Source organism: Prochlorococcus marinus str. MIT 0917, assembly GCF_027359575.1.
Lineage (GTDB): Bacteria > Cyanobacteriota > Cyanobacteriia > PCC-6307 > Cyanobiaceae > Prochlorococcus_B > Prochlorococcus_B marinus_D.
Genome location: NZ_CP114784.1, coordinates 1584337 through 1642007, shown reverse-complemented (window position 1 = coordinate 1642007; position 57671 = coordinate 1584337). Strand labels below are relative to the sequence as shown.

Genomic DNA, 57671 nt, shown 5'->3' with positions numbered 1-57671 from the left:
TCAATATCAACAAGAGAAAGTAACTCTAGCAAAGGTTTAAATATGAGTTGTGTTCAATTAATAACTTCTACTCCGGATGCTGAAAAAAGCATGGCATATATTGCGAGGGTGAGTAATCCAAAAAATCAAGACAATGATAACTTTACTAAATTAATTGGGTATTGCATTAAAAATGAACATTGGAGCGTATTTGAACAAGCCTATATGACTTTGCAAATAGAAACCACTCGAGGAATTGCTGCACAAATTTTAAGACATCGATCATTTACCTTTCAAGAGTTCTCACAACGCTATGCAGATAGCATGCAATTAGGAGAAATTACCATCCCAGAATTAAGAAGACAAGATAATAAAAATAGACAAAATTCTATCTCAGACTTGCCAAAAGAAATTATTAATACATTCAAGAAAAAAATTAAACATCAATTCGATCAAAATAAAAAACTTTATGAAGAGATGTTAGAAGCTGGAATCGCCAAAGAATGTGCAAGATTTGTACTTCCACTTGCTACCCCAACCAGAATTTATATGACAGGATCATGTCGTTCGTGGATTCATTACATAAATCTAAGAACTGGTCATGGGACTCAAAAAGAGCATATGGAGATTGCACAAGAATGTAAAAATATTTTTTCACAGGAATATCCAATAGTTTCATCCGCTTTGAATTGGGTAAACTAGCTATGAACTCTAGGGCCTTCTAATCTAATATTATCATTTAACTCTTTTAAATTATTTTTAGAAATTAAATTACTTGAATTTGATAATTTACTGAAAGAGGGTAATTCATCATTGTTAATTAAAGCAAAAAAGATTTCATTAAGTTCAATAGATTTTCTAACTCCTAATGAAAAGCCCTTAAATTCACCTTTATCGTCAAAAAAAGTTAATTGAGGAATACCATTGACATCATATTTATCAATTAAATCAAACCACCTTGGATTATCAACATTAAGCAAAACTATATCTATCTTTTTTGAATTTAGTTTTTCAGCATCCAACATATCAGGAGCCATTTCCTTGCAAGCTTCACACCAATCCGCATAAAATTCAAATACTGTAGGTTTCCCATTAGACAAAGCTATATCTGGTTCCAGGGAATTCTTAGCCAATTGATCAAGCATTGCATTAGCTTTGAACCCACTTCGGAAAAAGAATAGTGAAACGACTAAAAAAAGACTTAGAAAAACTAAAAAAGTTTTCTGAAGGAGACCAAGGTCTTTATCTGGATTGGAGTTATCAATCATCTGTGTTCATACCTTATGCTAATGATTATATACATAAATTTTAAAGTAAAACATATAATATGTATTAACTATAAATTTGACTAATTAATGAATAATAGGCTATTTCTGATATACATTGCTCTATAAATTAGCAAATTATTCTTAAGAGAAAGTATTTCTCTATCTGTCTTTACATTATAAGGATTTTTATCAACACATCTGAGATCTCCCAAGTATTTTCTATTGAAATATCTATTTTTATCAATCGTATTAGTCATAGATTCAATAAGTTTTAATATATCGCTTTGAATAAATATTTCGCCATCCTTACTCATAGCCTTAGCAATAGAATTGAGAAGACTTGTTTTTAATACCCTCCTTTTGAAATGTTTTCTTTTAAACCAAGGGTCTGGGAATTGAATTGAAACTCTTTTTAATTGACCATAATCTAAATCAGATAACCATTCATCTAGACTGACATTAACATTACAAAATAGAAATTTTAAATTATTCAATTCTAATTGTTTTCTTTTCTTTTCACATAAACTAACAAGAGGTTCTCTTATCTCAAGCCCAACAAAATTCCAATCAGGATATTTTATTGCTAATTCAATCAGAAATTCACCTTTTGCAGATCCAATATCTATATGAATTGGATAGTGAGATTTCTTAAAAATAACATTCTTACTGGGAAGAGTTAATGGTAACTGGAAAAATTGGCTTAGAGGATTTACATGCTGTCTCACAGAATGAAACCTGATATCAATAAATCTGATAATTATATTAGAAAGTCAATTAAATTTTCAGAAAATAATATAAACATAACCAATTTATAGGTTTTTTTATTAGAGTATATAAATATTTTGAGAGTAGATAATCAATCTATGATAACAATTGGTTTCTTAGCCTAAGGTATCCTCAAATATAGAGAAAATACTTTAATAATTAAGAATAATCATAAAAGGAATACTTGAAGGTTGATAATACATATGAATGAGATTTTTTTTTGACTGAACCTCAATTCCAAATTCTAGTTTGGCTCTCATATCGAATTGCGGCTACCTTCGCATTTGGACTCCCATTATTTCTATTGATTTGGGCAAAAAGATCAAATTTAAGATCTATTGATCGACTTTTATCAATTTACTGGAAAGTTTCTAGTCTTTATTTGATAAGCCTCTTATTCCTTAGTGTTGAAAGCCAATTGGGCCAAGTAATTTCATTAATTGCACCAATACTTATGGTTAGTTCTATTTGGTTTTGGTTTGATCTCAACGAAGAAATCGATGAAATGCCTGCTCATAAACCTATTGCTTTAACCACAAGAATTTGGCGATGGACTTTATCTTATTGGTGCGTACTAAATACTGGACTTCATCTTTTTAGTTGGAGGTGTTTAAATTCAATTAATGAAAACTATTGTGATACTTGGAGAGAAATTCCATTTAATTCATTCATGACAACAAAAAACATAATAAAATTTATTTTAGATGGTAATTGGAGCACTGGATTTGCCACATTTTTTGCATATTTAGCCCTGATACTATATTTAATAGGTTTACTTCAATGGTTGATTATACAATTACCAAAAAATGGTCGTTTCGCCGGTAAATTTTAAAAACGAATAACTATAAGATTCAAGTTAAATTAATATTTAAATAGATAAAACTACTTTTTCGCACCTTTTACAAATATTTGAATGTTCTTTATTTTTGCTCATTTCAATTTCATAATGCCAACATCTTTCACACTTAAATCCTTTTGCTCTTGCAATCTCAACTGAAGCAAGATCATTTTCCTCACTAACTAATACTTCTGCCCAAGGCTCACCACCAATTTGTAAAGATGAAACCAAGAACCAATCTCTTAAAACATCAACATTATTGGATTCGCTTTGAGCCAACCATTCAATAGCAGCTTGAACTTTTTTATTAGATATATCAACCCTAACTGATGCTTCCAAAGAAGAACCTAATTCTTGGTTATTTCTACAGCTCTCCAACATACGATTAATAGCTGATCTGAGTTTTCGTAGTTCAATTACGTGGCTGTTAAAATTACTATTTCGCCATGATTTAGGTACATGAGGCCAGCCTCTTTGAAATACGGAGGCTTCTTCTAAGTCATATGGAATATTCTGCCAAATATCTTCAGCCATATGACATAAAACAGGTGCAATTAAGCCCGATATCTTCTCAATAACCAAGGATAAAACTGTCTGACAACTTCTTCTTCTAAAGTCTGATTTAGAACTCACATACAACCTATCTTTTGCAATATCTAAGTAAAAATTAGATAAATCAACTACACAAAAGTTCTGGATAGTTTGGAAAAACTTTGAAAATTCAAAATTAGAGTATGCTTCTGTTATCTCATCGATTACTTCAGCTGTTCTATTCAGCATCCATTTATCTAACAATGGAAGTTTAGAAATTTCAATGGAATCATTTTTATAATCAAAATCATAAAGGTTTCCTAATAAATACCTAGACGTATTTCGAACTTTACGATAAACATCAGAAATTTGTTTAAGTATATTTGATCCAATAGGAACATCTGCAGAGTAATCAACAGAACTAACCCAAAGCCTTAAAACATCTGCTCCATAAGCAGGATCTAATTTCTTATTTGAACCACCATTAATAATAACTAAAGGATCAATAATATTTCCTAAGGATTTGCTCATTTTCCTGCCATTCTCATCTAATGCAAAACCATGTGTAAGTACCTTTTTAAAAGGTGCATTCTCATTTACTGCTACTGAGGTTAATAAAGAGGATTGAAACCAACCCCTATGTTGATCAGATCCCTCTAAATATAAATCTGCTGGATAATTTAAATTTTCTTTTTTATAAATAACTGAAGACCAACTAGAGCCAGAATCAAACCAGACATCCATAGTATCAGTACCTTTTTGCCATCGATCTGCCTCATTTAAATAGGAAGGAGGTAAGAGATTAGACACATCATATTCCCACCAAATATCTGCTCCATGGATAGAAAATAAACCAGCTATATGAGAAATAGTTTCTTTATTGAGCAAAATTTCATTTCCATTTTTTTCATAAAATACTGGTATTGGCACTCCCCAAGTTCTTTGCCGAGAAATACACCAATCCCCTCTTTCTCTAACCATAGAATCAATTCTATTTTTTCCCGAATCAGGCAGCCAAGTAACATCTTCTATAGCAGCTAGTGCATTAGCCCTAAATCCTTCAACAGAAGCAAACCACTGTTCTGTAGCTCTAAAAATAGTTGGTTTCTTGGTTCTCCAATCATAAGGATACTTATGCTCATATGGAATTTCCTTAAGCAAAGATCCAGTATTAATGAGATCATTTATTATGACAACATTAGCGTCTTTTAATACATTTAGGCCCTCAAATCGACCAGCTTCTTTAGTCAGAAAACCTTTTGCATCAACTGGGCAAGAAATTGGTAACTTATATTTTTTACCAGTATTAAAGTCATCAACTCCATGGCCTGGAGCAGTATGTACTAGTCCAGTACCTGATTCAGTTGTAATATAATCTCCTCCTAAAACAACAGGACTTTTTTTATCAAATAGAGGATGTTTATATATAATTCCATCTAAGTTTGATCCCTTTATTGATACTCTTGTTTCATAATTAATTCCTATACTTTCAGATACTTTTTCCATAAGGTCATTAGCAACAATTATTAATGATCCATCAGAATTTTGTGCAATTACATAGTCTAATTTTTGATTAACAGATATGGCCTCATTTGCAGGAATTGTCCAAGGGGTGGTAGTCCAAATGACAAGTTTAACTTCTTTTAATTGTCCTGCAGAATCAAATAAATCTGGTGCTTGCTTAGAAATTTCTTGAGTTAATATTTTTGGTATTTGATCAACTTTAAATCCCACATAAATACTATTGCTAACATGACCGGTCGGATATTCTAATTCTGCCTCGGCCAGAGCAGTTTGAGAACTTGGACTCCAATGAACTGGTTTTAGACCTCGATATATATATCCTTTGAAAACCATTTCACCAAACAACTTGATCTGAGAGGCTTCAAACTTTTTGTCTAAACTTAAATATGGTTGATCCCAATTCCCCCATACTCCCCATCTTTTAAAACCATCCATTTGTTGAGAAACTTGCTTTTTTGCATAAGCAGCTGCTTTTTTTCTCAACTTAATAGGGGTTAATTCAGATCGTTGTGTTTTATCCATAGCTTGTAGAACTTTCAATTCTATAGGCAAGCCATGGCAATCCCATCCAGGGATAAAACAAACTTTTTTCCCTTTCATTGTTTGAAATTTATTAATTATGTCCTTTAATATTTTGTTGAGAGCATGGCCCATATGAAGTGTCCCATTTGCGTATGGGGGGCCGTCATGCAAAGTAAAAGTCTCTCCAGAATTGTTTAAGCCTAATTCGAAATCTATCTTTTTTTCGCTCCAAAAAGCTTGCAACTCAGGTTCTCTTAGCGTTGCATTTGCCCTCATCCCAAAATTAGTCTGCAAAAGGTTGAGAGTGTCTTTGTAAGTGGGACGATCCTTTTGAGAATCTTTATTGACATTATTCACTTTGAGAAATATTCATTAGTCATCATGATTGCCTGAGGCCTTTTAACCTTATCAAGAAGTTTCTTCATTTTCAGGTAATTCTTGATTTCTGATCTTATTGGAATCAATTGGACCAGATAGATCAACTGCTTTTTCCTTTACTTCTTCTTTCAATTCAGGATGAACCCATTTTTTTTCTTTTAACGGTTTTTCAGATTTATTAGTGAATCCTTTAAAAAAATCTAAAAAGCTATTCCCTAGTAAAGCAAAGCTTTGACCTAGCTGTTTAAAAGATTCAAACCATCTTTGAAAAGATCCAATCAGCTTTTTTTCTTCAGAACTTAATTGATACCATCTGGTTTGGACAATTTCTAATATCATTTTTCCATACAAAATTACCATAGGAATAACAAGTAAATTTATAGAGCCTCTCAAAAGATCATTCTCAACTAAAAGAAATAATCCTAAAAACAAAAAAAGTCCTCCCATTAACCAATCTCTTGGCCTACTTAATTCGACAAGCACTAAAGGTAAAGCCAATATCAAAAGCCCAATAAAAAGAAAAAAGTATCCAGAAATAGAAACAACCATATTTTTCTCAATATGAGTTCATTTTGTAGTGAGGGCGACTTTTTGAACAACTAAAAATCATGAGTCATAAAAAGAGAGTTTCAAATGTCTCATATCCAAATATGAAAATTACATTAATCTTTTTACGTTCACGAATCAAAAATAGTCTTTAAATAGCAATCAATGAGCTGCTAGAATCATTTCACAATCGGTGAAAACCTTTGGCCCACCTGGCGGAATTGGTAGACGCGCTGGTTTTAGGTACCAGTGACTTTATGTCGTGGGAGTTCAAGTCTCCCGGTGGGCATTTTTTAATTAAGCTATACAAGCTCAATTAATCTCAATCACATCAAGCAATGACCCAGTGCTTATCGAGGTCTGACAAAAATAAGGCAACGAAAAAACTGAAGTCATTACGCGACTGGCAAAATGAGATCCAAGAATATCTTGATCCTCCCAAGCCTTTAAACGTAACTTTAGGTCTTTTCTTTGGTGGATATTTTCTTGCAATAATTAGCGTTTGGCAATGGTATCAGGGGAACTGGCCGTTGCCAATTTTGGTTGCACTAGCTTTTTTGGCGCTTCATATGGAAGGTACCGTTATTCATGATGCTTGTCACAATGCTGCCCATCCAAATAAATGGATCAATCAATTTATGGGGCATGGGTCAGCAATATTACTAGGTTTTAGTTTTCCAGTTTTCACAAGAGTCCATCTAGAGCATCACAAATACGTTAATGATCCCAAAAACGACCCAGATCACATAGTTAGCACCTTTGGTCCTATTTGGTTAATAGCTCCAAGATTTTTTTATCATGAATATTTTTTCTTTGAACGAAAACTTTGGAGAAAGTTTGAACTTATGCAATGGGGAATTGAGAGGGGAATATTTTTTTGCATAGTAGTTGCAGGAATTAAATATAATTTTATGAATGTTATTTATAATTTATGGTTCGGACCAGCATTAATGGTTGGAGTTACTTTAGGAATATTTTTTGATTATCTACCACATAGACCTTTTCAATCTAGAAATAGATGGAAAAATGCAAGGGTTTATCCAAGTAAATTAATGAACTTGCTAATTATGGGACAAAATTATCATTTAGTTCATCATTTATGGCCTTCTATTCCATGGTTTGAATATAAACCAGCTTACGAAGCAACAAAACCACTTTTAGATCAAAAAGGTTCACCTCAAAGAATGGGAATTTTTGAATCTAAAAAAGATAGTATAAATTTTCTTTATGATATTTTACTTGGGATAAGAAGTCACAAAGAAAGAAGAAGTAAAATGAGACCAATAGCAAGAATATTACCTAAAAAAAATTGGCGGAGAAAATATATAAAATTAATTCATAAAACAAGAATCAGAACAGAAAGTCAAAGATAATTCCTAAATTTAAAGTATTTTGGGAACTCTAAAAAAATCACCTTCCCTATGAGGTGCCTGATTAAGAAGATCTTCTCTTGAGCAATTAACTTCAACTAAATCATCTCTCATTTCATTAACTACCTCTACAGCTCTAGTAGTAGGAGGGATATTTTCAGTATCTATTTCTTGCAGTTGATCAACATAAGAAAGTATTTCTTCGAGTTGCTCTGTATAGGTTGCTATTTGATCTTCTGGAAGCTCTAAGCGAGCTAACTGAGAAACCTTACGAACATCAGATGAAAAAATTTTAGTCATGATTATGTTAGAAAATTTTCAAGATCTTTAGATAATGAGAGTTAATCCTTATAGAAAAAATCTTAGTGCTTTCGTTTAGACAAATCAGTTCACTAACATTTTGCCATCTGAATGCCCTTTTACGAAATTTTAAGTGTTGAAAGATTAATCAGAAAGATAGAGAAATCTATTATTTAGTAAGTAATATGGGTTATAAAGAAATAGTAAGCAAATCTCACTTCTTACAAAAGACTTCTTTTCAAGGCCATCTCATTTGGTAGCACCTAGCTTAATTGGCTGTTTTTTAATTAAGCGCTTACCAAAAAACAGCTTTCTTTCTGGCGTAATTGTTGAAACGGAGGCTTATTCTCAAGAAGAAGCTTCATGCCATGGCTTTTCGGGGAGAACCAAAAGGAACGAAACCCTTTTTGGTGAACCTGGTAACTTTTACATATACATTTCATACGGAATTAATAGTTGCATAAATATTGTTACCGGAAGGAAAAACTGGGCAAATGGTGTACTTCTTCGATCGATAGCAATAAAAGGAGAAAACGAGAGAATTGCATCTGGGCCAGGGTTATTGGCAAAAAGATTTGGATTAAATAGGAATTTTGACAATTTGCCCTTATCACCTGCAAATGATTTTTGGTTAACAGAGGGAGAAGATCTAACAAGAATGGGAAATATTGTTCAGACCACAAGAATTGGCATTTCGCAAGCTAAAGATATACCTTGGCGTTGGTACCTTCAAAGTAGTAGAAGTGTTAGCAAAAGGGTTAAAGGAGATCGAATTCCTCCAAAAAATAAGTGTTGGTCACCATCCACATTTGAGGGATTATGAATAATTGGAAGCATAATCACATTATTGATCTATCTACATTTTCTTTAGAGGATTACAAAACAGTTATAGAACTAACAACAAGATTTAGAGATGTCCATAAATCAAGTTCTAGAAAACTTCCCGCTCTTCAAGGAAGATTAATCTGTAACTTATTTTTTGAGCCAAGTACAAGAACAAGAACTAGTTTTGAACTGGCAGCAAAAAGACTATCTGCTGATGTTCAAAATTTTTCTGTGTCAACAAGTTCTCTAAGCAAAGGAGAGACCCCTTTAGACACTATTCTCACATACATCTCAATGGGTGCTGATATCTTAGTAATTAGGCATGAATCAACAAATGTTCCCGCAGAGTTAGCTAATTACGTAGACATAAATAAAATCAATACATCCATTCTCAATGCCGGTGATGGATTTCATAGCCATCCAAGTCAAGGTCTTTTGGATCTATTTACACTTGCTACTTTCTTTAATCCAAACGAACCATCAACTAATAGTCTTTTCAATAAAAAGATCACAATAGTTGGAGATATTCTTCATTCTAGAGTTGCGAGATCGAACCTCTGGGCTCTAACTGCATGTGGAGCTGAGGTAACACTATGTGGGCCTCCAAGCCTTCTTCCAGAGGAATTCATTGATTTTGTTCGCAATCCTCCTCCAGGGCAAAAATATGATCCTATTAATAAGAGAGGTTCTGTTTTCATAGAAAGATCTCTGAAAAATGCATTAAAAAATAGTGATGCAGTAATGACACTTCGATTACAGAAAGAGAGAATGAAGCAAAATATGCTTACAGATCTTGATAGTTATTATTCACAATATGGAATAACACATGAAAGTTTAAAATGGTGTGAAAAGGAAGTTCCTGTTCTACATCCTGGACCAGTGAATAGAGGAATAGAAATAAGCAGTCAATTAGTGGAAGATAATTCAATCAATCTCATAAGTAAACAAGTAGAAAATGGTATACCAATAAGAATGGCTTTGTTGTATTTGCTGGGGTTAAATAAAAATAATTAATTATATTTATAATAATATTTATAATAGTTTCAAGCCCTCTGAAAAAAGTCCATATGTTAATCCTATTCGAAACAAATCAAAAACCCTAACAAGTATTATTGGCTTTTGAGACTTTAGAAAAATAAATCTAGCTTTAATTAGTATCTCTAAAAATATTAATGCAATAAATGCTCCGACAGGATCCATCAAAGCTAGTACACCATTAATCATGCCTAGAGAACTACCTATTAAAAAACCTATCAAAAAAATTATTGCTAACAATGAATACCTTCTCCAAGGATTTACCGCCCAATTTGCTAACCTGTCAACAAACTTTGTAGATGAATTATATAAAAATGTTTTCTGCATTCTTGGAGCCATAAGAGAAAAGATAAAAAATTAACTCAGAATTTTTTCATTAGTTAACTCTTTAACATAAATATAATAAATGAAAGATCTAATAAAGCAAAAATAAATTCTTTTCATCCAAGATATAAAAAAAGATTTCATATAATATAAAATTTCCACAATATTTAAAATTTGAAAAAAATCTTTTAAAGGTCTATTTGATATAAAATTAAAAGATCATGAATAATCTAACCTCTTTATCTGGAAAAAAAATATTAGTTGCAGTAACAGGAAGTATTGCAGCTGTTAAATCTCCTATTTTAGTTAGTCGCCTAATTAAAGCTGGGGTAAAAGTCAAATGCGTCATAACGCAAAGTGCATCTAAGTTAGTTAGTCCATTATCTCTCTCAACTTTAAGCAGAAATAAATGCTATCAAGATAAAGATCAGTGGGATGAATCTCAAACCAAGCCTTTGCATATTGCTTTAGCTGAATGGGCAGAGCTCATTATTGTTGCACCAATGAGCGCAACATCTTTATGCAAATTTACTAGTGGCAATGCTGATGGACTTTTAGCAAGCATTCTCTTAGCCAGTAAATCTCAAATAGTTATTGCTGCTGCAATGAACACTTCAATGTGGGAAAATCAATCAGTAAAAAGGAATTGGAATTACGTAAAAAATATTGACCAAGTTATTAGCCTCGAACCTAGCGAGGGTTTTTTAGCTTGCGACAGATTTGGTGATGGGAAAATGATCGGTTTAGATATTATTGAATTGGCCTCTGAAAGTGCATTTATTTTCAATGCAGAAAATAAATTTCTCACCAAAGATCTAAAAAACATAAGGTTCCTCGTAACAGCTGGTCCGACCGTCGAAGATCTTGATGCGGCAAGACAATTAACAAATCGAAGTAGTGGAAGAATGGGAGTTTTGATAGCTCAAGCTGCAAAGTTAAGAGGTGCAGAAGTCGATTTAGTCCATGGTCCGCTAAGCGTCAAAGAAGATCTTCTTGAGGGAATTAATACTTATCCAGTTAGAAGCTCATCTGAAATGAGTTCAAAAATTGATGATTTACAACCATATGCTCAAGTCATTGTTATGGCTGCAGCAGTATCAGATTTCAAAAAAAATAGTCCAAGTGAGCAAAAAGTCTCTAAAGAATCTTTTTTACAGTCCATTTGTGATGATTTAGAAATGACCCCAGACCTAATCACAAATCAAACGAGAAAGAAATTAGAAAATCAAATTTTCCTAGGTTTTGCTGCCGAAACAGGAAGTGATAATGAAATTATTGAGAAGGGAGAGAATAAAAGGGTTTTAAAAGGTTGTGAACTTCTGATGGCAAATCCCATAGACAGAGATGGGCAAGGATTTGATCAAAACTTCAACAGTGGTTTTTTGTTAGGTCCAAAAAAAATGGTCAAAAACTTGTCTTTTTCAACAAAACTTTCAATATCCCATCAACTTTTAGATGAAATTCGAAATCTAAAATCGAAAATTTATTGATTTTTTTCGAATTTGTTTTTTTTTAAAAATCAGAGTCTAAACGCCAAAGAAGACTGCTGCAAAAGGGTTTTGAAAGAAATCGGAGTAGTAAATTCGTTGCAGCAAAAGCTACGGGTTGTATAGAGCTGTAAAATGCTTGTGAAAAGAAGTATTTGACACCTGTAATATCCCAACTGAATTAATTGGGCGGTTTCGACCGCAGTCATCTAGCCCTCTCATGCGATTTCGTCCTCTGCTGGCTTTGATGCTGGCTTTTTGTCTCACCTTTACAACTCTCCCATCAAGCGCATCTGCAGCTTTAAAAGGGCGCGAGCAAGGTAATGCTCGTTTTGGCAATGTTGTTAATACTGGCCAAGCTGATGCTTGCACTGTTTTACCAGCTGGTTCATCGGGTTCTATTAATGCTGATGGCCAATTTAAAAGCTTGTGCCTTCAGCCAACAGAAGTTTCAGTAAAACTTCCAGGTACCAAGCGAAATAAATCTGATTTTGCAGTAGCAAAAATTATCAGTCCTCGCTTCAATACTAGTCTTGATGAAGTTTATGGAGATCTTTCTGGAGGTAAATTCACTGAAAAAGGTGGTATTGACTTCTCTCTAATTACAGTTCTAGCTCCTAATGGAGAGGAATTTCCTTTTGCTTTCTCTGTTAAAGAAATGGTTGCTGAATCCAAAAAAGGAAAATCAATTGAACCAGGAGCTGAATTTTCAGGTCCAACAACAACTCCAAGTTATAGATCTGCAGACTTTCTTGATCCAAAAAGTCGTGCTAAATCGACTGGTGTTGAATATGCTCAGGCTCTCATTGCTCGTGGTGGTGATGATGAGGATCTTGCAAGAGAAAATGTTAAAGATGATCTAGGCGGTAAAGGTGAAATAACACTTACTGTCGAGTCTGTTGATGCAGACACTGATGAATTTGGTGGCCAATTTGTTGCCATCCAACCTTCAGATAATGACCTTGGGTCAAAAGATCCTGTTGATATCAAAATCAAGGGTATCTTCTATGGTCGCAAAGCCTAAAAGATAATCATCTTACTCAATTAAAAAAGGGGGGTTAAAGCCCTCTTTTTTTTTTGGCCAAATTTAATAAAAACAATTTCTAAAATATGGGCCCTTTATCTGGGAGAATCTCCCGGTTACTTCAAGGGAAAATGACTAGTAAGAAAAGTTCTCATAAAAATCTCGAAGGTTTGATCAAACCTTATGGTGGAGAACTTATAAAGCTTATGGCATCTGATCAAGAAACAAAAGAATTAAAACAAAATTCTTTTAAAACTATAAATTGTTCAGATAGAAACGCTTGTGATATTGAACTTCTTTTGATAGGTGCTTTTTCTCCTTTGAATGGGTTCATGAGTGAGAAAAATTACAACTCAGTGGTTAAACAAAATCGACTCGAATCAGGTTTGCTTTTTGGTTTACCAATTGTGATGGATACAGATAGAGAAGATATAAATCCAGGAGATTCAGTTTTACTCAATTACAAAGATCAAGAACTAGCAATTTTAGAAGTACAAGATAAATGGATACCTGACAAAGTTATTGAAGCCAATTTTTGCTACGGAACAACTTCTTTAGAGCATCCTGCAGTAAGGATGATCTCTATGGAGAGAGGAAAATATTATTTAGGAGGATCAATAAAAGGTCTAGAATTACCTAAAAGAGTTTTTACTTGCAAAACTCCTGCTCAAGTAAGAGAGAAGCTTCCTTCTGGAGAAGATGTAGTTGCATTCCAGTGCAGGAACCCAATTCATAGAGCGCATTATGAGCTGTTCACAAGAGCTTTAGAAGCAAATAATGTCAGTCAAAATGCTGTTGTTCTTGTTCACCCAACTTGTGGACCTACTCAAGAAGATGACATACCTGGATCAGTAAGATTTCAAACCTATGAAAAACTTGCCTCTGAAGTAAACAATCCAAAAATCAGATGGTCATATCTTCCTTATTCGATGCATATGGCTGGGCCAAGAGAAGCTCTGCAGCACATGATTATTAGGAGGAATTATGGATGCACTCATTTCATTATCGGTAGAGATATGGCTGGCTGTAAATCATCTCTAAGCGGAGAAGATTTTTATGGTCCATATGATGCTCAAAATTTTGCAAAGGAGTGCTGCGAAGAATTAGAAATGCAAACAGTTCCATCTTTAAATCTTGTATTTACAGAGGAAGAAGGCTATGTAACCGCTGATTATGCGAAAGAAAAAGGATTACACATAAAAAAATTGAGCGGCACTCAATTTAGGAAAATGCTCAGAAGTGGAGAAGAAATTCCTGAATGGTTTGCATTTAAAAGCGTCGTTGATGTATTAAGAGCCGCATAGTTGGACCTAATCCTATTAAACTCTTGGAAGATATAGAAGAACATTGAACAAACGCTGGAGAAACATTGGTCTTTATGTCCTTATTGTTGTAGTTGTGATTTTTGTGGGAAGTGCTTTTTTCGATAAGCCAAGTCCGACAAGAGCAACTAGAACTCTAAGGTACAGTGACTTCATAGAAGCTGTTCAAGAGAAGCAAGTAAGCAGAGTTCTTATTTCTCCAGATAAAGGAACAGCTCAAATTGTTGAAAGTGATGGGAACAGGGCTTTAGTTAATTTGGCTCCTGATCAACAATTACTTCAATTACTTACTGATAATGACGTAGATATTGCTGTACAACCAACTACTCAAGCCAATCCCTTGCAGCAAGCTGCTAGTAGCTTACTTTTTCCAATAATTTTATTAGGAGGTCTATTTTTTCTATTCAGAAGAGCAGGCTCGGGTGGTGGCGGAAATCCAGCAATGAATTTTGGAAAGAGTAAAGCAAGACTTCAAATGGAACCTGAGACAAAAGTTACTTTTGGAGATGTTGCTGGAATTGAGGGTGCAAAGCTTGAACTTACTGAAGTAGTTGATTTTTTAAAAAACCCTGATCGCTTCACAGCTGTAGGAGCCAAAATTCCTAAGGGTGTTTTACTTGTTGGCCCTCCTGGAACCGGAAAAACTTTGCTTGCAAAGGCAGTTGCAGGTGAAGCTTCTGTTCCCTTCTTTTCCATATCTGGATCTGAGTTTGTAGAGATGTTTGTTGGAGTTGGTGCAAGCAGAGTAAGAGACCTTTTTGAACAAGCAAAGAAAAATGCTCCTTGTATAGTTTTCATTGACGAAATAGATGCTGTAGGTCGTCAGCGTGGAGCAGGACTTGGAGGAGGTAATGATGAAAGAGAGCAAACACTTAACCAACTATTAACTGAAATGGATGGATTTGAGGGAAATTCAGGAATAATTATTGTTGCAGCTACAAATAGACCTGATGTGCTCGACTCAGCACTTATGCGACCAGGAAGATTTGACAGGCAAGTAACTGTAGACAGACCTGATTACTCAGGGAGATTGCAAATACTGAACGTTCATGCAAAAAGTAAAACACTTTCAAAGTCTGTTGACCTTGATCAAATAGCAAGAAGAACTCCTGGTTTTACTGGTGCAGATTTAGCAAATCTATTAAATGAAGCTGCGATCTTAGCCGCTAGAAAAGAGTTAACAGAAGTCAGCAACGATGAAGTTAGTGATGCAATCGAGAGAATAATGGTAGGTCCTGAGAAGAAAGACTCAGTGATTAGTGAAAAGCGTAAAAAGTTAGTTGCTTACCACGAAGCTGGCCATGCTGTAGTTGGTGCTGTGATGCCTGATTATGACCCAGTGCAAAAGATCTCAATCATTCCAAGAGGTGGAGCTGGTGGATTAACTTTTTTCACACCAAGTGAAGAAAGAATGGAATCTGGACTTTATTCAAGGTCTTATCTACAAAATCAAATGGCTGTTGCTCTTGGAGGAAGAGTTGCAGAGGAAATCATTTATGGAGAAGACGAAGTAACTACAGGAGCATCAAATGATCTAAAGCAAGTAGCTTCAGTTGCGAGGCAAATGATTACCAAATTTGGCATGAGTGACAAGTTAGGGCCTGTAGCTTTAGGACGATCACAAGGTGGAATGTTCCTTGGTAGAGACATCTCTGCGGAAAGAGATTTTTCTGAAGATACTGCTGCAACTATTGATTCGGAAGTCTCAATTCTTGTTGAAATTGCATATGAAAGAGCTAAAAAAGCTTTAAATGACAATCGTCAAGTGCTTGAAGAATTAACAGCGATGCTTATGGAAACCGAAACAGTTGATTCTCAAGAATTTCAAGATCTCTTAATTCGCCATGAAGTTAAAGTCGCTGAATATGCTTAGGTTAAAATTATAATTTTTGGAAGTTAAGCAAAATAATTTAATAAAATTTCTTAGAATACAGCCACTCATAGTTGTAATTAGACTAGAAAATGATTTTTTTAATATCTCCCACAAAAGAAAAAATTTACTTTTAAAAATCGAGAAACTATCTGACTATGGGATAAAAAATATTGAAATAGGATGGGATTCAAATCCAGAATGGGTGAATTTAATATTAGAAATAAAAAATAAATTCAAGTCAATCAATCTTGGCGTTGCATCAATTACTTCAATAAAATCTTTAGAATCAATTAGCTCATTAGATATAAAATATTCTATGAGTCCTTTCTTCAACAAAGAAATTCATTTAAATGCTATAAAATATAATCAATTAGTTATTCCAGGTATATCTAATATTAAAGATTTCGAAGAAGCAATGAATCTAGGATATAAAATTGTAAAAATCTATCCCGTATCGAAATTAGGAATTAACTTTATAAACGATCTAAAAGAAAATAAAAAAAAGGATATTTTTTTTATTGGTGCAGGTGGAATTAAAAGTGAAAATTTAAAAAAATTACTAGAAAATGGATATGATGCATTGGTGATTGGGAAAGAATTACGAAATCAAACACCTGACAAAGATCTAGAGATATGGCTAAAAAATTATTGAAAATCCATTCTAAAAATAATAATTAATTATTTGAATAATATTCAGTACATTGACCTTTTTGCCTAAGTAAATGATCAGCTAAAACTATTGCAACCATTGCTTCAACCATTGGAACTGCTCTTGGCAAAACACAAGGGTCATGTCTACCTTTTGCCTGCAGAATTGTTGCATTACCATCCTCATCAATTGTCTTTTGACTTTTCCTAATAGTTGCTGTTGGTTTAAAGCCAACCCTCAGAACTATATCCTCACCATTACTTATACCTCCTTGAATTCCCCCTGAATTATTAGTAGCAGTTTTCAATTGATCAGAATCCGATGGCAAAAAAGGATCATTATGTTCGCTGCCTTTCAAATAAGTACCTCCGAAACCAGATCCTACTTCAAAAGCTTTAGTAGCAGGCAATGACATTAATGCCTTTGCCAAATCTGCCTCTAACTTATCAAAAACAGGCATACCAAGACTTAATGGCGGATTACGAACCACACATTCTATTACTCCGCCACAGGAGTCTCCTTCTTTACCAAAATCCTCCACTCTCTGAATCATTAAATCTGCAGCTGATTGATTTGGACATCGAACAATATTTTTCTCAATCTCATCAAAAGTAACTTCACTCGGATTAATATCAGCTTCAATATCGTGAATTCTCTTTACCCAAGCAAGTATTTCCGTATTAGATGACTGACTGAGGAGTTGCTTTGCAACTGAACCAGCGGCGACTCTACCTATCGTCTCTCTCGCTGATGCTCGCCCTCCGCCACTTGAAGCCTGAATTCCATACTTCTTCTGATAAGTAGCATCAGCGTGAGATGGTCTAAAAGTTTTTTTAATTTCAGAATAATCTTTTGGACGATGATCTTTATTTCTTACGACCATAGCAATCGGTGTTCCTAAGGTTTTGTTACCTAAAAGACCACTCAGAATTTCAACTTCATCACTTTCGTTTCGTGGAGTAGTGATTTTGCTTTGTCCTGGCCTCCTTCTATTGAGATCATTTTGTATTTCATTAATATCAAGCTCCAATCTTGGTGGACATCCATCAATAATTACACCAACACCACCTCCGTGAGATTCCCCAAAGGTGCTGATATTAAAAAGTTTTCCGAAACTACTTCCCATAAATAAACCTATCTACAAAATGTTAATCAATACTTGGTAAAAAATAAACCAATCAATCAATACATAGAACTAAAAAAGGCAAAAAAAAAGCCCTCTAAAAGAGGGCTTTAAAACAATCAAGTTAAAGACTTAACCAATTGCAGGTGCAACAAGAGCTACAGAAGTAGACTCAGCAGCTGCTAGGTCAAGTGGGAAGTTGTGAGCATTACGCTCGTGCATTACTTCCATACCAAGGTTTGCACGGTTAAGTACATCACCCCAGGTTGGTACAACCTTGCCTGAAGTATCAACTACAGACTGATTGAAGTTGAAGCCGTTCAAGTTGAACGCCATGGTGCAGATGCCCATAGATGTCAACCAAACACAGATCACTGGCCATGAAGCCAAGAAGAAGTGAAGGCTGCGGCTGTTGTTGAAGCTTGCATATTGGAAGATCAAACGACCGAAGTAGCCATGAGCTGCAACGATGTTGTATGTCTCTTCTTCTTGTCCAAACTTGTAACCGTAGTTCTGAGAATCAAGTCCTGTGGTCTCACGGATAAGTGATGAAGTAACCAAAGAACCGTGCATTGCAGAGAACAAAGCACCACCGAACATACCTGCTACACCAGCCATATGGAATGGGTGCATCAAGATGTTGTGCTCAGCCTGGAAAACGAACATGAAGTTGAATGTTCCAGAGATTCCTAGAGGCATACCATCAGAGAATGAACCCTGACCGAATGGGTAAACAAGGAATACAGCGAAAGCTGCTGATACAGGAGCTGAGTAAGCAACACAGATCCATGGGCGCATACCTAAACGGTATGAAAGCTCCCACTGACGTCCCATGTATGCAGAGATACCAATAAGGAAGTGGAAGATTACAAGCTGGTAAGGGCCACCGTTATATAGCCACTCATCAAGAGTTGCTGCTTCCCAAATTGGGTAGAAGTGAAGGCCGATAGCGTTACTTGAAGGAACAACAGCACCAGAAATGATGTTGTTTCCATACATAAATGAACCAGCTACTGGCTCACGGATACCGTCGATATCAACTGGAGGAGCAGCGATAAATGCAACGATGAAACAAGTTGTTGCCGCAAGAAGGCAAGGGATCATCAATACACCGAACCAACCGACATAGATACGATTGTTGGTGGAAGTAACCCACTCGCAGAATTGTGGCCAACCTTTGAGCAACGAAGAACGCTGCTGCTGAATGGTGGTCATGAGGACGAATGTGTATGTCCCAAATAGGGACGATTAAATAAGAGCAGCTAATTAGACTGCCAGCAGTGATATTAAAGGAGAATGATCCTTTTCGTGGCCAATATGTAGGACAATTTATGAAGAGAATCTGTAAGTAGCGCCAAAAGAGCACTTAAGGGGTCTTAAGATTATTTTAAGATTTAGCCTTTGAGGTCGCAAATTGGTTCTAATCAAGTGGCTGATTAATGGGCATAGGCTTGAAGAGAGAGTTCCTCTGAGTGATGCAAGACACAGAAAATATGAATTAGAGGCTCAAGGGGCAATTGTGTATTGGAGCGAGAGAACTTACTTTTGATGGACTAGATCAATCAACGCTTGTTTCCATTCTTTTTTAAATTCCCATAATTCTCTTTTCGTAAAGCTCATTGCAATATTTTTTTCCACGTACGCTGCTTCATTTATAAACACAGGGATGTAAGGTTCCTGTTCTTCAAACCTAATAATTTCGCCATTCAATTTAAAAAACAATTCATCATTTTTCTTTAGTGCCCTCCAATCCTTAGATTGCCTTAAAGAATGAACATATCCATCAATATTGCCTTTTTCATCTCTTGGAAAATCGATACTTTTTATATGCCTGTGAATAATCAACTTGTCAGGAAAAAATAGATTTAGACTCTTAACTTGATGAATTTGTTCCATCAAAGTCTCAAGAATCAATTTTGTCTGAAAAATAATTCGTGAATTCAAGAGTCCCTGACCTATGGGGCCAATTTCTACAACAAGTCCACAAGGCCAAGATTCAACTAAAAAACCTGTTTGTTTTTGATCAGATTCATGGAGATATATTGGTAAACCTAATTGATTTTGAATTAAAGACGCCAAAGCTAAGTCTGCAGATCTTCTGCCATAAACAACTAGGCAACTACCCATGGCGGCTGTAGTTGTATGAAAATCTAATGCTATTTGACAGGGGTTTTCTCCTGCCTCCCCATAAAGGTTCACCAATTCATTTGCTCTACTTCCTTCGAAATTTGAAGCATTACTAGTTAAAAATGATTCTCCTTGAAAACTCCGATTCAAATCATTATGAATGTATCTTTTACCAGCTTTTTTAGCCTCTGGATTTCCAATTTCCTTAAAAGTTTTAATCCCATGAGTATTTATTAAAAAGGATGATTTTTCCCATTCTTCAAAAAGCCAAATACCATTTATTTCATTACCATGCGTACCAGCCACTAGAAGGACCTGCAGCTGCATCATTAATCAGTAAACCTAATAGATAAAATAATCTTAAAAGAAATTCATGGCCATACCACCAATATTTGTTAAAGCTGCAAGACAAATTTGGAATTTTGAGTGGAAAATTTTAATGAATGGATTAGCCCCATCAGATTCTGAGGGAAATTATAAGAGACCAATAAATCTTCAAAAACAAATTCAAATCCCGACCAAGGAAGATTTAAAAAATAGATCTTCCAATCAAATGCCAGGTTTGATTGTTGGCAAAAGTTGTCCTTGGGCCCACAGAGCATGGATGATTTACGAGATCAAAGGATTAAAGAAATCAATCAATCTTCACATTGCTCAAGTAGACAACGCCGGAGGAAGATGGATATTAGACCCTCCAATAAAACGATGTAAAAGCCTCCAAGAGCTTTACCGAAAGTGCGGAAATTATCAATCAAAAAGAGCAACAGTACCAATGCTTTTCGATCCAGGTAATGAACCCGAATCAAAACCAAGGCTTATAAATAATGAAAGCGCTGAGCTTGTCAAAATATTAAATAACTGGCCTATATATGATCAAGACATAGACCTTAACCCAAGCAAATCTAAAAAACAAATAATTAACTGGCAGATTTTAATTCAAGAAAATATTAATAATGGAGTTTACAAATGTGGATTTGCTAGAAATCAAAAAGCATATGAAAAAGCTTCTAAAGATTTGTTCTCAGCTCTAAATATTATAGAAAAGCATCTTCAGTCAAATGGACCTTGGCTGTGTGGAAAAAATATAACAATTGCTGACATAAGACTTTTCCCTACACTTATTAGGTGGGAAGCAATTTATTTCCCTCTATTTAAATGTAGTAATAAGCCAATTAGATCATTTCCAAATATAGTTAAGTGGAGAAAAAAGATTTTTAACATATACAATATTGAAAAAACATGTGATGCTGATGCTTGGAGAAAAGATTATTTCGGAGCTTTATTCCCTATAAACCCAAGTAGTATTATTCCTAAAGGTGAAAATATAAAAAAAATTGTCAACAATTAATTACCAACAATGAAAGAATTAAATTCTTATTTTAAATCTTCGGATCCCATTAAAGGAGTATATGGAGATTTCATAGTAACCTCCGAAGATAAGAAAGAAGTCCTCTTATATCGCTTTTCTATTATTTCTTGTGCCCTATTCTTTTCCATAGGTCTAGCCCAATGGTTTATCAATGGATCTAGTCAAGTATGGATTTGTTTTGCAGGTTTGGTAATCAGTTTAGGGTTAAGTCTTAAGTGGATACACATTTATTTAAGACGTTTACATCAAGCACTTGTTTTGTTTTGGGTAATTGGTTGCATTGGTTTAGGAGTAATTACATATCACTTTGGATTAACAAATGTTGTTCATGGTCTCCAAGAAAATCCAAAGTGGGTATTTCTTGTTGGACCAATTTTTGTATCCCTAACAGGAGTAGGTTTCAAAGAATTTTTTTGTTTTAGAAGAATAGAGGCAATAGGAATCACAATTTTTATTCCAATTGCTTTTATTGGACATTTAACTGAACTCACCAATGAAAAATTTACTTTTGCACTATTAGCTCTTTCTGCTCTACTTTTATTGATATTGGGAATAAGAAAATTTGACCTTCCAGCAGAAGCTGACGTAGGAGACAAAAGTGTGTTTGATTTTTTAGAGAGTCAAAGAATACTAAACACACCAGATGTTGAAACAAGTTAACCAGAAAGGATTTCACCTATGAATCATTTCCTAAGCAAAAATATCTACTTTTACATGTCAGCAAATGGTGAGGAAATCCAACCAATTTCACAAAGCACGTGCAATATCTCCCCGACATAATTATCTTGTATTAGTTAAAGATTTTGCTTCTTTAAGACGCTATGAAATCAATCGACGAGCATATTAAAAAGGATCAGTCAGAGATCCAAACAGCTCAAGCTTCAGGTAATGACCCTAAAGTACGTCACTTAACTGATGAGCTTCATTCTCTCGAGGAATATAAAGAGCATCATCCCGAGGACAAGCATGATCCAAACGCACTTGAACTTTTCTGTGACGCTAACCCCGACGAACCAGAGTGCTTGGTGTACGACGATTAATTATAAGTAATCAAATAAGAAGCAAAAACAGGGGGCTATAGCCCCCTGTTTTGTTTCTTATAATCCATTAATAATCCATATTAAAATCAGAAGGACTTCCAGTTAAAGAACATACAACTGCCTCCTCACTTTTCATTTGACGAACCTCAAATATTGGTCTGCCCATTTTCTTTAGAACATTAATATCTTGATCAGTCTGGCAACGAGCAATAATTTCACCTTTCCCATCGAAGCAACTGTAAAAATCCATAATTTTAAAGACTCTTTTTAGTTATGACCAATAATTAGCTGAAAGACAAGTAGGTATGATTCACTCATAACAATTAATTAATATCCGAGTTCGTTCCAAATAGAACTCAACAAATCATCTAGACCAAATCTAGTTACAGCGGAAATTACATGTACATTTTTTTCCGTTAATTGCTCAACTTTATCTACAAGTTTTTTAATGTCATTCTCATTTAAAAGCTCTTTTTTATTAAGAACAAAAATCCTAGGCTTGGAGATCAAATCATGACCATAAGACGTTAATTCCTCATTAATAGTTTTGAAATCATTTATTGGATCATTTGATGCTGAATCAATCAAATGAAGTAACACCTTTGTTCTTTCAATATGTCGGAGAAAATCATGCCCTAGTCCAATACCTTTTGATGCTCCAGAGATTAAACCGGGAATATCTGCAAAAACTGTTCCGTCTCCTGAGGGTCTCCTTACTACTCCGAGATTAGGAATTAAAGTTGTAAATGGATAATCAGCAATTTTTGGTCTTGCAGAGGAGATTACAGAAATCAAAGTACTTTTACCTGCATTTGGTAACCCAATAATTCCAACTTCTGCTAGCAGTTTTAATTCCAATTGCAATGACCATTCTTCCCCCTCTTTTCCCTCAGTGAACTTTTCTGGTGCTCTATTACTATTTGATAAATAGCGAGCGTTACCAAAACCTCCTTTTCCACCAAAGGCGACAATAAGTTGCTGACCTTTGTGAGTTAAGTCACCAAGAATGATATTTGTAGAGATATGTCTTACCTCCGTTCCACATGGAACTTTAAGTACAGTGTCATTTCCTGATGCACCAGTGCATTTATTGGGACCACCTCTCTGGCCATCCTCAGCAGAAATTAATTTCTGAAATTTAAAATCCAAAAGAGTTTGAAGATTATCATCAGCCTCTAATACAACATTTCCTCCTTGGCCGCCATCTCCCCCTGCAGGGCCACCAGCTGGAACATACTTTTCTCTTCTAAAAGCAGAGATGCCATCACCACCTGAACCTGCTTTGACATCAATAATAGCCTGATCAATAAATTGCATTTAAGATATTTTTCATCAATAAACTTGATAATAATTCTTAAATTCATTATTGCTAAAGAAAAGAATTTGAAAACACTATTTATAATTTTTACCCAAAAATCAATCGACCATCCATACAACACTACATCCGGGACCACCATCATGAGGTTCAGCATCGGCTACTTTTTCAATATATGAAAGTGAATCCAACCATTTCCTCAAACCTTTTTTTAGCTTTCCAGAACCAATTCCATGAATAACCCATAAAGCTCCAGAACAATTTCTCAATTTTTCTTCAATCACCCCCTCAGCTTCATGCACGCGTAATCCTCTTACATCTAAGGTATTTTTTTTAGTACGAACTAAGGATAAATTCTTTCTTACTTGAGAAGTTTTTACGTGCACAAGTGAATTTCTCTCCACCTTTTGACCATCAAGACTTTCTACTTCAGTTAAACAAACTTTGCTTCGAAATACACCGCATAGCACTGTTAATTGCATTCCATCATCTGAAAAAGAAATTATTTCACCTGCTTTACCAATAGAAGACAATCTAACTTTGTCCCCAATCTTTGGGGTCCAACTCTGTATCTGCTTAATTCGCTTATCGTTTCGATACCCCTTTTCCATTTGCCGTAATCGTTGACCAGCAATTCTTGCTGTCTCACCACTAGCATTTTGATCCCGCAAGCGTTTAATTAAATGTCTAACTTCTTTTTGACCTTCACGAATTGACGACTCCAACTTGAATCTTCCTTGTTCATTAAACTCTTCCGATTGTTGACGTTGTTTCTGCCAACTATTAAGTAATTCTTCATGTAGTAATTCGGTCTTAGCCAATAAGGCGGCAGCATCTTCAGCTGCTGATTGTTGCCGCTCTCGTTGTTTTTCTAAGCCTTGAATAACTTGATTAACATTATCAACGCTTTCAGGATTGATAAATTTTTGAGCACTTTTAATTACTTGCTCATCGAGACCCAGCCTCTTTGAGATTTCAATTGCATTACTTCGACCAGGGATTCCCCATTGCAAATGAAAAGTTGGTTGTATGGTTTCGCTATCGAAAGAAACTGAAGCATTTTCAAATCTTGAATCGCTATATTTGAGTGCTTTTAATTGTCCAAAATGAGTAGTCGCGATAGTTAATCTTGCTCTATCGGCCATTACCTGCAAGAGTGCCATAGCCAATGCTGTGCCTTCAGTTGGATCAGTGCCAGCTCCAACTTCATCTAAAAGGACAAGAGTAGTACCAGGAAATGCATCTATAGCGTTAAGTATTCGACTTATACGAAGAATATGTCCACTAAATGTAGATAAATTTTGCTGTAAAGATTGCTCATCACCAATATCAGCTAAGATATTTTTACACCACGGCAATCTTGGTGAACCTGTACATGGCAAAAGCAAACCAACTTTTGCCATTAAAACTGCTAAACCAATACTTTTTAAAGCTACAGTTTTGCCCCCAGTGTTAGGTCCTGTAATTGCTACTACTTTTAAATCAGTGGCGACATAAAAGCTAGTTGGTACAACTCTATTTTTTTTCTCATCGAAGTCATTCCAAACTAATAAAGGGTGACGAAAATCTTTAATCTCGAATGGTGTATTTTCCTCTTCATCAAGAATTGCTGGTACTCCGTCAAGCCATTTAGAGTAACGTGCTCTAGCTAATGAAAACTCTATCTGCAAAAGTATCTCTCCTAAATGAGCTATTACATTTGCATTAATACCAACCTCTTTACTCCAGTTAGATAGAAGTCTCCTCTCTTCCTCTGAGATTTCAGAATCTATCTTCGCTAAACGGTTTCCTATTGATATGACAACTTGTGGCTCGACATAAATCGTATTACCAGAAGCTGAACTATCATGAACCATTCCTTTAATCTGATCAGAAGTCCCAGACTTAAAAGCTAAAACAGGTCGACCATACCTCTCTGAGATAATATTATCTTGAAGCAATCCACTATATTTCCGAAGAATATCTTGAAGAATATCTTTTCTTTGAAGACTGACCGAATCCCTATAGCGTCGTAACTCTGAAAGCTTTGGGCTAGCACGATCTGCAATTCGCCCGCCTTCATCTATCCCAAATTCGAGGAGTTTTTGCAAATCTGGCAAAGTTGCAATGTCTTTGATCAATTCAGAAAGTCGTGGACGTATCAATTGATCAAATATTAGTTTTCGTAATTTTCGAGCAGCTCTCAAAGTATCAGCTACTTTTAATAAATCCTCACCCATAGAGACTCCACCTTTAGAGCATATCAAAAGAATTTTTTCTAAATCATGCACACCATCAAAAGATATTCCTCCATCAAGAGAACTATCTAATGATCCAATTTCTAATGTTTGGCACAATAGCTCTTGGCTTAAAGATATATTGACTGGCAAATCAAAGTTTTCACATTTTTTACGACCTTGTTGGGTAAGCGCGAATTTAGACAAATGGCTACAAACAGTTGGCCATTCAAGCAAGTCCAAAGACTCTGATATTATTTGTGTGTTTTTAGAGTCATCATGATTTTTTGTTAATCCCATTCGTCTAGCTAAAGTCTATTGATTTGTTGGTATTCCTGTTAATGGGTGATAAAGCATTTCCAACCAATTACCTTCTGTATCTTTCAAGTAAAAAGAGGAAGTGCCATCACGATGATCATGCAAAGCTCCGACCTTTATACCTTGGTTTTTCAAAGAATCATGAATTCTCTCTATTTCATCTCTTTTAGTGAAATGAAAAGCAAAGTGCGGACCAGCAGCCTTATAGCCCGGCCCAAGCAATGCCAAGCCATCCTTAGTCTCTCCGGCTTCTAAGTAACACCAATCAACATCATCCCAAATAAGCTTCATTCCTAAACTTATATAAAATTCTTTAGCCCTATCAACATCTTCAACTCTTATGGCTACATGACCTAGACGATGAACGCTTTTAATATTTAAATCTGATTGTTTTTTTATCATTAGTGTTGATAGAAATTCAAATTTCAGTAATTTTATTAATCAACTCTATTAGTCTTTTAACCATCCTGCGGCATCACATGCGTGATAAGTAAGGATCAGATTTGCTCCAGCTCTTTTAAAACTCAATAACGTTTCCAAAACAATTGCCTTTTCATCTATCCAACCTCTTTGAGCAGCAGCTTTAACCATTGAATACTCCCCACTAACGTTATAAGCAGCGATTGGTAATTCTGATTCTTCTCTTAAACGGTAAATAATATCTAAGTAAGCCAAACCTGGTTTAACCATTAAGATGTCCGACCCTTCTTGTTCGTCAAGTTGAGCTTCTGTTATGGCTTCTCTGGCATTCGCTGGATCCATCTGATAGGTATTTTTATTTTTCGGTATGGGCTTATTTGATAATGATCTAGGCGCAGAGTCCAAAGCCTCTCTAAAAGGTCCATAATATGCAGATGAATATTTTGCTGTGTAACTAATTATTCCTACATGTTCAAAACCTTCATTATCTAAGGCTTCTCTTATGGCTCCTACTCTTCCATCCATCATGTCACTAGGACCAATTAAATCTGCTCCAGATTGTGCTTGAACAACTGCTTGTTTACACAAATAATCAACGGTTTCATCATTCAAAATGATTCCTTGATTACTAACTATTCCATCATGACCATCACAAGAATAAGGGTCTAAAGCGACATCAGTCATAACACACATTTCGGGTATCTCTATTTTCAATCTTTCAATAGCCCTTGGTATCAAACCTTTTTCATTAAAACATTCAGCTCCATCTTCTGTTTTTTGATCGTCTGGAACTTTTGGGAAAAGAACGACACATCTAATACCTAGATTCCAAGCACGCTTAACTTCATCAACTAATCCATCAATTGACCAACGAAATGAACCTGGCATCGCTGATATTTCTTGAATATCTGAACCTTCATGAACAAAAAGAGGATAAATAAAGTCAGATGCAGAGACACTATTCTCTCGAACCATATCTCTTAAAGAGTTTGTTCTCCGAAGACGACGGGGCCGATAAGTAAGATCCATATTAACCAATAGAGATAATTACATTAGAGATAACTATATTTTACTTCCTTTAAGTCCTAGCCTGATCGAACCAACTTGAACGAGGTTCATGTATTCGAACAGATCTAAGCTTTTCAAGAAGTCTCAACTCCTCATCTGACCAATTTTCAGGGAACTTTAATTTTAGAGTAAAAAACAAATCTCCTTTATCATCTATGCTGTGTAATCCTTGACCTTTTAATCTCAATTTTTGCTCAGGCAAACTTCCAGAAGGTATTGATAAATATGTATCGCCTTGAGGAGAAGCAACCGAAATATTTGCTCCCAAAGCTAATTCATCCAAAGAAATAGGTAAATCTGCATAAATATCTAAACCTTTTAATTTCCAAATCGGATGAGACTTAATTCTGACTTCAATCAATAGATCTCCTCTTTTTCCCTTCCCAGAATGTATATTACCCTTATTTTTAATACGTATTTTAGATCCTGTTTCAATACCTTGTGGGATTTTCACTTCTATGCGTTCATCATTAACTAAAAGGTTCTTTTTTGTTCCGTTCAAAGCTTCTAAAAAACTAATCTGCAAATTAAATTCAGCATCAAGATTTAATGATTGAGCATTATTATCTGAAGATATATTAGAGTAAATTTCTTTACCAACCTCACTAAATCTTCCAATCAAATCACTCAGAGAATAGTCAAAATTTAAATATTCATATAAGCGCTGATTATCATTTTCCTTATTTATATCTCTCCGCTTTCCATCTCTATTTTTTAACCAATAATTTAGAAATTGTTCATAAGACTTTTTTTTATCTTCATCTGAAAGAATCTCATAAGCTTCATTTATTTCTTTGAATTCCGATTCAGACCATGCATCATGTGGATGTAAATCAGGATGAAATTTTCTAGCAAGTTTCCTGAAGGCGCTTTTGATTTCTTTATCTGTCGCATTTCTACTAACGCCAAGAATTTTGAAATAATCCTTAAAGCCATCTGATGCCATCGAAATCACGCTGCCTTATTAGTGGAAATGAATCTTTTAAAGGATTTTTCTGCAATATAAGTATTTAAAAGTAGAGATTCCATAAATTAATGGAACCTTGAAGAGATAGGCTTATTTAAGTTAAATCAAGTAAGGAGAGTCGATTGGCGTTAATTAATGGCTTTCACCTGAAAAATATTAGAGGTGATGTATTAGGCGGCTTGACTGCTGCGGTTGTAGCCCTACCACTAGCTTTAGCGTTTGGTAATGCAGCACTTGGCCCTGGAGGCGCTATTTATGGCCTTTACGGTGCAGTCGTAGTTGGTTTTCTCGCCGCTTTGTTTGGAGGAACTCCTGCTCAAGTAAGTGGGCCGACTGGGCCGATGAGCGTAACCGTTGCTGGAGTAGTTGCGAGCTTGGCGGCCGTGGGAGTACCTAGAGATTTGTCTGCTGGAGAAATTCTTCCTTTAGTAATGGCTGCGGTGGTCATTGGAGGATTATTTCAGATTTTATTTGGCCTACTAAGGCTTGGTAAATACATCACACTTGTTCCGTACTCAGTCGTCTCAGGCTTTATGTCTGGAATTGGAGTAATCATAATTACTCTTCAGATAGGTCCTCTACTTGGGATATCAACTCGAGGAGGAGTATTAGAATCTCTTTCAACGTTAGTTAACAATTTCGAACCAAATGGGGCTGCAATAGCAGTTGCAGTAATGACACTTGCCATAGTGTTTCTGACCCCCCGCAAAATAAGTCAATGGGTCCCCTCTCCTCTTTTAGCATTGTTAATAGTTACTCCTTTATCAATACTTCTATTTGGTGAAAGTTCCATAGACAGAATAGGAGCAATACCAGAGGGCGGGCTTTCTTTAAGTCTCCCTGATCCAAGCTTTGATAATTTCTTTCCAATAATTCTTAAAGCTGGACTAGTCCTTGCTGTTCTTGGTGCTATTGACTCCCTTCTTACATCTCTTGTAGCTGATAATATTTCGCAAACCAGGCACAATTCTGATAGAGAACTAATTGGACAAGGTATTGGGAATGCAGTAGCTGGAATATTTACAGGTTTGCCTGGAGCTGGGGCAACCATGAGAACAGTAATAAATGTCAAATCTGGAGGTTCAACCCCAATCTCAGGGATGGTTCATTCAGTTGTATTGCTTTTCGTTCTAGTTGGTGCAGGTCCTTTAGCCGCTCAGATCCCTACAGCTCTTCTTGCTGGAATTTTAATAAAAGTTGGCTTAGACATTATTGATTGGGGATTTTTGTTAAGAGCTCATAGACTTTCCCTGAAAACCGCAAGTGTGATGTATGGAGTCCTCTTGATGACAGTTTTCTGGGATTTGATATGGGCTGTACTGGTTGGAGTATTCATAGCAAATATGCTCACGATCGATTCAATTACAGAGACGCAATTGGAGGGAATGGAAGCTGATAATCCATTTGATTCAGCATCAAATAACAACGCAGCAAATGCACAACTCCCATCAGATGAAAAAGCACTTTTAGATCGTTGTGCGGGAGAAGTAATGCTATTCAGATTAAAAGGGCCACTTAGTTTTGGTGCAGCAAAAGGAATTACTGAAAGAATGATGCTTGTAAGAAACTATAAAGTTTTAATTCTTGATATCACTGATGTTCCCAGGCTTGGAGTTACTGCAACTCTCGCAATAGAAGATATGGTTCAGGAAGCTCTAAATAGCTCAAGAAAAGCATATGTTGCTGGTGCAACAGGAAGAGTAAAAGACAGACTTGCTAAATTTGGCGTTGATGTAATTGGTACAAGGAAAGAAGCCCTCATGGCTGCAATTGACAGCATAAATAGTTGACAACCATATTTTCATTTCTATCTAACTTGCTTGCTTAAAAACTAACAAGAAATGGGACAAAACCTTTTCATACAAAATGCTTTAAGTCCACCAATCCTTTTTTTCTTTTTGGGTGCAATTGCATATGCATTAAAGTCTGATTTTGAGATCCCAGCTCCTCTCCCAAAATTATTTTCTTTATATCTTTTACTTGCAATAGGCTTCAGAGGGGGTATTGAGTTGCAAAAAAGTGGCTTTGGTTATCCAGTTCTTCCGACTGTAATAGCAGCAATATTAATGTCACTATTAATACCACTTATTTGCTTTTTAGTACTGAGATTTAAATTCGACGTTTTTAATGCAGCAGCAATTTCAGCAGCATATGGATCAATAAGTGCAGTGACGTTTATAACGGCTGAAAGCTTTCTCGAAAGTCAAAACATACCTTTTGATGGTTTTATGGTTGCAGCTTTAGCACTAATGGAATCTCCAGCAATAATAATTGGTCTTCTCTTAGTCAAATTTGGAGCGCCCAAAGATAGGCCCATCAAAAGGAAAATGAAATGGGGAGCAATTCTTCATGAGTCAATGTTAAATGGTTCTGTCTATTTGTTACTTGGAAGCCTTCTAATAGGTTTTTTAACATCAGCAATTGATCCATCTGACATAAAAAAAATGGAACCTTTCACAGCTGAATTGTTCTACGGCGCAGAATGTTTTTTCCTTCTTGATATGGGGATTGTTGCTGCTCAACGCCTCGCTCGTCTTAATAAGACTGGGGCCTTTCTCATTATGTTTTCAATATTTATGCCAATAGTTAATGCAGTACTAGGATCAGTAGTAGCTAGATTCCTAAATTTAAATCCAGGCAATGCTCTATTATTTGTAGTTCTTTGCGCTAGTGCTTCATATTTAGCTGTACCGACAGCAATGAGAATGACTGTTCCTGAAGCACGACCTAGTTATTACATTTCGACCACTCTTGGATTAACTTTTCCTTTTAACATAATCATAGGAATACCAGTATATATGGGCTTAGTAAACACAATGATCCCTTCAATTGGATAAGTCAATTTCATGAAAAGACTCGACTTAATTTTTAGTGAAAGAGAACTAAATGATGTGCTCTCAGCATTAGAAAAAGCTGAAGTACCTGGCTATACGGTTATGAAACATGCCACGGGAAGAGGTCCAGAAAGAATTGTCACAGAAGACATGGAATTCACTGGATTTGGATCAAATGCACACGTCATTATTTTTTGTGAGCAAGAGATAATCGACAAAATACGAGAAAATATAAACAATGTTCTTAGTTACTACGGTGGTGTGGCATATGTTTCTGAAGCAACTCCTCTTTAAAATATTTGTTAATTGTGCCAATTAAGCATGAACCCAATCTACACGAATTGATTTCCTACTATTTAAATATCTATCTATCGCCATAGCGGCTATGCATCCATCCGATGCTGCAACAACAGCTTGTTTAAATGGAGTATTTCTGATGTCGCCAATCGCCCAAACCCCTTCAACTGTTGTCGACATAAAGTCATCTACCAAAACTCCACCATCCTCCTTAAAAGCAACCTGTTCACCAAGAAAGTCGGTAATAGGCTTTGAACCGCTCATATAAACAAAAACGCCATCGAGTGCTACTTCTTGCTGAGTATCAATTGAACGGTTCTTAACCTTAATACCTGTTACCCCAGAATCATTACCTTCAATCTGCATTAACCTCGTCTTACTCCAATGGTTCACATTTGGTTTTGATAGCAGATCTTGCGCATGATGATCATCTGATTTTGGATCATTAGATGTTATCCAATGAACTTTTGAAGCAAATTTTGTAAGAACATTTGCTTCTTCAATCGCCTCTTTATTAATTCCAACAACCGCGACTTCACGATCTCTATAAAAAGCCCCATCACAAGTAGCGCAATAACTTACTCCTTTACCCAAGAATTCAGCCTCACCTTTAAATGAAGCTGGCCTTCCCATGGCACCACTGGCAACGACAAGTGCTTTTGCTTTAAAAGTCCCCTCTGGAGTGTAAATAGTTTTCCAGTCACCACTAGCATCAATTCCAAAAACTTGAGCTCTGCGATAATCAGCACCATACTGAGTAGCTTGATCTCTCATCAATTTCAACAAGGCCTCTCCACTCATCTCACTAGAAACACCTGGATAATTAGCAATTTGATGTGTTATCGCTAGCGCACCTACATCTGGGTTTTTATCAAGAATTACTGTTCTTAAGTCTGCTCGGGAAGTGTAAAGCGCACAACTGCAACCAGCAGGGCCACCACCAACTATGACAACATCAGTTTCAATAGTTTCCAATGGAAAATCTCTTAGTTAGGTTTTGCTCCCTTTCAAAAAGAGAAAGGGTGTTTTGAGATCACTTGGGTTAATAGATTAGACTTTTACCCCAAATCAAATCAAATGTTTGTATTCTTCAACTCTAATGAAAATATTCTAGGTTGAGCGATAACAAACAATCTTCTAAATAGATTTAATTGATTAAGAGCAAATCTGCATATATCCAGTTTCAATCTGAAGACACAAAAAACCCTGTATCTTCTAAAGTGAAAGCTGAATAATTAGATCATTGAGTGATTCAGAAATACTCCTCAAAGCAGCTATAAACCGAATAGCAGCTCGAATAACTGAGAACGTGATCAATTCTGCCCAAGAATTCACTGAAATTACTGAGGAATTACCTCAAAAGCTCCAAAATGAATGGTCTAAATTCAAAGAAGAGGTTATTGAAGAATCCGAACGTCTAGAAAAAAAGGCTAATGCATCAAAAGATAAAAGTTCTAAGGAACGCGTAAGCAAAGAAGATTTAATTCAAATACAAATAGATAATCTCAGATCAAAGGTTATCGAAATCAATAAAGATATTGAGGGGTAAAATTGATATTTATAGCTAGTCAACTAAAAAGATTTTCAAGAGCCCTTAGGATTTGGACAATATTACTAGGTTTACTTTTCTATTTATGGTTTGATTCTAAAAAATGGACTTATTTAAAAGGATATAATTCTAAAAGAAGAGAAAAAAGAAATACTTTAAGGGCAAAATGGCTTACAAAAGAATTAGTTAATCTAGGTTCAGCATTTATAAAATTAGGCCAACTTTTATCAGCAAGAGCTGATGTTATTCCATCTGCATGGGTAAACGAGCTTAGCTCGCTTCAAGATAGAGTTCCACCTTTTGAATTTGAAAAAATTCAAAATATCTTAAAAAAGCAGCTTCGTAATTCATATAAAAAAATCATAAGTATTGATCAAATACCAATTGGCTCTGCATCTCTTGCTCAAGTTCATAAAGCTAGATTAATTGATGGAAAAAATGTTATTTTCAAAGTCCAAAGACCAGACATAGAAAAATTTTTCAGACTTGACTTAGATGTAATGAATCAAGTTGCAAAAGTTGTGCAAAGAATAAAGTCTCTAAGCAGAGGTAATGACTGGGTAGGTATCGCAAAGGAGTCTAAAAGAGTCTTAATCAGAGAACTAGATTTTCGAATTGAAGCTCAATATGCTGCAAGATTTAAACAACAATTTATAGACGACTCAAATATTTTAATCCCAAGTGTATTCTGGGAGTTAAGCACAAGTAAAGTTTTATGTTTGGAGTATTTACCAGGAATCAAGATAAATGATATTAAATCTCTAAAAAGTAATGATATTGATACTAGTTTAATCGCAAAAATTGGAGCTACAAGTTATTTAAAACAATTGGTTAATTACGGTTTTTTCCATGCTGATCCTCATCCTGGCAATCTAGCTGTTTCCAGGGGTGGTTCTCTTATTTACTATGATTTTGGGATGATGGGTTTTGTCTCTGAGCGTATTAGAGGCAGGCTCAATTCAATGATCAAAGCCGCAGCTCTAAGAGACGTTAGTGGACTGGTTAAAGAACTGCAAATAGCTGGATTAATAGAAAAAGATATCGAAGTAGGTCCAGTAAGAAGGTTAATAAGAATAATGTTAAATGAAGCCCTCACTCCTCCATTTGATTCTCAAATCATAGAAAAGCTTTCTGGGGATATATCTGAACTGGCTTATGGGAAACCCTTTAGAATACCAATTGAGTTGATTTTTGTTTTTAGAGCATTATCAACTTTTGAAGGAGTCGGAAGATATTTAGACCCTGAATTTAACTTAATAGCAATAGCAAAACCATTCCTTCTCCCTCTAATGACTTCAAAAAATCAAGACTCTAATGACTTATTTAATGAATTAGGAAGACAAGTTTCTGAAATAGGTAGTAAAGCTGTTGGGCTACCAAAACGCTTGGATGAAAATTTAGAAAGACTAGAACAGGGCGACTTGCAACTTCAAGTGAGAATGGGTGAATCGGACAGACAACTCAGAAGAATGATTAATGCTCAACAATCACTAAGTAATTCTGTTCTTCTGGGCTCACTTGCAATATCCTCAGCTTTACTAGCTTCAACGAATAGACCTTTTTTATTTCTCATACCAGTAACTATTGGATTTCCAATAGCTCTAAGCTGGATTAAATTAAAATTTAAGATGAGAAGCGAAAGTCGTTTAGATAATTTTCAAGGAAGTAAAAGCTTTAAAAGTGACAATTAGCTCTGATAACTTCCTCGTGGTCCCAATCCAACAAGTCCAGCATATGTGGCTTGACTACCTAATTCATCCTCAATACGAAGTAATTGATTATATTTCGCGACTCTTTCACTCCGACTCAATGACCCTGTTTTAATTTGACCAGATTTAGTTGCTACTGACAAATCAGCAATAGTTGTATCTTCAGTTTCTCCGCTTCTATGACTTATGACAGTTGTATAACTTGACCTTGATGCAAGCTCTATAGCTTCAAGTGTTTCTGTAAGAGAACCTATTTGATTAACCTTAATTAATATTGAATTTGCAATATTCTCATCAATGCCTCTTTGTAAACGAAGTGTGTTTGTGACAAATAAATCATCTCCAACTAATTGCACATTTTTGCCAAGTCTTTTCGTAAGCAAGCTCCAACCATCCCAATCATCTTCAGCTAATCCATCTTCAATAGAAATGATTGGGAATGAATTAACTAACCCAGCCAATTCCTCAACCATTTGCTCGCTGGAATAGGAATTCCCACCATAAAAATATTGCCCTTCCTTATAAAATTCCGTACTTGCAACATCCAAAGCTAAAGAGATTTGCTCCCCTGGGATAAATCCAGCCTGTTCAATTGCTTGCATTAAAAGGTCACCTGCAGCTTTATTACTTTCAAGATTTGGAGCAAATCCTCCTTCATCACCCACAGCTGTTGATAAACCTTTCTGAATCAATAAATCTTTAAGCGTATGAAAAACCTCAGCTCCCATTCTTAATGCTTCTCTGAAGCTTTCAGCACCATGAGGAACCAACATAAATTCCTGAAAATCTAAATTATTTGCAGCATGTTCTCCTCCGTTAATGACGTTCATCAATGGCACTGGCAATAAAGATGACATTGGTCCACCTAAATACCTATACAAAGGCAAACCCAATCCATTAGCCGCCGCTCTTGCTGTTGCCATGCTTACAGCAAGAATTGAATTTGCACCAAGATTTGATTTATTGTCTGTATCATCGAGTTGTTTCATTACCGAATCAACTGTGGCTTGATCTAAAGCAGAAAGGCCACATAGAGCAGGAGCAATAGTTTCTTCTATATGACCAACAGCCTTGATAACTCCTTTACCAAGATAACGTTTACCACCATCTCTTAATTCATGAGCCTCATGGGCTCCAGTGCTTGCGCCACTTGGAACAATCGAACGTCCAATAGCCCCTCCTTCTAAAAGCACTTCAGCCTCTACAGTTGGATTGCCACGAGAATCCAAAACTTCTCGGGCCATAATGGTATCGATTACTAGTTCTAGAGAGTCAGCCACGAATTTAAGATGAATTTTAGATCTTATGAACTACATTATTCCTATGTGTTCCTGAATTGCTAATCTAGCTTGCTTTCCAAGACCTAATCAATCAAATTTGTCTTAACAAGAAATACACATATCGATAAAAAGGTCTCAATCAAAATTCAGAAGGCAAATGACCACTTTGAATCAAAATTGATCGAAAATGAATGGAAGCCTAACTACAGAACCAGATTCTTTTAGCGATGAAGCTTGGAGTCTTTTACTAATAGCTGAACAATCAGCCAGAAGGTGGCGACATCAGAATTTAGATGTTGAACATCTTATCCAAGTTCTTTTTAGAAATAGAAAATTTTTGAAATATACCGATTCCTTACCTGTAAACCATGAAGAAATAAATGAACTTTTAGAAAATTTTATCGCTGAACTTCCCATAAACAACCAATCAGACTTATTTATTGGAGAAGATTTAGAAATTCTTCTTGAAACAGCTGATGATTTTCGCTCTCGATGGGGATCTAATCAAATAGAGATATCTCATATCCTTGTCGCAATTGGTAGAGACAATCGCTTAGGAGAAGATCTTTTTTGTCAAGCAGGTCTCCCTAGTGAAATTCTTGAAGCGGAATTGAGACGACTACCAGCACCTAAATCATTTAAACAATCAAAAAGAACTACCACTCAACAAATAGAAAATAGACCACAAAAAATTCCAAGAACTTCTGTATCTACCAAAAAAACTTTAAAAAATCCTGACCCCGAGCCACTTGCTCCAATCATTAAAGAAGAGATCACATCAAAAGAAGAACCTTTAAAACTTAATGAAACGCCAAGTGCATTGGATTTATACTGTAAAGACCTTACTGCCGAAGCTGCCAATGGGAAATTAGACCCTGTGATCGGCAGAGAGTCGGAAATCAAAGCAATTACAAAAGTTTTATCTCGAAGAGGCAAAAATAATCCCGTACTTATTGGTGCTCCAGGTGTTGGTAAAACAGCAGTCGCAGAATTATTAGCTCAAAAAATAGTAGCCAACGAACTTCCTGATTCTCTTCAAGGTTTAAGACTAATTTCACTTGATATCGGCGCATTAATAGCTGGAGCTAAGTTCAGAGGGCAATTTGAAGAACGATTCAGATCATTGTTAAGTGAAATAAGCAATAACGAAAAAGGAGTAATCCTATTTATAGACGAATTGCACTCGATTGTAAGCAAAGACAGATCAAATAACGATGCTGGCAGTCTATTAAAACCGTTATTAGCTAGTGGGGACTTACGCTGTATTGGCGCTACGACTCCAGATAATTATAGACGTACGATCGAAAAAGATCTTGCACTTGATAGACGATTTCAGCAAGTATCAATCAAAGAGCCTAGCTTAGATTTAAGCTTAAAAATTCTAAAAGGACTTAAAGAAAATTATGAGTTTCATCATGGAGTTACTATTACTGATGAAGCGCTAAGTACAGCAAATCGCTTATCTCATAGATATATAAGTGATAGATGCCTACCTGATAAAGCTATTGATTTAATTGACGAGGCTTCAGCTCAAGTAAAAATCGAATCTGCATCAAAACCAAAAATCATAGAAGAGAAAGAATCTCAGATCAATCATTTGGAGTCTTCAATCCAAAAGGCAAACAAAGAGACAACACTAGAGACTATAAATAATCTTGAAGAACAGAAAGAATTGCTACTATACGAGCTAGCTCAGATCAAACAAAAATGGCAAGATCAGATTGAGAAAACAGCTGAATTAAAAGAACTAAAAATAAGAGCTGAAGAACTAAAAAATTTAACAAGAGAAGCTGAAATCTCTGGTGATTTCGAAGAAGTAGAAAGACTGAAATATGAACAACTTTTTCAAATCAAAGAAAGAATAAAAGGAATAGAAGCTTCTATTCAAGAAGATAATGAATATGGAAATTCCTTGCTAATAGAGCAAGTTGACCCAGAAGACATAGCTGATGTTGTTTCAAGATGGACAGGAATTCCTGTTAGCAAAGTTTTATCAGGTGAAAGACAAAAACTTTTAAATTTAGAACAAGACTTAGAAAAAAAAGTTATTGGTCAATCAAATGCAGTTCAAGCAGTCTCAGCAGCAATCCGTAGAGCAAGAGCTGGAATGCAAGACATAAGAAGACCTATAGGATCATTTCTTTTCCTAGGCCCTACAGGTGTTGGGAAAACTGAGCTTGCCAAATCACTAGCAAGTTCTTTATTTGATGAAGAGGATGCTTTATTGAGACTTGATATGAGTGAATTTATGGAGAGGAATGCTGTTTCAAGACTCTTAGGTGCACCGCCTGGATACGTGGGATACGAAGAAGGTGGGCAATTAACCGAGGCAATTAGAAAAAGACCTTATGCAGTTTTACTCCTTGATGAGATAGAAAAAGCTCATCCAGAAGTTTTCAACATCCTTTTACAGGTGTTAGACGATGGAAGACTAACCGATTCTCAAGGTCGAACAGTAGATTTTAGAAATACCATTATTGTTATGACCAGCAATCTTGCTAGCAAAGCAATCTTAAATAATTCACTTCAAGTTCAAAGCGAAAATTCAAATAAAAATACCCTTGCACAAGAATTAGATCAAAAAATCAACGAAGCTCTAACAAAACATTTTCGACCAGAGTTTTTGAACCGCATTGATGAAGTAATAAGATTCAGCCCACTAGAACCAGAAAGTTTAGAAAAAATAGTGCGACTTCAACTTGAAGAACTAAAGCAGCTTCTCAAGCACCAAGGGTTAGATCTGTATGTTGACGAAACCACCATTAAAACTCTTGCTGATGAAGGCTATGAACCTGAATATGGGGCCAGACCTTTAAGAAGAGTGATTCGAAGAAGATTAGAAAACCCACTGGCAACACAAATTTTAGAAGAGGCTTTTGAAGATGCCAGATCAATAAGGGTTGAAACTAAAGATGATGAGTCTAAAAAACTTCTTTTTTTTATAGATAACTAATCTATCAAACATAAGTTAGTCTAGGTTTATAGTCATTCTTTTAAAAGTACCTTCCCTTCCTTTTAATCTTCTCCCAAAGTGACAAGTCCAACCTCTAAAGAGGATCAAGAAAAGGTGATTCCTACAAAACAGGAAAATATTGCCTTAAAAAAAAGTTTTTTATCCTCTACAATTGATGAAATGAAACTTGTTGTATGGCCTTCACGCCAACAACTTTTCAGCGAATCTGTTGCTGTGATTTTAATGGTCACTTTATCAGCAGTCTCAATCGCGGCTGTAAGCCGTTTTTATGGATGGGCCTCTACTCAGATATTCCGCTGAGTTCACTAATCTAAATTTTTAAACCTCTCACCAATTCTTCCAGTGTCAGATATTGAAACCACTCCTACTAACGATTCAAAAATAATTGATACAACAGGGACAGTTGAGGATGATCAATCACATTTTGCAAACCAAACAATTAAGACAAATATTGCACGTTGGTACGCTATTCAAGTTGCATCCAGTTGTGAAAAGAAGGTTAAAGCGACACTTGAACAACGAGCTATCACTCTTGGAGTAAGTGACAGAATCATAGAGATAGAAATCCCTCAAACACCTGCAATTAAGCTAAAAAAAGATGGTAGCAGGCAGACCACAGAAGAAAAGGTATTCCCTGGATATGTGCTGGTTCGGATGGTGTTAGATGAAGATACAATGATGGCTGTAAGGAGTACTCCCAATGTGATTAATTTTGTTGGCGCAGAAGACCGAAGAGCTACTGGTAAAGCCCGAGGGCATATAAAACCTCGTCCTCTCAGTAGGCAAGAAGTTAATAGAATTTTCAAACGAGCAGCTGAGAAGAAAACTGTTGTCAAATTGGATGTAGAAGAAGGTGATCAGATTGTTGTGACGTCAGGTCCTTTCAAAGATTTCCAAGGAGAAGTAATTGAAGTTTCTGGCGAAAGAAACAAACTCAAGGCGCTTTTATCAATTTTCGGAAGAGAAACTCCTGTTGAACTTGAATTTTCTCAAATAACCAAACAAAATTGATTTTTAATTTCCTTTTGCTGTCTGGTCAGTCTAGGAGTTAAGTTTATTAGATAATTTATCTGATTAGTTTCAGATTTCCGCATTAGTTTAATTTTCAGCCGATGGCAAAGAAAGTAGTAGCCCTGATCAAGTTAGCCTTACAGGCTGGCAAAGCCAACCCAGCGCCTCCCGTTGGGCCTGCGCTTGGCCAACATGGGGTAAACATCATGGCGTTTTGCAAGGAATACAATTCGCGCACCCAAGACAAAGCTGGCTTTGTTATCCCTGTAGAAATATCAGTTTTCGAAGATAGAAGTTTTACTTTCATAACAAAAACTCCTCCTGCATCTGTTTTGATAACTAAAGCAGCAGGTATTGCGAAAGGTTCAGGCGAATCAGCGAAAGGAACTGCTGGTTCTATTAGTAAAAGTCAACTTGAAGAAATTGCTAAAACAAAACTTCCAGATCTAAATTGCAGTAGCATCGAATCAGCGATGAAAGTTATTGAGGGGACAGCCAAAAATATGGGGGTTTCCATAAAGGACTAACTAAATCGTAAAATCATTAAACGTTCTCTTAAAGGGGGAGACTAAAAGTCGAATGAACCCCTATTTATCATGAAAAATTTCTCTAAAAGAATGACAACGTTACTTTCCAAAGTGGAAGAACGTTCATACTCTCCAATTGAAGCCATAAAGCTAGTAAAGGAGAATGCAAATGCAAAATTCGATGAAACTATTGAAGCTCACATAAGACTAGGCATTGATCCAAAATATACCGATCAGCAACTAAGAACCACAGTTGCCTTACCAAGTGGTACCGGTCAGGAAGTACGAATAGCAGTAGTGACACGTGGAGAGAAAGTTGCTGAGGCGACTAAAGCAGGAGCTGATCTGGCTGGAGAAGAAGATTTAGTTGATTCAATCAACAAAGGAGAAATGAACTTCGACCTGCTAATTTCAACTCCGGATATGATGCCCAAGGTTGCAAAACTTGGAAGAGTTCTAGGGCCTAGAGGGCTTATGCCTAATCCCAAAGCAGGCACAGTGACAACCGATCTAGCAGGAGCTATTAAAGAATTCAAGGCAGGAAAACTTGAATTTAGAGCAGATAAAGCAGGAATTGTTCATGTCCGATTTGGTAAAGCAAGTTTTTCGGAAGAGGCTCTACTTGAAAATTTGAAGACATTACAATCAACAATAGAAAAAAATAAACCAAGCGGAGCAAAAGGAAAATTCTGGAAAAGCTTGTTTATTACATCCACAATGGGACCATCAGTAGAAGTAGATATCAACGAATTACAAGACTTGCAGAAAGAAAAGTGACCCTTATTGTTGTAAATTAGCTGAGTGGTATAACCACAAGGGCATGCGCCCAGCCAAAGACAGCAGGTCTGATTCTATTAAACCTTTCGTTTAATAGAATTTATAATCCCCGCCGAGGTATACGCAGGGTTTTATCTTTTTGGATTGAATCGTTAGCGGCCTCGATTCCCCAAGTGGAATATGGCCGTATGTCCAGTTCTTCCCCCGATTCGATCCAATTATTATGGGCCGCACGCTGGAAAGCAAAAAACAGATCGTCGAAACAATAGAGGGTCTACTAGATAACTCTGAAATGGCTTTAGTTCTTGATTACAAGGGCTTATCCACAAAAGAGATGTCTGACTTGCGCTCAAGATTGCAAAAAAGCGATGGCATCTGCAAGGTCACTAAAAACACCTTGATGCGTCAAGCCATAAAAGGGAGAGATTCCTGGACTGGTTTGGAGTCATTGCTTACTGGAACTAACGCCTTTGTTTTAATCAAAGGAGATGTTGGGAGTGCTGTTAAAGCTGTTCAAGCATTTCAAAAGGAAACTCAAAAGTCTGAGACTAAAGGAGGTCTTTTCGAAGGCAAACTTTTATCTCAAGATGAAATCAAAGCCATTGCAAAACTTCCTAGCAAGGAAGCACTTATGGCACAAATTGCTGGTGCAATGAATTCCATAACGAGCAAAATCGCTATTGGAATAAATGAGGTTCCCTCTGGGCTTGCAAGGACTCTTAAACAACATTCTGAGAGCGGCGAGAGCTGATACTCCCTGTTGAACAATTTGTTTTCTACTTACTTAGTTGCTGATTTAAAACATGTCTGCAAAAACCGATGAAATCTTAGATTCATTAAAAAGCCTCTCTTTGCTTGAAGCTTCAGAGCTTGTTAAGCAAATAGAAGAAGCTTTTGGTGTATCTGCCGCCGCATCTGCTGGCGTTGTCATGGCAGCCCCAGGAGCTGCTGCTGGTGGCGATAGTGCTGATGCTGCCGAAGAAAAAACTGAATTTGAGGTGGTTTTAGAAAGCTTTGAAGCTTCATCTAAAATCAAAGTCCTTAAAGAAGTTCGAAATGCTACAGGTCTAGGCCTTGGCGAAGCAAAAGCCTTAGTGGAAGCTGCTCCAAAAACAATCAAAGAAGGAGCAACAAAAGAAGATGCTGAAGCTTTAAAGAAAGCAATTGAAGCTGTTGGTGGAAAAGTAACTTTAAAATAAAATCGTTACTGGAAAAACACCTGTTTTCTGCTTATATGAGACCGGTCTATTCAGACCGGTTTTTTTATGTCTAAAGAAGAAAAATTGGCTATTGCTGCAGCGACTGATGGTGCATGTAGTGGCAATCCTGGTCCAGGTGGATGGGGCGCATTAATTAGATTCCAGGATGGAAGCGAAGTTGAATTTGGTGGTTTCAGTCCTGAGACAACAAATAATCGCATGGAATTACAGGCGGCATTATTTGTTCTTGAAAAATTAAAAAAAATAAAATTTCATCCTTCATTAACCATCAAAACTGATAGCAAATACTTAATTGATGGAATGGAAAAATGGATGTCGAATTGGAAAAAAAAAGGATGGAAAACGGCATCTGGCAAACAAGTTCTAAATCAAGATTTGTGGAAAGCTCTTGACCACCCTGAACTGCCAAAAATCAAACTTCAATATGTCAAGGGACATAGCGGAGAAAAGGATAATGATAGAGTTGATGCAATTGCTGTAGCTTTTTCTAAAGGTCGAAAAATACAGCTAAAAGATTTTGTCAAAAAATAAAAAAAACGATTTATACAATATTCTGCTTGGTCAGCTTCTGTCTCAAGACGAGGGTATTGATGCAGAAATACTTACCAATTCAGCTCTTAATGCCATTAAATTTGCATCATTAAATAGAAATTTTCCAATAATTTCTAATGTCCTTCTAAAAGCATCAAGTGATTTTCAAAGAAGCAAGTCAAGTTTAAATCAAATCATCTTTGGCTCGCACTTTAAAAATCCTGTAGGGCTTGCTGCTGGATTTGATAAAAATGGTGTAGGAGCTGGTCTTTGGAATTATTTTGGATTTGGTTTCGCCGAATTAGGAACCATTACTTGGCATGCCCAAAAAGGTAATCCAAAACCCAGACTTTTCAGAATTGCCAAAGAGAAAGCTGCATTGAATCGAATGGGATTCAATAATGAAGGCGCAGAAAAATTTCTGAAAACCATAGAAAGACAACAAATCCCAGCGCCTGGAAATAGGCCGTGTGTCCTGGGAATCAATTTAGGGAAGTCAAAAATCACACCTCTAGATGAAGCACATAAAGACTATTTTTTATCTTTAAGACTCTTGGCTCCCATATCAGATTATGCCGTTATCAATGTTAGTTCGCCTAACACCCCAGGCCTTCGCTCATTACAAGGAACAAAAGAAATTAAAAAGTTAATACGTACGCTAAAAGATTTTTCAAATTGTCCTCCTTTACTTGTAAAAATTGCTCCAGATCTGTCAAATGAAGAAATTGATGAAATTGCGAGAGTTTCAATTGAGAATGGTATTGATGGAATAATTGCAATCAATACGAGCTTAAATAGATTTAACTTAAAAAACTTAAGAATCAAAACTGGAAATACTTTAGAGCAAGAAAATGGAGGCTTAAGTGGACTCCCTTTAGAAAAAAGAGGACTGGAAGTTATTAGAAGGCTTAGGAATAGTACTAATAAAGCTTTACCACTTGTTGGTGTAGGTGGCATCAGTTCAGCACAAACAGCATGGGAAAGAATTGCCGCTGGGGCATCACTGGTTCAAGTGTATACAGGTTGGATATTTGAGGGGCCAAATCTAGTTCCAGACATTTTAGATGGATTAACCCTGCAAATGGAAAAACACGGATTCCGAAATATTAAAGATGTAATCGGTTCCGAAGAACCATGGAAATAAAAACACAAATGATTTCAATAATTAAATTTGATCTTTTTTAAACTGAACACAATATTATAAGAAATCTAATGAAAATAGACTTTGATATTCATGGAGGAAATATTGAGAAAGAAGCAAGAAAGTTAGGGCTATCTAAAGATAAAATAATCGATGCAAGTGCATCAATAGCACCTTTTAAACTACCTAAAAAGTTAAATAATCATCTCATTAATAGTCTTAAGAATGGATGTATAAAATATTATCCTGATAGAAGTTATTTTGAAGTCAAAAATTCTATTGCTAAATGGCATAATATTTACCCTTCAATGGTTATACCAGGTAATGGAGCCTCTGAATTATTTACATGGGCAGCAAGAGATGCAAGTTTAAATGGAATAAGTTCTTTACCCTCGCCCGGTTTTGGAGACTATAAAAGAGCTTTAAAATGTTGGAATGCTTCTTATATACATAGTCCTATTCCTTTATCTTGGACTAATAGAAATCCTCAGTCATTTCCCATTAAACCAAAAACAGATGTCTTATGGATTACAAACCCACACAATCCAACTGGACAATTATGGAGTCGTTCATCGATAGAAAAATTATTAAATAACTATAAACTCATAATTTGCGATGAAGCATTTATTCCTCTTACACCCAGGGGGGAACATCAATCAGTCATTAATTTAACTAAAAACTATAAAAATCTTATAGTGATAAGAAGTTTAACTAAGTTTCTAGGTATTGCCGGATTAAGAATTGGATACGCCGTAACTAACTCAGATAGATTATTAAAATGGAAAGAGATAAGAGATCCATGGCCAGTAAATACACTAGCAATAAATGCAACTAATATGATTATGAAAGACTCTAAAATGCATAAACAAAGATTAAATAAAATCCATAGATGGGTAGAAGAAGAAGGTAACTGGTTACATCAAAGTTTGTCAGAGTTTTCTACTATTAAGCCTCTACCCACAACTACGAATTTTCAATTAATTAAAAGTGATAGTTCTATATTAAATCTTGTTGAGAATTTAAAAAAACGAGGAATTTTATTAAGAGACTGTAGATCATTTACAAATCTAGATGCAAACTGGATTAGAATAAGTCTCCAAAAACGAAACCAAAATATTCAAATTATTAATACTTTAAAAGATTACATTAACTAATAGAATTAATAATCTCAAATATCTTATTTTCAGAATTAATACAATCAAAATTATTCATATTTAATTTCATTGCACTGAGAGAATTAGAATCTATCAAATGAGATATAGTTTTTTTCAAAATATCTTTTTCTGGCTCATGTTGATTCACTATTACAGCTCCTCCATATCTAGCCATATAAGCAGCATTTAGTTCTTGATGTTGATCAGCAGAAGATGGAAAAGGTATTAAAATTGAAGGGGTCTTAGTTGCCATTAATTCACAAATTGCACCAGATCCTGATCTACTTATTGCAAGATCAGCATTTTTAAGCAAGGCGGATATTTCATTACTAAATTGTCTTACAACCAAATTAGCGTTAGTAGCAACTTTATCTAATTTGTTATAGAAACAATCATTTTTACCGGTCAGATGAACAACTCTACAACCCTTACCAAGCAACCAAGGTAAGATATTCCTCACCATCTCGTTCATTTTTATTGCGCCTTGACTACCTCCCATCACTACAATCAGTATTCCTTCTCCGCGGGGGGCCCAAGGAGGAAGAGACTGATCCAAAATAAATTCTGACCTTATAGGTGTTCCAGTAAAACTTGTTCTACACCCTGGCAAATAGTCAGATGCTGATGGAATTCCTAATGCAACATGGTTACAAAATCTACCTAATAACCTAGTGACTTTACCTGGAATAGCATTAGATTCATGCAACACAACAGGGATGCCAGTCAGTTTTGCACCGAGAATGCTAGGAGCAGATATATACCCACCAGTAGTAAAAACAACGTTAATTTTCTTTTTACGTAATAGAAAAGATACCCGGATAGAAGCAAATAATAATTTATAAAAATCAAACATTTTTCTAAAAATATTTCCTTGTAATCCTCCGATTTTCAGCTTTATTAAATTGTATTTTTTGGGAACCAGTTCAATCTCTAGCCTATTTGGCACACCTAACCACTCAATTTCCCAAGAATTTGGAAGTGAATCAGCAAAAGACAATGCAGGATAAATATGCCCCCCCGTTCCGCTTGCAGCAATTAAAAGGCGAGGCATAAATTAAACAACCTTGTCCTTGAAGGCTAAGTTATATTGAGTAAAAAAGGTAGGCGTGCGAAATTCACTGATAGCTAAAGCAATAGTTTTTTTATTGTTATATCCCCTAATGATCAATTCTGCTTTTAGTAAAAATGTAGATAATCAGTCATTAATTAATCAATTAGAGGAACTTCTTAACCAAAGAGAGGATAATTTGCTAAAAGAGCTATTTCTGCAAAAATCATTCAATCAATTTAATAAACAGTATTTAGACTTCAGGCGAAAATATAAAGATGCAAAATGGTCAATTCAACCAATAAGCAATTATCGAAACAAATCATTTCTAAATATCAAAATCATATCTACAAGAAAAATTAATGATCAAATTTATAATCTACATACCAAACAAACTGTCAAGTTAGAGACTTACAAAAATAAGATCAGAAGCTATAAAGTTGTTGATGAAGAATCAATTCTGAATAGCCAAAAATCACCTCTTATTATAAAAATCGTGTCTCCAGAAAAAGTTCTCACTGGTGAAAAATATGAAATGAATTTAATTATTGAAAAACCATTAGACAATTCTTTAACTGCTAGTGGGATGATCATACTTAAAAATGAAGATAATAAGAAAATATCAAATGAAATCTTTGGGATTAAGCCTAATCAATCAGGTGGTCTATTTAAATATATTCAAGCACCCTTAAAACCTGGTTCTCAAACCATCTCAGCAATCATTACGCATCCAGAAGGGATTTATTTAATTACAAAAAAAATACAAGTAGGTTTATAAAACTTACTTGTATTAATCATCAAATTAAATTGAAATTATTAAACATCATCTAAAGCAGAAACACCAGGAAGAACTTTCCCTTCCAAGAGCTCCAGGCTAGCACCACCCCCAGTCGAGATATGAGACATGTTTTTTGCTAAACCTGCTTTCTCAACTGCTGCCACTGAATCTCCACCTCCAATAATTGTGCAGCATCCTTGAGCACTTAATTCAGCCAAAGTATTTGCTATCGCATTTGTTCCATTTGCAAATTTCTCAAATTCAAAAACACCCATCGGTCCATTCCAAATAACAGTTTTGCAATCTTTCAGTGCATCCTGAAAAAGTGCAACTGATTCTGAACCAATATCCAATCCCATCCAACCCTCGCTAATAGCATCAACTTTGGAAGATTTGCTATTAGCATCAGGAGAAAAATTATCGGCTAACACAACATCACTAGGCAAAAGGAACTCAACTCCTTTATCTTTAGCTTTCTTCTCCAAATCACTTGCCAATTCGAGCTTATCTTCTTCGACAAGACTATTACCAACAGATAATCCCCGAGCTTTATAAAAAGTAAATATCATCCCTCCACCAACAATTATCTTGTCGCATTTATCAATCAAAGACTCCAAAACCCCGATCTTACTGCTTACTTTTGAACCGCCAACTATTGCTGCCAAGGGTCTTTTAGGTTGATCTACAGCTCCTTGAAGGTACTTAAGTTCTTTTTCCATTAAATAACCAGCAACACATGGACTTAAGAACTTTGTAACCCCCTCAGTTGAGGCATGAGCGCGGTGGGCGGCTCCAAAAGCATCATTAACATAGACTTCTGCCAAAGAAGCTAATTCCTTTGCAAATTCTGTATCGTTTTTTTCTTCCCCAGCAATAAATCGAACATTTTCCAAAAGAACAACATCGCCATTGGACATAGCATCTACTTTTGACTTGGCTTCAGCTCCTACACAACTTTCAGTTTTTACAACTGTTTTACCAAGCAATTCACTTAGTCTTTGAGCAACAGAAGTCAAACGCATTGTTTCATTAACCTCTCCTTTTGGCCTACCAAAATGCGCAGAAAGAATAACTCTTGCACTCTTCTCAAGCAGGTCATTAATAGTTGGTAAAGCAGCACGAATTCTTGTGTCATCAGTTATTTGCCCCTCATCTCCTAATGGGACATTAAAATCAACTCTCACTAACACACGTTTGCCGCATAAGTCTTCAGCGCCGAGACTTGACAGGGAACGCTTAGACATAATGTATGGGATTCAGAAAGGAAACTGAGTGACCATAGCTCTTGAAAGGCACGAATTGGGTAATTACTAAGACACAGAAAAAATCTACCTAAACCTTATAAGAAACTAAAAACGTCTTTTTAGGTATTAAAAGTCTATACTTAAAACAATTAATTACCCCTAAAATGCCCTCAATGACTGGAAAAAACAAACTTTTAATATAAGGCTAAAAAATCAATTTTTTTGTGAACCTAATGCATAAGGAATTTTTTCCACCGGCAAGTTATTAAATATTGTAATTCTGTCAATCTAGATTAATCAATAAAAATTTAACTACCATCGGGATATTCTGAATAATTCAATTATTATTATCAACTTATTTAATCTTTTCAGATGATAAGTTGAACTTAAGTTTTTTAAAACTACACTCCCAAAAGAAATCAAAAATCAACTTTTACAAAATTTAAATTAGTCAATTTAATCCAACTTCTTTTTAAAATTCAGTGAACAAGCAGCTTATACAATGGTATCCAGGGCATATTGCTAAAGCAGAAAAACAATTAAAAGAGCATCTGAATAAAGTTGATCTAGTTTTCGAAGTGCGTGACGCAAGGATACCTCTCGCCACTTCTCATCCATATCTTCAAAAATGGTTAAAAGGAAAGAAGCAAATATTAGTTATTAATAGAAAAGACATGATTAATATTGATGCCCATAAAGCTTGGGATAAAAAACTAAGGTCAGAAGGAAAAGTCCCATGGTGGTGTGATGCAAAAGCTGGAACAGGCGTGCTCCAAATAAAACAAGCCGCTATTCGAGCTGGGCAAGAGTTAAATCAAAGACGTCTCGACCGAGGAATGAGAAATCGTGCAATTAGAGTTTTAACTCTTGGTTTCCCAAATGTTGGAAAATCTGCTCTCATTAACAGACTCGTTAAAAAGAAGGTTGTATCTAGCTCAAGAAAACCTGGGGTCACAAGAAGTTTGAGATGGGTAAGATTGGGACAAGATCTTGATCTATTGGATGCTCCTGGTGTTCTGCCGCCTAGATTTGAAGATCAAAATGCCGCATTAAAATTGGCCATTTGTGATGATATTGGTCAAGCCGCATACGATACTGAACAAGTAGCCATTAACTTTATGAAGCTTCTTGAGACATTAGAAAACACCCAAGAAGCGGGAATCAAGTCAATGTGTCTTCAAAATAGATATGGAACATTTGTCAATGAAACTATTAAAGACAAATCATCATGGCTACTTTCAGCAGCAGAACGTCACACTTCTGGAGATACTAGAAGAATGTCTCAAAGATTACTTGATGATTTTCGCAAAAATTTATTGGGTAATATTTCTCTTGAACTCCCCCAATGAATAAAGAAATCAAACATGAATTTGGGCAGGGACCAGGTGAATTATTTGAGAGTGAATATAAGAAGCCTTTACCTATGCGTCTTGATAGATGGCTGGTAAGTCAACGAGCCGAACAAAGTAGGGCTCATATTCAGAAATTCATTGAAGCGGGGTTTGCAAAAGTGAACGGTAAAATTGGAAAAGCGAAAACTCCCGTTAGGCCAGGTGACATTATTCAACTTTGGGTTCCACCACCTGAGCCTCTTCCTTACTTAAAACCAGAAAAAATTGATTTGGATATTTTATACGAAGATAATCATTTAATAGTCATTAATAAAACAGCAGGGATAGCAGTTCATCCTGCACCAGGGAATAAATCAGGAACTTTAGTCAATGGTTTAATAAATCATTGTCCAAACTTACCAGGCATCGGAGGTAAATTAAGACCTGGGATAGTTCATCGCTTAGATAAAGACACAACTGGATGCATTGTAGTAGCGAAGACTCAAGAAGCCTTAGTTAAACTACAAATTCAAATACAAAAAAGAGTAGCCTCAAGAAATTATATTGCTGTTGTCCATGGAGCGATTAAAGACAATGAAGGTATGATTGTCGGATGTATTGGTCGACATCCAAAAGATAGAAAAAAATATGCTGTAGTTGATGAGGAATCTGGTAGATATGCTTGTACACATTGGAAATTAATTGAAAATCTGGGAAATTTTTCTCTTCTTAAATTCAAACTTAATACAGGTAGAACGCATCAAATTCGTGTTCATAGTGCACACATAGGTCATCCTATTATTGGAGATCAAACTTATAGTAGGTGTAAAAAATTGCCTATTAAACTTGGTGGCCAAGCTTTACATGCAATTGAATTAGGTTTAATACACCCAATAACATTAGAAAAAATGAAGTTTACAGCTCCATTACCTACAGATTTTGAACGACTTTTAAAAGTTTTACAATATAAAAATAATATTATTTAGGAAGTCTAGGACATGCATTTACCATTTTTTTTGTGAGATGTTTTTGAGGATTATTTAACAAATTCTTACCAGAATTCTCTTCGATAATTTTCCCTTTATCAAACACTAATACTCGGTGACAAAAGCCTGCCGCAACTGACAAATCATGGGTTATGAACAACATAGACAGTTTTAATTTTTCTTGCAAAGAGCGTAGCAACTCCAAAACTTCTGCTTGTATTTCAGCATCTAACATACTGACACTTTCATCACAGATAAGTATTTTAGGATTAAGTGCAAGTGCTCTTGCAATAACTACTCTTTGCTGTTGTCCGCCTGAAAGCTGAAAAGGTAAGCGTTGTTCATACATTGCTGTGGGCGTTAAACCAACTAGTTCTAAAAGAGTACGAGCTTTTTCTCTAGCTTGAGGCCGACTTAGCAATTTATGGATAAGAATTGGATCTATAATTGCATCAATTACTGACATCTTAGGATTCAAAGAAGCAGAAGGATCTTGAAAAATAATTTGAATATATTTACGTAGTTGTTTTAAAGATTTTCCATTCATATTTGAAATATTCTTTCCAAGAAAAAAAACACTTCCACCTCTAGTAGGCAATAAACCAGCCAACGCTCTACACAGAGTGCTCTTGCCACATCCTGATGGACCTACGATACCAATAGTTTCACTTTCATACAAAGAGAAGGTAACTTCATTAACAGCTTTCAACCAAAAAGAATTGAACGGCCAAAAGCCTAAATCATGCCAACAACGTAATCTATTTACTCTCAATAATGCATCACTTTTTTTCATTATTTCTCTCTCAGAACCCTCTAGAATTTTGGCTGCATTAACTAATTTTTTAGCAATCTCAGTTTTTGGATTACCAACTATCTCTTTTATATTTCCAGATTCTACTATTTGACCGCAATCAAGTATTGCAATTTTATTACACCATTTATATGCCATAGATAAATCATGACTAATTAATAGTAAGGCAGTTCCAATTTCATCACAAAGTAAACTCAGTTCACCCATGATTTGATCAGCTATTAATGTATCCAAACTAGTTGTAGGTTCATCAGCAATGATCAAAGGAGGTCTTAAACAAATTGCCAAAGCAATTGCTACACGTTGTCTCATCCCTCCACTGAATTCATGCGGAAAAGAATTAAACCTTAAAGGATCTATTCCAACTTTTTCTAAAATACTTTTAGCTTTTTTCACTAAGTTTTCAATTGGTTCAGAATTATCATGAGCTTGAAAAGTATCAACCAAATGATCACCAACAGTCATTAAAGGATTTAAACGTGACATTGGGTCCTGAAATATCAATCCCACCTCTTTCCCTCGAATAGTTTGTAAAGAAGCCTTGTCTAGATCCAATACATTTTTTCCATTTAAAACAATCTCACCATCACAATCACATCCATTGGGAAGGAGCTGCATTACAGCCTTAGCAACAGTACTTTTACCACATCCTGAACTACCAACTAATGCAAGCCTATCGCCACGATTTATATTCAGATTTAGTCCTCTTAACACTAAAAATGAGGTATTTGGATAAATAGCATTTAGTTTATTTATCTTTAAAACTTCTTTTGATGAATTATTCATAAAAAGGTAGCAAGAAATGTTGAGTTTGAATAAAATAAATTAAGCTCCGGTGCTGATGCCTAAAGTCACCTCTGCATACAATTCAAACCAGACTCATTTAGTCTGTGATGAATTTTTTGATGGCCAGCCTCAACTTAGAACTGATCAAATCAAACATATTGATGATTATGAAATTATTCTGCCAGAGTGGTTAAAAAATTGCATTGAAAATATTCCTCCGGGGATAGGAGCAAGTTGCCCAAGAGACTCAGAAGCACTTTTAGTTGCCGCATTTGATCTTGCATTTCAATTGCATAAAGGGCAATACAGAAAAAGTGGTGAACCTTACATAACCCATCCAGTTGCCGTAGCAGACTTACTAAGAGAGATAGGTGCAAGCGCTAGTGTAATTGCAGCAGGTTTTTTACATGACGTCGTCGAAGATACAGACATAACACCAGAACAACTCGAGGGGTATTTTGGTAGTGAAGTTAGATATCTAGTTGAAGGTGTAACTAAATTGGGCGGAATCCATTTTAATAATCGGACAGAAGCACAAGCAGAAAACCTACGTAAAATGTTTCTAGCTATGGCTAGCGATATTCGAGTTGTATTAGTGAAGCTTGCAGATAGGCTACACAATATGAGAACTATTAGTTACTTAGACAAAGAGAAGCAAACACGAATAGCTAAAGAAACGAGAGAAATTTATGCTCCACTCGCAAACCGTTTAGGAATAGGACGCTTCAAATGGGAGCTAGAAGACCTAGCATTTAAACTTATAGAGCCAGATCCCTTCAGGGAAATTCAACAACAAATAGCTAGTAAGCGTAGTGAAAGGGAAGAGAGATTAAATGTAACTGTTCAATTGTTAAAAGACCGCCTGAGCTCAGCAGGACTTAGCCAATGTGAAGTTAGTGGAAGGCCAAAGCATTTATATGGAATATGGAGCAAAATGCAAAGACAACAAAAAGAATTTCATGAAATTTTTGATGTTGCTGCTCTTAGGATTATTGTCTCAGATGTCGAGACATGTTATCGAGCTCTTGCTGTCGTCCATGACACATTCAGGCCAATACCTGGTCGGTTTAAAGACTATATAGGTCTCCCAAAACCGAATGGCTATCAGTCGCTCCATACAGCTGTAATTGGTAGACACAGACCTATTGAAGTACAAATAAGGACGCCAGAAATGCACAGGGTTTCAGAATTTGGAATTGCAGCTCACTGGAAATACAAAGAAGGAGGATCTCCTGCTAATCCTGATTCAGAAAAATTTAATTGGTTACGCCAATTAGTTGAATGGCAACAAGAAGATGGAGTCAATGATCATAATGACTACCTTGCTTCAATTAAAGAGGATTTATTTGATGAAGAAGTATTTGTTTTCACTCCAAAAGGAGATGTTCTGGGATTAAGGAATGGTTCAACAGCAATCGATTTTGCTTATCGTATTCACTCTGAAGTAGGGAATCATTGCAATGGTGCTAGAATCAATGATCGTCTTTGCGTGCTGTCAACACCTCTTGAAAATGGAGATTTCGTTGAGATCCTAACTCACAAGAGCTCTCATCCAAGCTTAGATTGGTTAAACTATGTAGCCACTCCCACAGCTAGAAATCGCATTAGACAATGGTATAAAAAAAGTCATCGTCAAGAAACAATACTAAGAGGGAAGGAACTACTAGAACAAGAATTTGGTCGTAAAGGAATTGATAATTTACTAAAAGGTGAAGCAATAACTAAAGTTGCTGAGAGATGTAATCTAAAGTCTACAGAAGATTTATTAGCCGCACTTGGATTTGGAGCATTAACCCTACATCAAGTAATTAATAGATTTAGAGAAGAGATAAAAATACAAAACCAGCTACCTGAGACTGAATTAAGCGATATCGAACTGGCCAACCAAATTGGGTCACAAGCAAATCTAACTTCAAACAAATTAAAAACATCTCAAACAAAATATTCGCCAATAGTTGGCTTAGAAGGGCTTGACTATCGACTAGGGGGATGTTGCAGTCCTTTACCAGGAGAATCAATACTTGGAACAGTTGCACTTGGTAATCATGGAATCACAATACATCGAACTAATTGTGTCAATATACAATCAGTACCTAACGATAGAAGACTATCAGTCAAGTGGAATAGCAACACACATAGCAAAGAAGAGAAATTTCCTATTCAATTAAGAATTGAAGTTATTGATAGAGTGGGAGTACTTAAAGACATATTAATGAGACTTTCTGATAGAGGTATTAATGTAATCGATGCAAGAGTTAAGACATCTCATGGCAAACCTGCATGCATAGACCTTAGAGTTGAACTGGAAAGTGTTAATCAATTAGAAATTACTATCAATCAAATACGTTCAATGGTTGATGTCTTAGATATCGCTAGAACAGGAATTAGTTAACTAAATAAATAATCTGAAAGACTGTTAAAAACTAATAAATAATATTAAGTATATATAAATCTAAATTTTATTAGATAGTTTCTTGAGTAAAAAATATAGACTCAGGCCACCAACCATTCCAGACAAAAGGCCCATACATATCGAGCCGATTATCAGTCTAGAGCTCAAGTACCAACCTTGTAACCACAACTCATTAGTAGTTATATGACTAAAATCTACTATATTTTTGTCATTATTTAGTATTAAAGAGCCTAGTCTATAATTAAGATAATAAAGAGGAACATAAGTAAATGGGTTACTAATCCAGGTTCCAACAACCGCCAAAATGCTATTGCCCTTGAAGATTTTTGCTAAAAACACACCCATCAAGGTTTGCAAACCAAAGAATGGAAAGCAACCACTAAATATCCCCACGGCCAATCCTAATGCTCTCTGAGAAGGAGAACCTTCCTGATTCCAGAGCCAAGCGATAAATTTACGAATTCTTTGTATTAGATTTAGGAAGATTTTTTTCATATTTAAAAAATCTTGGTCTATAACAGAAACCTAGATTTGATCTTAGTGAAGATTGCGTGATTATTGATTAATGAATTCGTTTTCCCCTACTGAAGATACTATTGCTGCAATCGCGACTGCCGTTGCTCCCGGGCAAGGAAGTATTGCTGTCATTAGGATCTCTGGCTCCTCGGCCATTGAGATAACTAAAACTATTGTTCATATTCCTGGAACGCACGATTGGAGCACTCACAAAGTTCTTTACGGACATGTAACCGAAGCAAATCAAACAATATATATCGATGAAGTATTAATACTAATAATGAAAGGGCCGCGAAGCTTTACAGGTGAAGATGTAGTAGAAATTCATTGCCATGGAGGCATAATTACAGTCCAAAAGATCCTTGAAAGGATACTTGATATCCCAAGCGTTAGAAGAGCAGAACCAGGTGAGTTTAGTCAACGAGCAGTACTGAATGGTCGTATAAGCCTGACCCAAGCAGAATCAATTAGTGAACTAGTGGCAGCAAGAAGTAGAAAAGCAGCAGAGCTCGCTATTAATGGAATTGAAGGAAATATTCAAACTACGATTCATTCAATAAGAAAACGATTGATAGAGCAACTAACGGAAATCGAAGCAAGAATAGATTTTGAAGAAGATCTTCCAATTTTAGATGAAACACAGGTAAAAAATAAAATTATCGCAATCCAAAAAGATCTTAAAGAGCTAATTGATAATGCTAAAAGAGGATCTTGGATTCGTTCTGGCTTAAAAGTTGCACTGACCGGTAAACCTAATGTAGGAAAAAGCTCCTTACTTAATAGGCTTTCCAAGCAAGAAAAAGCCATTGTGACTGAGCTACCTGGAACTACTAGGGACCTTTTGGAAAGTGAGATTATTTTAGAGGGAATACCAGTAACTTTTATTGATACAGCAGGTATAAGAGAAACTACAAATATCATCGAAAAAATTGGTATTTCTAGAACTAAAAAATCTTTATTCCAAGCTGATCTCATCATATTAATCTTTGATTATTCAAACGGTTGGAATAGCGAGGACGAATCAATACTAAAACAATTACCCATAAATATTCCAATCTTGATTGTAGGCAATAAATCTGATTTAGAGAATAATCAATCTTTTCAAAAAGTTCCAAAATATATACTAGAAAAAGAAAATCTAGTCATTATAAGTGTAAAAACCGGACATGGAGAAGACAATCTAATTAATTATCTACTAAAAATATGTGGTTCTTCTAAAACGCATGGATTGGATATTGCTCTAAATGAAAGACAAGTTGATCTGGCTAGGTCAACCTTGGAATCCCTGGAAAATATTAATAAAGTTTTTGATGAAAAGCTACCATGGGATTTCTGGACGATCGATTTAAGACAAGCTATTAATTATTTAGGAGAAGTAACAGGAGAGGATTTAACAGAAAGCTTACTTGATAATATATTTTCAAAATTCTGTATTGGTAAATAATCAAGCAATTTTCATCGTCTAGTTATTATCAATTGTAAAAATATAATATAAGTAATAGCAAACTCCTCCAATCAATAGAGCAACCATAATATTGACACTATGAACTACGTCCACTTGATACAAACAGTCGAGATTAAGCTAATTAAAGCATATGTTTAACGTATCACAAAGAAAAAATATTAAAAAATTTCTATTTTCTTAAATATATTTAAGAAAATTATAAGTAAATGAAATTAAAAAATAGAGAATAATATTTTTTATAAATGCTTTCAGGATTGGTATAGTAATGAATGTATTTGTTGTATTGTGGATCTTCGCTCACCAAAACTACATAAAATATTAGATACCTGGATTGAAGAAGATCTTGGCGATGGAGACCTCACAAGATTTGTGCTCAGCGACAGCAGTGCATCAGCTCATTGGCTTGCAAAAGAGGATGGCACTTTTTGTGGTGGAGATCTTGTCAAACTAATATTTAAAAAAATTGATCCCCAAGTTGATATTCAACTTCTCTTGGAGGATGGTCAAAAGTTTGACAAGAATCAAAAACTCCTAGAATTAAAAGGGCCATCCTCTTCCTTAGTAGCAGGAGAGCGAGTAACTCTTAATGTAGCCATGCATCTTTCTGGTATTGCTACATCGACAGCTTTACTGGTAAATAAACTATCAGGATCCAATGTGAAGTTAGCAGACACACGTAAAACGACTCCAGGACTAAGAATTTTCGAAAAATACGCTTTTCATTGTGGTGGCGGAATTAATCATAGACTTGGATTAGATGATGCTG

General features: G+C 35.6%; 57 protein-coding genes and 1 tRNA gene (2 of these 58 only partly in view). 37 read left to right on the top strand and 21 right to left on the bottom strand.

Annotated features, from left to right (window positions below; genetic code table 11):
- Positions 1-40: the 3' portion of a dCTP deaminase gene (gene dcd, locus O5637_RS09115; RefSeq protein WP_269604397.1), read on the top strand. Its footprint begins 554 nt before the window's first position; the window shows 40 of its 594 coding nt (coding positions 555-594); its start codon lies beyond the left edge, outside the window; its stop codon occupies positions 38-40.
- Between the two features lie 2 nt (positions 41-42).
- Positions 43-681 carry an FAD-dependent thymidylate synthase gene (gene thyX / locus O5637_RS09110; protein WP_269604396.1) on the top strand — a complete coding sequence of 213 codons (639 nt, stop codon included), beginning with the start codon at positions 43-45 and terminating at the stop codon, positions 679-681.
- On the opposite strand, the gene O5637_RS09105 is transcribed toward thyX, so the two are convergent.
- Positions 678-1247 (bottom strand): thioredoxin domain-containing protein, encoded by a 570-nt coding sequence (locus O5637_RS09105; RefSeq protein WP_269604395.1) that lies wholly within the window; start codon positions 1245-1247, stop codon positions 678-680. The two genes, thyX and O5637_RS09105, sit on opposite strands and share 4 nt — an antisense overlap.
- An 80-nt stretch (positions 1248-1327) precedes the next feature.
- Positions 1328-1972, bottom strand: coding sequence for a tRNA (guanosine(46)-N7)-methyltransferase TrmB (trmB, locus tag O5637_RS09100; protein ID WP_269604394.1), 645 nt, complete (start codon positions 1970-1972; stop codon positions 1328-1330).
- A 260-nt stretch (positions 1973-2232) separates the two neighbouring features.
- Here trmB and O5637_RS09095 point away from each other — a divergent pair, with 260 nt between their 5' ends.
- Complete coding sequence (locus O5637_RS09095; RefSeq protein ID WP_269604393.1) at positions 2233-2844, top strand: DUF3177 family protein; 612 nt, start codon at positions 2233-2235, stop codon at positions 2842-2844.
- Positions 2845-2880: 36 nt separating this feature from the next.
- Here O5637_RS09095 and ileS read toward each other — a convergent pair whose 3' ends face one another.
- Both ileS and O5637_RS09085 read right to left on the bottom strand, forming a co-directional pair.
- Complete coding sequence (gene ileS, locus O5637_RS09090; protein ID WP_269604392.1) at positions 2881-5784, bottom strand: isoleucine--tRNA ligase; 2904 nt, start codon at positions 5782-5784, stop codon at positions 2881-2883.
- Positions 5785-5835: 51 nt separating this feature from the next.
- Positions 5836-6354 (bottom strand): hypothetical protein, encoded by a 519-nt coding sequence (locus tag O5637_RS09085; RefSeq protein WP_269604391.1) that lies wholly within the window; start codon positions 6352-6354, stop codon positions 5836-5838.
- Between the two features lie 203 nt (positions 6355-6557).
- Between O5637_RS09085 and O5637_RS09080 the strand changes: the two genes are divergently transcribed.
- Both O5637_RS09080 and crtR read left to right on the top strand, forming a co-directional pair.
- Positions 6558-6640 (top strand) — tRNA-Leu (locus O5637_RS09080).
- A gap of 49 nt (positions 6641-6689) precedes the next feature.
- Positions 6690-7724 carry a beta-carotene hydroxylase gene (gene crtR / locus O5637_RS09075; RefSeq protein ID WP_269604390.1) on the top strand — a complete coding sequence of 345 codons (1035 nt, stop codon included), beginning with the start codon at positions 6690-6692 and terminating at the stop codon, positions 7722-7724.
- A 9-nt stretch (positions 7725-7733) separates the two neighbouring features.
- Here the strand turns inward: crtR and gatC are convergent, their stop codons facing one another.
- Positions 7734-8021: an Asp-tRNA(Asn)/Glu-tRNA(Gln) amidotransferase subunit GatC gene (gatC, locus tag O5637_RS09070; protein ID WP_269604389.1), complete on the bottom strand. Its 288-nt coding sequence runs from the start codon at positions 8019-8021 to the stop codon at positions 7734-7736.
- 211 nt (positions 8022-8232) lie between these two features.
- Here gatC and O5637_RS09065 point away from each other — a divergent pair, with 211 nt between their 5' ends.
- Entirely contained in the window at positions 8233-8844 is a 612-nt protein-coding gene (locus O5637_RS09065) for a DNA-3-methyladenine glycosylase (protein WP_269606963.1), read from the top strand.
- Entirely contained in the window at positions 8841-9860 is a 1020-nt protein-coding gene (locus O5637_RS09060; RefSeq protein WP_269604388.1) for an aspartate carbamoyltransferase catalytic subunit, read from the top strand. Before O5637_RS09065 ends, O5637_RS09060 begins: the two co-directional genes overlap by 4 nt.
- 18 nt (positions 9861-9878) lie before the next feature.
- Here O5637_RS09060 and O5637_RS09055 read toward each other — a convergent pair whose 3' ends face one another.
- Entirely contained in the window at positions 9879-10208 is a 330-nt protein-coding gene (locus O5637_RS09055) for a DUF565 domain-containing protein (protein ID WP_420063711.1), read from the bottom strand.
- Positions 10209-10426: 218 nt separating this feature from the next.
- On the opposite strand from O5637_RS09055, the gene coaBC reads away from it, so the two are divergent.
- The 5 genes from coaBC to O5637_RS09030 all read left to right on the top strand — a co-directional run bounded on the left by coaBC (position 10427) and on the right by O5637_RS09030 (position 16563).
- Positions 10427-11695, top strand: coding sequence for a bifunctional phosphopantothenoylcysteine decarboxylase/phosphopantothenate--cysteine ligase CoaBC (coaBC, locus tag O5637_RS09050; protein WP_269604386.1), 1269 nt, complete (start codon positions 10427-10429; stop codon positions 11693-11695).
- A 217-nt stretch (positions 11696-11912) separates the two neighbouring features.
- Entirely contained in the window at positions 11913-12716 is an 804-nt protein-coding gene (locus tag O5637_RS09045; RefSeq protein WP_269604385.1) for a photosystem II manganese-stabilizing polypeptide, read from the top strand.
- A gap of 131 nt (positions 12717-12847) precedes the next feature.
- A complete protein-coding gene (gene sat, locus O5637_RS09040; protein WP_269604384.1) occupies positions 12848-14020 on the top strand; it encodes a sulfate adenylyltransferase in 1173 nt (390 codons plus the stop codon).
- A gap of 43 nt (positions 14021-14063) precedes the next feature.
- Complete coding sequence (gene ftsH / locus O5637_RS09035; RefSeq protein ID WP_269604383.1) at positions 14064-15911, top strand: ATP-dependent zinc metalloprotease FtsH; 1848 nt, start codon at positions 14064-14066, stop codon at positions 15909-15911.
- A gap of 16 nt (positions 15912-15927) precedes the next feature.
- Entirely contained in the window at positions 15928-16563 is a 636-nt protein-coding gene (locus tag O5637_RS09030) for a bifunctional 4-hydroxy-2-oxoglutarate aldolase/2-dehydro-3-deoxy-phosphogluconate aldolase (protein ID WP_269604382.1), read from the top strand.
- A 22-nt stretch (positions 16564-16585) separates the two neighbouring features.
- On the opposite strand, the gene aroC is transcribed toward O5637_RS09030, so the two are convergent.
- Both aroC and psbA read right to left on the bottom strand, forming a co-directional pair.
- A complete protein-coding gene (aroC, locus tag O5637_RS09025; protein WP_269604381.1) occupies positions 16586-17686 on the bottom strand; it encodes a chorismate synthase in 1101 nt (366 codons plus the stop codon).
- Between the two features lie 129 nt (positions 17687-17815).
- Complete coding sequence (psbA, locus tag O5637_RS09020; protein WP_011294225.1) at positions 17816-18898, bottom strand: photosystem II q(b) protein; 1083 nt, start codon at positions 18896-18898, stop codon at positions 17816-17818.
- 199 nt (positions 18899-19097) lie between these two features.
- Here psbA and O5637_RS09015 point away from each other — a divergent pair, with 199 nt between their 5' ends.
- Positions 19098-19232 (top strand): hypothetical protein, encoded by a 135-nt coding sequence (locus tag O5637_RS09015; RefSeq protein ID WP_269604380.1) that lies wholly within the window; start codon positions 19098-19100, stop codon positions 19230-19232.
- On the opposite strand, the gene O5637_RS09010 is transcribed toward O5637_RS09015, so the two are convergent.
- Positions 19223-20140 carry an aspartoacylase gene (locus tag O5637_RS09010; protein WP_269604379.1) on the bottom strand — a complete coding sequence of 306 codons (918 nt, stop codon included), beginning with the start codon at positions 20138-20140 and terminating at the stop codon, positions 19223-19225. The two genes, O5637_RS09015 and O5637_RS09010, sit on opposite strands and share 10 nt — an antisense overlap.
- Positions 20141-20183: 43 nt before the next feature.
- Between O5637_RS09010 and O5637_RS09005 the strand changes: the two genes are divergently transcribed.
- From O5637_RS09005 to O5637_RS08995, 3 genes are all read left to right on the top strand, one after another.
- On the top strand, positions 20184-21158 hold the full coding sequence (locus O5637_RS09005) for a glutathione S-transferase family protein (RefSeq protein ID WP_269604378.1): 975 nt from the start codon (positions 20184-20186) through the stop codon (positions 21156-21158).
- A gap of 9 nt (positions 21159-21167) precedes the next feature.
- Positions 21168-21839: a DUF2301 domain-containing membrane protein gene (locus O5637_RS09000; protein ID WP_269604377.1), complete on the top strand. Its 672-nt coding sequence runs from the start codon at positions 21168-21170 to the stop codon at positions 21837-21839.
- A 161-nt stretch (positions 21840-22000) separates the two neighbouring features.
- Positions 22001-22219, top strand: a complete 219-nt coding sequence (locus O5637_RS08995) for a CP12 domain-containing protein (protein ID WP_269604376.1) — start codon at positions 22001-22003, stop codon at positions 22217-22219.
- A gap of 67 nt (positions 22220-22286) precedes the next feature.
- Here the strand turns inward: O5637_RS08995 and O5637_RS08990 are convergent, their stop codons facing one another.
- From O5637_RS08990 to O5637_RS08965, 6 genes are all read right to left on the bottom strand, one after another.
- Positions 22287-22469, bottom strand: a complete 183-nt coding sequence (locus O5637_RS08990; protein ID WP_269604375.1) for a hypothetical protein — start codon at positions 22467-22469, stop codon at positions 22287-22289.
- Between the two features lie 77 nt (positions 22470-22546).
- Positions 22547-23536, bottom strand: a complete 990-nt coding sequence (gene cgtA, locus O5637_RS08985) for an Obg family GTPase CgtA (RefSeq protein ID WP_269604374.1) — start codon at positions 23534-23536, stop codon at positions 22547-22549.
- A 99-nt stretch (positions 23537-23635) separates the two neighbouring features.
- Positions 23636-26050 (bottom strand): endonuclease MutS2, encoded by a 2415-nt coding sequence (locus O5637_RS08980; protein ID WP_269604372.1) that lies wholly within the window; start codon positions 26048-26050, stop codon positions 23636-23638.
- 15 nt (positions 26051-26065) lie between these two features.
- On the bottom strand, positions 26066-26470 hold the full coding sequence (locus O5637_RS08975) for a VOC family protein (protein WP_269604371.1): 405 nt from the start codon (positions 26468-26470) through the stop codon (positions 26066-26068).
- Between the two features lie 48 nt (positions 26471-26518).
- The gene (hemB, locus tag O5637_RS08970) at positions 26519-27517 is read right to left on the bottom strand and encodes a porphobilinogen synthase (RefSeq protein ID WP_269604369.1); all 999 of its coding nucleotides are present in this window, start codon (positions 27515-27517) and stop codon (positions 26519-26521) included.
- A 49-nt stretch (positions 27518-27566) separates the two neighbouring features.
- Entirely contained in the window at positions 27567-28502 is a 936-nt protein-coding gene (locus tag O5637_RS08965; protein WP_269604367.1) for a DnaJ C-terminal domain-containing protein, read from the bottom strand.
- Positions 28503-28645: 143 nt separating this feature from the next.
- On the opposite strand from O5637_RS08965, the gene O5637_RS08960 reads away from it, so the two are divergent.
- The 3 genes from O5637_RS08960 to O5637_RS08950 are packed head-to-tail and all read left to right on the top strand — an operon-like array spanning position 28646 to position 31651.
- Entirely contained in the window at positions 28646-30313 is a 1668-nt protein-coding gene (locus O5637_RS08960) for a SulP family inorganic anion transporter (protein ID WP_269604366.1), read from the top strand.
- A 51-nt stretch (positions 30314-30364) separates the two neighbouring features.
- Complete coding sequence (locus O5637_RS08955; protein WP_269604364.1) at positions 30365-31360, top strand: sodium-dependent bicarbonate transport family permease; 996 nt, start codon at positions 30365-30367, stop codon at positions 31358-31360.
- Between the two features lie 9 nt (positions 31361-31369).
- Entirely contained in the window at positions 31370-31651 is a 282-nt protein-coding gene (locus O5637_RS08950; RefSeq protein WP_269604362.1) for a P-II family nitrogen regulator, read from the top strand.
- Between the two features lie 21 nt (positions 31652-31672).
- Here O5637_RS08950 and O5637_RS08945 read toward each other — a convergent pair whose 3' ends face one another.
- Positions 31673-32629, bottom strand: coding sequence for an NAD(P)/FAD-dependent oxidoreductase (locus tag O5637_RS08945; protein WP_269604360.1), 957 nt, complete (start codon positions 32627-32629; stop codon positions 31673-31675).
- Positions 32630-32897: 268 nt separating this feature from the next.
- Here O5637_RS08945 and O5637_RS08940 point away from each other — a divergent pair, with 268 nt between their 5' ends.
- Together O5637_RS08940 and O5637_RS08935 are read left to right on the top strand one after the other, a co-directional pair.
- On the top strand, positions 32898-33203 hold the full coding sequence (locus O5637_RS08940) for a hypothetical protein (RefSeq protein WP_269604359.1): 306 nt from the start codon (positions 32898-32900) through the stop codon (positions 33201-33203).
- A gap of 2 nt (positions 33204-33205) precedes the next feature.
- The gene (locus O5637_RS08935) at positions 33206-34894 is read left to right on the top strand and encodes an ABC1 kinase family protein (RefSeq protein ID WP_269604357.1); all 1689 of its coding nucleotides are present in this window, start codon (positions 33206-33208) and stop codon (positions 34892-34894) included.
- On the opposite strand, the gene eno is transcribed toward O5637_RS08935, so the two are convergent.
- Positions 34891-36192: a phosphopyruvate hydratase gene (gene eno, locus O5637_RS08930; protein WP_269604355.1), complete on the bottom strand. Its 1302-nt coding sequence runs from the start codon at positions 36190-36192 to the stop codon at positions 34891-34893. The two genes, O5637_RS08935 and eno, sit on opposite strands and share 4 nt — an antisense overlap.
- Before the next feature lie 187 nt (positions 36193-36379).
- Between eno and O5637_RS08925 the strand changes: the two genes are divergently transcribed.
- The 10 genes from O5637_RS08925 (at position 36380) to O5637_RS08880 (ending at position 45527) form a co-directional block, all read left to right on the top strand.
- A complete protein-coding gene (locus tag O5637_RS08925) occupies positions 36380-39145 on the top strand; it encodes an ATP-dependent Clp protease ATP-binding subunit (protein WP_269604354.1) in 2766 nt (921 codons plus the stop codon).
- A gap of 78 nt (positions 39146-39223) precedes the next feature.
- Positions 39224-39466 (top strand): preprotein translocase subunit SecE, encoded by a 243-nt coding sequence (gene secE / locus O5637_RS08920; protein WP_269604353.1) that lies wholly within the window; start codon positions 39224-39226, stop codon positions 39464-39466.
- A gap of 84 nt (positions 39467-39550) precedes the next feature.
- Positions 39551-40177, top strand: coding sequence for a transcription termination/antitermination protein NusG (gene nusG / locus O5637_RS08915; RefSeq protein WP_420063734.1), 627 nt, complete (start codon positions 39551-39553; stop codon positions 40175-40177).
- A gap of 101 nt (positions 40178-40278) precedes the next feature.
- Entirely contained in the window at positions 40279-40704 is a 426-nt protein-coding gene (gene rplK / locus O5637_RS08910; protein ID WP_269604350.1) for a 50S ribosomal protein L11, read from the top strand.
- A 69-nt stretch (positions 40705-40773) separates the two neighbouring features.
- Positions 40774-41481, top strand: a complete 708-nt coding sequence (gene rplA / locus O5637_RS08905) for a 50S ribosomal protein L1 (protein WP_269604348.1) — start codon at positions 40774-40776, stop codon at positions 41479-41481.
- A gap of 223 nt (positions 41482-41704) precedes the next feature.
- Positions 41705-42232 carry a 50S ribosomal protein L10 gene (rplJ, locus tag O5637_RS08900; RefSeq protein ID WP_269604347.1) on the top strand — a complete coding sequence of 176 codons (528 nt, stop codon included), beginning with the start codon at positions 41705-41707 and terminating at the stop codon, positions 42230-42232.
- A gap of 52 nt (positions 42233-42284) precedes the next feature.
- Complete coding sequence (rplL, locus tag O5637_RS08895) at positions 42285-42680, top strand: 50S ribosomal protein L7/L12 (RefSeq protein ID WP_269604345.1); 396 nt, start codon at positions 42285-42287, stop codon at positions 42678-42680.
- Positions 42681-42746: 66 nt separating this feature from the next.
- Complete coding sequence (locus O5637_RS08890; RefSeq protein WP_269604343.1) at positions 42747-43232, top strand: ribonuclease H family protein; 486 nt, start codon at positions 42747-42749, stop codon at positions 43230-43232.
- Positions 43219-44376 (top strand): quinone-dependent dihydroorotate dehydrogenase, encoded by a 1158-nt coding sequence (locus O5637_RS08885; RefSeq protein WP_269604342.1) that lies wholly within the window; start codon positions 43219-43221, stop codon positions 44374-44376. Before O5637_RS08890 ends, O5637_RS08885 begins: the two co-directional genes overlap by 14 nt.
- Before the next feature lie 68 nt (positions 44377-44444).
- Positions 44445-45527, top strand: a complete 1083-nt coding sequence (locus tag O5637_RS08880; protein WP_269604340.1) for a pyridoxal phosphate-dependent aminotransferase — start codon at positions 44445-44447, stop codon at positions 45525-45527.
- On the opposite strand, the gene murG is transcribed toward O5637_RS08880, so the two are convergent.
- Positions 45520-46578 carry an undecaprenyldiphospho-muramoylpentapeptide beta-N-acetylglucosaminyltransferase gene (murG, locus tag O5637_RS08875; protein ID WP_269604339.1) on the bottom strand — a complete coding sequence of 353 codons (1059 nt, stop codon included), beginning with the start codon at positions 46576-46578 and terminating at the stop codon, positions 45520-45522. The genes O5637_RS08880 and murG overlap by 8 nt on opposite strands.
- A gap of 109 nt (positions 46579-46687) precedes the next feature.
- Here murG and O5637_RS08870 point away from each other — a divergent pair, with 109 nt between their 5' ends.
- A complete protein-coding gene (locus O5637_RS08870) occupies positions 46688-47353 on the top strand; it encodes a hypothetical protein (protein ID WP_269604337.1) in 666 nt (221 codons plus the stop codon).
- A gap of 38 nt (positions 47354-47391) precedes the next feature.
- Here the strand turns inward: O5637_RS08870 and O5637_RS08865 are convergent, their stop codons facing one another.
- Positions 47392-48597, bottom strand: a complete 1206-nt coding sequence (locus O5637_RS08865) for a phosphoglycerate kinase (RefSeq protein WP_269604335.1) — start codon at positions 48595-48597, stop codon at positions 47392-47394.
- Positions 48598-49079: 482 nt separating this feature from the next.
- On the opposite strand from O5637_RS08865, the gene ylqF reads away from it, so the two are divergent.
- Together ylqF and O5637_RS08855 are read left to right on the top strand one after the other, a co-directional pair.
- The gene (gene ylqF, locus O5637_RS08860; RefSeq protein WP_269604333.1) at positions 49080-49946 is read left to right on the top strand and encodes a ribosome biogenesis GTPase YlqF; all 867 of its coding nucleotides are present in this window, start codon (positions 49080-49082) and stop codon (positions 49944-49946) included.
- The gene (locus O5637_RS08855) at positions 49943-50914 is read left to right on the top strand and encodes an RluA family pseudouridine synthase (RefSeq protein WP_269604332.1); all 972 of its coding nucleotides are present in this window, start codon (positions 49943-49945) and stop codon (positions 50912-50914) included. The genes ylqF and O5637_RS08855 overlap by 4 nt, the downstream gene beginning before the upstream one ends.
- Here the strand turns inward: O5637_RS08855 and O5637_RS08850 are convergent.
- Positions 50907-52511, bottom strand: a complete 1605-nt coding sequence (locus O5637_RS08850) for an ABC transporter ATP-binding protein (protein WP_269604330.1) — start codon at positions 52509-52511, stop codon at positions 50907-50909. The two genes, O5637_RS08855 and O5637_RS08850, sit on opposite strands and share 8 nt — an antisense overlap.
- Positions 52512-52566: 55 nt before the next feature.
- On the opposite strand from O5637_RS08850, the gene O5637_RS08845 reads away from it, so the two are divergent.
- Positions 52567-54903 (top strand): RelA/SpoT family protein, encoded by a 2337-nt coding sequence (locus O5637_RS08845; RefSeq protein ID WP_269604329.1) that lies wholly within the window; start codon positions 52567-52569, stop codon positions 54901-54903.
- Positions 54904-54963: 60 nt separating this feature from the next.
- Here the strand turns inward: O5637_RS08845 and O5637_RS08840 are convergent, their stop codons facing one another.
- Complete coding sequence (locus O5637_RS08840) at positions 54964-55419, bottom strand: DUF2062 domain-containing protein (RefSeq protein WP_269604328.1); 456 nt, start codon at positions 55417-55419, stop codon at positions 54964-54966.
- 70 nt (positions 55420-55489) lie between these two features.
- Here O5637_RS08840 and mnmE point away from each other — a divergent pair, with 70 nt between their 5' ends.
- Complete coding sequence (mnmE, locus tag O5637_RS08835) at positions 55490-56884, top strand: tRNA uridine-5-carboxymethylaminomethyl(34) synthesis GTPase MnmE (RefSeq protein WP_269604326.1); 1395 nt, start codon at positions 55490-55492, stop codon at positions 56882-56884.
- Positions 56885-57190: 306 nt separating this feature from the next.
- On the top strand, positions 57191-57671 hold the 5' portion of the coding sequence (gene nadC, locus O5637_RS08830) for a carboxylating nicotinate-nucleotide diphosphorylase (protein WP_269604324.1). It continues 383 nt past the right edge of the window; 481 of the gene's 864 nt are visible here — the first part of the coding sequence; the start codon lies at positions 57191-57193; its stop codon lies beyond the right edge, outside the window.

What these genes read in the sequence shown, in the direction of transcription:
- O5637_RS09000 (WP_269604377.1), top strand. Translation starts at nt 21,168, where the DNA reads ATGAAAGAATTAAATTCTTATTTTAAATCTTCGGATCCCATTAAAGGA.
- O5637_RS09045 (WP_269604385.1), top strand. Translation starts at nt 11,913, where the DNA reads ATGCGATTTCGTCCTCTGCTGGCTTTGATGCTGGCTTTTTGTCTCACC.
- crtR (WP_269604390.1), top strand. Translation starts at nt 6,690, where the DNA reads ATGACCCAGTGCTTATCGAGGTCTGACAAAAATAAGGCAACGAAAAAA.
- rplA (WP_269604348.1), top strand. Translation starts at nt 40,774, where the DNA reads ATGAAAAATTTCTCTAAAAGAATGACAACGTTACTTTCCAAAGTGGAA.
- O5637_RS08880 (WP_269604340.1), top strand. Translation starts at nt 44,445, where the DNA reads ATGAAAATAGACTTTGATATTCATGGAGGAAATATTGAGAAAGAAGCA.
- O5637_RS09060 (WP_269604388.1), top strand. Translation starts at nt 8,841, where the DNA reads ATGAATAATTGGAAGCATAATCACATTATTGATCTATCTACATTTTCT.
- hemB (WP_269604369.1), bottom strand. Translation starts at nt 27,517, where the DNA reads ATGGATCTTACTTATCGGCCCCGTCGTCTTCGGAGAACAAACTCTTTA.
- sat (WP_269604384.1), top strand. Translation starts at nt 12,848, where the DNA reads ATGACTAGTAAGAAAAGTTCTCATAAAAATCTCGAAGGTTTGATCAAA.
- O5637_RS08925 (WP_269604354.1), top strand. Translation starts at nt 36,380, where the DNA reads ATGAATGGAAGCCTAACTACAGAACCAGATTCTTTTAGCGATGAAGCT.
- O5637_RS09055 (WP_420063711.1), bottom strand. Translation starts at nt 10,208, where the DNA reads ATGCAGAAAACATTTTTATATAATTCATCTACAAAGTTTGTTGACAGG.
- O5637_RS08870 (WP_269604337.1), top strand. Translation starts at nt 46,688, where the DNA reads ATGATCAATTCTGCTTTTAGTAAAAATGTAGATAATCAGTCATTAATT.
- coaBC (WP_269604386.1), top strand. Translation starts at nt 10,427, where the DNA reads ATGAATAATCTAACCTCTTTATCTGGAAAAAAAATATTAGTTGCAGTA.
- gatC (WP_269604389.1), bottom strand. Translation starts at nt 8,021, where the DNA reads ATGACTAAAATTTTTTCATCTGATGTTCGTAAGGTTTCTCAGTTAGCT.
- O5637_RS08865 (WP_269604335.1), bottom strand. Translation starts at nt 48,597, where the DNA reads ATGTCTAAGCGTTCCCTGTCAAGTCTCGGCGCTGAAGACTTATGCGGC.
- O5637_RS09010 (WP_269604379.1), bottom strand. Translation starts at nt 20,140, where the DNA reads ATGATGCAGCTGCAGGTCCTTCTAGTGGCTGGTACGCATGGTAATGAA.
- rplL (WP_269604345.1), top strand. Translation starts at nt 42,285, where the DNA reads ATGTCTGCAAAAACCGATGAAATCTTAGATTCATTAAAAAGCCTCTCT.
- O5637_RS08965 (WP_269604367.1), bottom strand. Translation starts at nt 28,502, where the DNA reads ATGGCATCAGATGGCTTTAAGGATTATTTCAAAATTCTTGGCGTTAGT.
- O5637_RS08950 (WP_269604362.1), top strand. Translation starts at nt 31,370, where the DNA reads ATGAAAAGACTCGACTTAATTTTTAGTGAAAGAGAACTAAATGATGTG.
- O5637_RS08850 (WP_269604330.1), bottom strand. Translation starts at nt 52,511, where the DNA reads ATGAATAATTCATCAAAAGAAGTTTTAAAGATAAATAAACTAAATGCT.
- cgtA (WP_269604374.1), bottom strand. Translation starts at nt 23,536, where the DNA reads ATGCAATTTATTGATCAGGCTATTATTGATGTCAAAGCAGGTTCAGGT.
- O5637_RS08975 (WP_269604371.1), bottom strand. Translation starts at nt 26,470, where the DNA reads ATGATAAAAAAACAATCAGATTTAAATATTAAAAGCGTTCATCGTCTA.
- O5637_RS08955 (WP_269604364.1), top strand. Translation starts at nt 30,365, where the DNA reads ATGGGACAAAACCTTTTCATACAAAATGCTTTAAGTCCACCAATCCTT.
- O5637_RS08890 (WP_269604343.1), top strand. Translation starts at nt 42,747, where the DNA reads ATGTCTAAAGAAGAAAAATTGGCTATTGCTGCAGCGACTGATGGTGCA.
- mnmE (WP_269604326.1), top strand. Translation starts at nt 55,490, where the DNA reads ATGAATTCGTTTTCCCCTACTGAAGATACTATTGCTGCAATCGCGACT.
- thyX (WP_269604396.1), top strand. Translation starts at nt 43, where the DNA reads ATGAGTTGTGTTCAATTAATAACTTCTACTCCGGATGCTGAAAAAAGC.
- O5637_RS08995 (WP_269604376.1), top strand. Translation starts at nt 22,001, where the DNA reads ATGAAATCAATCGACGAGCATATTAAAAAGGATCAGTCAGAGATCCAA.
- murG (WP_269604339.1), bottom strand. Translation starts at nt 46,578, where the DNA reads ATGCCTCGCCTTTTAATTGCTGCAAGCGGAACGGGGGGGCATATTTAT.
- O5637_RS08990 (WP_269604375.1), bottom strand. Translation starts at nt 22,469, where the DNA reads ATGGATTTTTACAGTTGCTTCGATGGGAAAGGTGAAATTATTGCTCGT.
- O5637_RS09105 (WP_269604395.1), bottom strand. Translation starts at nt 1,247, where the DNA reads ATGATTGATAACTCCAATCCAGATAAAGACCTTGGTCTCCTTCAGAAA.
- O5637_RS09085 (WP_269604391.1), bottom strand. Translation starts at nt 6,354, where the DNA reads ATGGTTGTTTCTATTTCTGGATACTTTTTTCTTTTTATTGGGCTTTTG.
- O5637_RS08855 (WP_269604332.1), top strand. Translation starts at nt 49,943, where the DNA reads ATGAATAAAGAAATCAAACATGAATTTGGGCAGGGACCAGGTGAATTA.
- rplK (WP_269604350.1), top strand. Translation starts at nt 40,279, where the DNA reads ATGGCAAAGAAAGTAGTAGCCCTGATCAAGTTAGCCTTACAGGCTGGC.
- O5637_RS08840 (WP_269604328.1), bottom strand. Translation starts at nt 55,419, where the DNA reads ATGAAAAAAATCTTCCTAAATCTAATACAAAGAATTCGTAAATTTATC.
- O5637_RS08845 (WP_269604329.1), top strand. Translation starts at nt 52,567, where the DNA reads ATGCCTAAAGTCACCTCTGCATACAATTCAAACCAGACTCATTTAGTC.
- O5637_RS09005 (WP_269604378.1), top strand. Translation starts at nt 20,184, where the DNA reads ATGGCCATACCACCAATATTTGTTAAAGCTGCAAGACAAATTTGGAAT.
- rplJ (WP_269604347.1), top strand. Translation starts at nt 41,705, where the DNA reads ATGGGCCGCACGCTGGAAAGCAAAAAACAGATCGTCGAAACAATAGAG.
- O5637_RS08980 (WP_269604372.1), bottom strand. Translation starts at nt 26,050, where the DNA reads ATGGGATTAACAAAAAATCATGATGACTCTAAAAACACACAAATAATA.
- aroC (WP_269604381.1), bottom strand. Translation starts at nt 17,686, where the DNA reads ATGGGAAGTAGTTTCGGAAAACTTTTTAATATCAGCACCTTTGGGGAA.
- psbA (WP_011294225.1), bottom strand. Translation starts at nt 18,898, where the DNA reads ATGACCACCATTCAGCAGCAGCGTTCTTCGTTGCTCAAAGGTTGGCCA.